This window comes from Micromonospora chaiyaphumensis (assembly GCF_900091435.1).
In the GTDB taxonomy this organism is placed as follows: domain Bacteria; phylum Actinomycetota; class Actinomycetes; order Mycobacteriales; family Micromonosporaceae; genus Micromonospora; species Micromonospora chaiyaphumensis.
Window position 1 is genome coordinate 163,948 of record NZ_FMCS01000011.1, and the last position, 56,498, is coordinate 220,445.

Genomic DNA, 56,498 nt, shown 5'->3' on the forward strand with positions numbered 1-56,498 from the left:
CCACCGTCCTGGTCGCGGCGCTGCCCGAGATGACGCCGGCCGGGCACAGCGTGGCCCTCGATCTCCTGTCGGTCATCGGCGCCGCCGAGGTCACCGGACCGTCGCACGAGCAGATCGGTGCCGTGGACGTCGACGAGATCCGCCGGGCGGTGACGGCCGGCTTCCCTCATTACGTCGCGGTACTCCAGGCGGAGTCCTCCGCAGAAGGTGAGCTCCACTCCTGCATCGACCTCGTGGGGATCGCGGCGCTTTACGATCCCCGCCTGGCGGCAGCTGGGACCGCTGCGCTCACAGCGATCCGGACGAGCGGTCGAGGCGAAGATCTGGCTGCTCTGATCGAGAACGCGCTCGCCGATCTAGAAAATCCTCCATGGGAGGCCTGAGCAGGGAGTTTGCGTGGTGGGGCGGGCGGGACTCGAACCCGCGACCGAGGGATTATGAGATCAAGGTGCAGGCTCAGACGACCTGGGCACGTGCGGGTCTAGCAGCGGAAACACCTCTCGACATCTCACACCACTCCCCCGCCGTCCGCCGACCTCTTGCGGACCAGATGCGGACCGCTCACCTACCAGCGCCCAACGCTGATCATGCCGCACCTGCTAGGGCATCAAGGCGATGATCCAGCGAACCATTCGGACAACTCCCGCAACGATGCCGACCAGAAACGGCAGCAGAGCCAACGCAGCGAACAGGCGGGCGAAGAGCCGGCGCCTCGGTGTCGCACCGCGTCCCATCCGACCAACCATCGCCATCTGCGACTCGAACAGGTATGGGCTCGGCTGGTCGCTGGTCATGTAGCCGAGCGCGTCGTCGCCTCGCCGGGGTTTCTGCCGGTCTGCCATGACCACATAGTGCAATGCCGCGTCACCCTCGGCGTCGAGTAGTGGGCGACGGGGATCGAACCGGCACCGTCAGTTTGGAAGGACGAAGATCATCGCTAACAAGCACCTGGTGGGCCAGGTCAAGGCAGGAAGTGCGTGACCGCTCGTGCCTCCTGGTGACGGTCCGGTGAACCGACTACTGGCACGTGGTTGGCACGGCGACCTACGAACCCAAGACGCCTGTCGGCCGGCGTTGGCTACTGCCGCTAACCTGCTCGTCCTGTCGGCTTGCATCCGGGCCAGTCGACTGGCTGTACGGATGGCTGTACACCCAGGTACTGAAAGGCCTGGATGATGAGCCTCTCACTCTTCTATGCGAGGTCGGGGGACGCAATGACTTCTGTGATCGGCCAAGACCTGGCGGCGGATAGGGTCCACGCGTGGCCCCGCGCCCTGGTAGGGGCAGCGGTGGTGAGCTCGACCGTCCTTGCGACCTCCTTGACGGTGGTGCAGACCAACGGCCCGGTTTGGTGGGTGCTGTGGTGGCTTCCGGTCCTGATTGCGGCATACCCCTTCATTTTCGTGGATCGTAGGCAATTTTTCTGGGCTTGCCTGGAAAGTGCAGTGCTGATACTCGTCCTGGCGGTCCTGGGCTTCTGGTTCCTTCTGTTCCTGCACCTTCCCGCCGCCCTCGTTCTTCTCGCCGCGATGGCTGCAGATCCGCGGCAGGCACCCGAGCGGGCTCGTGTTGCGGTAGTCATCGGCGGGCTGCTAGCGGCGACGGCAACAACGCTTCACCTCCTCTATTGGTAACTCCTTGGCATAGCCAGCTCGCCGTACCAACCCACCCCGCCCGGATCCCCACCTCTGTCGCGGCCGTCGTCTCCCCACTCCTCGTAACGGCGTCGCGGATCTCCTCGTCGGGCAGTCGTAGACCGTCCAGCCTCCCCGGACGGGGACAAGGTGGAGCGCCTCACTAGCCGAACGACCTTGGCCCCGTCCGGGGAGGCTGGTAGCCCTTGTGGTGCCCGGCGAGGTGATCCGCCCCGACTGGATCTCTGAGGAGGGTCGGGGTTCGGGGCAGAGCCCCGAGGTCTTCAAAGCTCCTGTCGTCCGCCAGCGTGGCCGGCCGGCCCGGCCGATGCCGGCCGGAGGTCGCCAGCAGGCCGGGGCCGGGCCGGCGCGGCCCGCCTTGCGGGCCGCCTTGATCTGATAGAGCGCAATTCGGCAGTGTGGATGGCCAAGCCCTTGTGATCCGACGACAGATGCGCGACACATGTCCGCCAGATGATGTGCGGCAGGTTACAGCGGCCTAGGGGCGGGAAGTTGGCCGCCGACGAGACGTCCTGTGATGCCGAGATGAGGATGACGCGGCGCCGGTGTCAGCGGCCCCGCAGCTTGTCCCACACTGTCCGTTTGGGTTGTCGTTGCGCCGAGGGCAGCACGTCTTCGGCAAGCATCCGCCGGGCCGCGTCGCGCGTGGCGGCAGACAGGTCCGGAGTCACGCACGCAAGCTGCGCCAGCGACGACGCGATGAGCACGGGCCGGGTCTGTTGCGCCGTAAACGCTTTCTCGAAGCGCTCGGCCACCAGCGCGGCGACACCGGCCCGTTGCGCCGGGTCCGTCCACGCCGAGGCCACCAGCGCGTAGACGGCCGCCTCGGTAGTCCAGTCCTCGACGCCGAAGACGATGTCGGCCAGCAGCCCCGTTTCACCCCGGTGCAGCAGGCCAAGGCAGCACCACGCCTGCACGGTCCGCTCCCACACGGACATCCGTGTGCGGCCCGGCGACTGCGGCGGGTGGACGAGCAAAGACAACAATTCTTTGACGGGTACCTCGCGCAGCCGCGCCGCCGCATGCAAGGTGACCGCAGGCGGGCCCCAGGACCGTTGCGCGGCAAGCTCCGTCACCACCCCTGCGGCGTCCGGGTCGGGCGGGGGCAGAGCCGCGGTCTCCCGGGTACCGTCGTAATGCCACAGCACGGCGCCGCCTGGACGCAAGGGTTGGCGCGGATCGGGTTCGCCTGGGCGGCCCATGGCGATGACAATGCCCGGGCAGCGTCGCCGTACCAGGGCGATCGCGCTCGGCGGCTCCATCGCGGAGATCCCGATCTCCGTCGCCATCTGCTGTGGATTGAGTCCGGCGACGGCGTTGATGCTCGACGCCTTGCCGGCGGGCACAAAGCCTAGCCACGCAATGTCGCGGGCCTCCTCGAAATAACCGGCGTTGACGCGCTCCATCAGCTGGCCTAGGTCACGTGCGCCATGATCGGCAGGCATGCGGGTCAGCCTAGACCGCCACCGCTGGCGACGCCGCTCCGAGGCGGTGCGGCACGCCTGGGAACTCGCCAAGCCCACCGATCCCGACGTTGCTCCGCTCGGGCATCGCGTCCTGCGGGCCATCTCCGAACGCATCCAATGGCGCGTCCAGCTCGACGCGGCCAGACGCAACCAGGCACCGCCCGATGTTTCGGCAACCACGACGGATCAGGAGGGAGCAGCATGAAGACTCGGACCATTGAACCGCTGTGGACGGCTGAGGACGTGTCGACCTTCCTGGGCATCCCGGTGAGCACCCTCTACCAGTGGCGGTACCGCAGGATCGGGCCGAAGGCGTCCCGCGTAGGCCGGCACCTGCGCTATGACCCGGCCGACGTGCGGGCGTGGCTGGAAGAGGCGGCAGACCGGTGAGCGTGGTCAAGCGCCCGAACGGGAAGTGGCGTGCCCGGTACCGGGATGCTGCCGGCAAGGAGCACGCTCGGCACTTCGACCGCAAGGTCGACGCTGACCGGTGGCACGCCTCCATGAAGACGGCACTTGCCCGTGGTGAGTGGGTTGATCCGGCTCTCTCGCGGGTCACGGTTGGCGACTGGGCTGCGCGGTGGTTCGCCAACCAGGTGCAGCTCAAGCCGTCGACTCGCCAGCGGTACGCCAGCCTCCTGCGGATGCAGGTGCTCCCGGTGTGGGAACGCGTCCCGCTCTCGGCAGTCACGCACGCGGACGTGGGCGAGTGGGTACGCCGCATGACGCAGGCCGGTCTTGCGCCGTCCACCGTTCGGCAGGCGCATCGGGTGTTATCGCTGCTGTTGGCTCTGGCCGTTCGGGATGGTCGGCTGACTCGCAACGTCGCGGCCGGTGTGCGTCTCCCCCGCGTGGGGCGCGCGGACAAGGTGTTCCTGACGCACGCCCAGGTGGGCGAGCTGGCGGCGGCGGCAGAGCCACACGGGCTGATCGTCCGCGTGCTGGCCTACACGGGGCTGCGGTGGGGCGAGCTGGCGGCGCTTCGGGTGCGCCGGGTGGACCTGGTGAAGCGCCGGCTGCTGGTGGCGGAGTCGGTGACCGAGGTCAACGGTCGGGCCGTGTTCGGTACGCCGAAGACGCACCAACGGCGGTCGCTGCCGCTCCCCCGGTTCCTGGTCGAACCGATCGCCGCGCAGATCGCCGGCCGTTCCGGTGACGAGCTGGTGTTCACCTCCCCGGCCGGCGAGGTGTTGCGCAACAACAACTTCCGTCGCGCGTCTTCGATCGGGCTGCGGAGTCGATCGGGCTCGCTGGCCTGACGCCGCACGAGCTGCGGCACACGGCCGCCAGTCTCGCCGTTGCGGAGGGCGCCAACGTCAAAGCCGTGCAGCGGATGCTCGGGCACGCCTCGGCGGCCATGACGCTGGACGTGTACGCGGACCTCTTCGAGGACGACCTGGACCAGGTGGCGGACCGCCTCGACCGGGCGGCGGGTCGTGCTGCTGCGGACTCAGTGCGGACTGAGGGCGTCGGTCCGGACCTCGACGCGGTACGTCCGGGTCGTCGCCAGCATGGTTGAACAGGGAAAACGGATGGTGGGGCGGGCGGGACTCGAACCCGCGACCGAGGGATTATGAGTCCCCTGCTCTAACCCGCTGAGCTACCGCCCCGCTACCGCGCCGGATCGTAACCCGCTCAACGGATCACCGGCCATCACCCGACGGGCCAGCATCAAGATCCGACCGGCACGATGGGCAACGCGAGGATAACAGCGCGCAGCGGACCCACCGGCCGCGCGGGCAGAGGCCGGATGGGCGCGGCGCTCAGCCCTCACCGCGCAACTCCGCGAGCACCGCACCGGCCGCCCGCCACCCGCTCGCGAGGGCACCCTGGATGGACGGGCTGTCCCGGTGGTCGCCGGCGACGAAGAGACCGTCGCCGAGGGCGACCGGCTTGCGCAGGTGGCCCTGTGGCGGCGGCGCGGCGGGGAGCGCGTCCGGCACCGACACGGTCGCGAGGTGCGTCCAGTCGGCGGTCGGGCGCCCGTAGAGGCGGTCCAGCTCGCGGCGGACCAACGGCTCGGGCGGGGCCTGCGGGCCGACCACCGAGGTGGCCACGAGGTGCTTTCCGGCCGGCGCGTAGGTGGGCGCCGCGTTGCTGAGCACCACCGTGTTGGCGACCAGTTCCCGTCGATCCCCGTCGAGCAGCAGGATCGGCTCGACCAGCGGCGGGGTGTCGGTGCTGTGATAGTAGGTCGTGTAGCTGTGCATGCGTACCCGCTGGAGCCGGGGCAGCAGCGTGGCCGCCGCCGGCGGGTCGGCGGCGACCACGACGGCGCGGCAGGCGATGTCGCCGGCCGGGGTGCGGACCCGGCCGGGCGCGATCTCGGTGACCGGGGTGTCCAGGGCGATCAGCTCGGCGGGCAGCGGGGCGGCGACGGCCGCGGGCAGCGCGGCCATGCCGCGGGCTGGCAGCCCGATCCGGCCGCGGGCGAACGCGCGCAGCAGGACGGCCAGCACGTGGCTGGAGGTGGCCAGCTCGCGGTCGAGGAGCACGCCGGAGAGGAACGGCCGGAGCAGTTCCTCGATGAACGCCGGGGAGAGCCCGGCCCGGCGCAGTGCCTCCTCGCTGGTGGTCTCGGGCTCGTTGAGCAGCCGGCCCACCGGCAGGGTGGCGTAGCTGCCGGCGAGCGCGGCGAAGCGCAGCCGGTCGACCAGCGAGCCGACGCCGGCGGCCAGCGTGCCGGGCGCGCCGGCGGGGTCGCGCAGCGGGTTGACCAGGCGTTCCAGCCGGCCGCCGCGGCGGACCAGCACGCCGGGGGTGAACCAGCCGAGGTCGAGGGCGCGGAGGTCGACCAGGCCGCCGAGCCTCGGGTACGCCGTGTTGAGCACCTGGAAGCCCCGGTCCAGCAGGTAGCCGTCGACCGCGTCGGTGGCGACCCGGCCACCGAGCCGGTCGGCGGCCTCGAGCAGCCGCCAGGGCACCCCGGCCCGGTGCAGCCGGCGGGCGACGGCGAGGCCGGCCAGGCCGCCGCCGACGACGACCACGTCGGTGTCAGCGGGCATGCTCCACCTCCGCCCCGGCCCGGTCGCCGTTGCGGTTGGTCCGCGACAGCCGGCCGGGCCACCAGACTGCCGGCCCGATGTCGTACGCGAGCGCGGGCACCAGCAGCGAGCGGACCACGATGGTGTCGAGCAGCACCCCGACGGCGACGGCCACGCCCAGCTCGACGAGCACCACGAGCGGCAGCACGGCGAGCGCGGAGAACGTGGCGGCGAGCACGATGCCGGCGGAGGTGATCACGCCGCCGGTGACGGCCAGGCCGGTGAGGACCCCCGCCCGGGTGCCGCGCCGCACCGATTCCTCGCGGACCCGGCTCATCAGGAAGATGTTGTAGTCGATGCCGAGGGCGACGAGAAAGACGAAGGCGAACAGCGGGAACGACTGGTCGACGCCGGGGAAGTCGAGGACGTGCCGGAAGATCAGGGCGCAGAGGCCGAGCGTGGCCAGGAACGACAGCACGACGGTGGCGATCAGCAGCAGCGGCGCGAGCAGGGCCCGCAGCAGCAGGGCCAGGATGACGGCGATGACCAGCAGCACCACGGGGATGATGACGTTGCGGTCCCGGGTGGAGGCGTCGGCGGTGTCCACGTTGATGGCCGTGAACCCCCCGACCACCGCGTCCGCGCCGGGCACCCGGTGCACCGCGACTCGCAGCTCGCGGATGGTGCGTTCGGCCGCGTTGCTGTCCGGCGGGTCGGCGAGGGTGGCCTGCAACTGCACCCGCCCGTCGACCACCTCGGGTGGCCCCGCCGGTCCCGCCTGGCTGAACGGCCGGACCGACGACACCCCCGGCACGCCCTGCGCCACCCGGGCGACCTGCTCGGCGGTGGCCTGGCTGGTGAAGATGGTGGCCGGGCTGCCGGTGCCGGCCGGGTAGTGGCGGGCGATCACGTCCTGCCCGGCCACCGAGTCGGTGCTCTTCGTGAACAGGTCGGACTGGCCGAGGGTGGTGGCGCCGAGCTGGGTCACGCCGAGGGCGAGCGCGGCCAGGACCACGGCGGTGACGATCCAGACGGTACGCGCGCGGCGCGCCACGAAACCCGCGATCCGCCCCCAGAGGCCGTGTTCGGTGCGCGGGTCGGCCTGGTCGAGCCGGGGTCGCCGCGGCCAGAAGGCCCACCGCCCACCGAGGAGCAGCAGGGCGGGGAGGAAGGTCAGCATCACGAGCAGGGTGGCGGCGATGCCGACGGCGCTCACCGGGCCGAGCGCCCGGTTGGAGTTGAGGCTGGACAGCAGCAGGCAGAGCAGGCTCACGATGACGGTGGCGCCGGAGGCGACGATCGCTGGGGCGGCGCCCCGCCAGGCGGCCTTCATGGCGTCCCAGGGTCGCTCGTGCCGGTGCAGTTCCTCCCGGTAGCGGGCGATGAGCAGCAGCGCGTAGTCGGTGCCGGCGCCGAAGACGAGGACGGTGAGGATGCCCTGGGCCTGCCCGTTGAGCTTGATGACGTCGTTCTTCGCGAGGACGTAGACGAAGAGCGAGGCCAGCGAGTACGACATCCCGGCGGCGAGCAGCGGGAAGACCCAGAGCACCGGGCTGCGGTAGACGATCAGCAGGATGACCAGCACCACGACAAGGGTGACCAGCAGCAGCGGCCCGTCGATGGCGGTGAACACCTCGATCAGGTCGGCGAGCAGGCCGGCCGGGCCGGCCACGTCCACGGTCAGGCCGTCCCGGTCGCCGCCCGTGATCTCCCGCAGCCGGTCGACCACCGCGCCGATCTGTTCGCCCTCGGCGGCGTCGATCGGGACGACCACCTGGACGGCCTGCCGGTCCGCGCTGACGATCGGCGGCGGCAGCGGGCCGACCACGCCCGGCACCTGGGCGAAGCGCGCCGCCTCGGCCCGGATCCGCTCCTGGTCGGCGGGGGTGATGCCGGAGGTGCGTTCGTAGAGGACGAGCGCCGGGGTGGTCTCCCGCTCCACGAAGCCGGCGGCGAGGTCCTGCGCCCGGGTGGCCTCGGCGTCGGCGGGCAGGAAGGCGGCGTTGTCGTTGGTGGCGACGTCGCCGAGCTTTCCGGAGTATGGCCCGGCGAGGCCGCCGACGACCAGCCAGCCCAGCACCACGACGACCGCGATCAGCGTCGCGGTCCAGCGGCTCCGCCCTCCAGCCATCCGCCTCCACCCTCGAATCGACGCAGAAATCGACGCAGCGCGAGTCTAGGCCGACATCGCCCATCCTGCCGGGCGAACCAGCACCACCGGGCGGAAACCTCGCGCACCCGAGGCGTTGATCATGAAGTTGGCGCCACCGGAAAGCGCATTCCATGCCGCTAACTTCATGATCACGCGGGCGGGCCGGGGCGCGGGGCGGGCCGGGGTGCGGCGCGGGCGGGCCGGGGCGCGGCGCGGGCCGGGGCGCGGGCGGGGTGCATGCGGAAACGCCCGCCGGCTGGGCCGGCGGGCGTTTGGGTGAAACTCTGTGCTCCCCCGTTTGGACTCGAACCAAAAACCTGCCGGTTAACAGCCGGCTGCTCTGCCAATTGAGCTACGGGGGACCGTAGTCCGCGCGGTTGCGGATCTCTCCGCGCCGTGCGACGGGGACAAGAGTACAGGACATCGGGGGGTGGTGCGCCAGGGGGTTACGGCGACTTCCCCCGCCCGGTGACCGCATCAGAATATCGGACAAATCGCCATCTCGGCACAGGGAGGTATGAGCGGAGAGCAGGATGGGTAGTTAGCCGCCGACAGAGAATGCAGGCGCGAGAAGGTCGCTCCCCGCCGGGACCACCCGGTCGGGATCGGCGGCGCGTCAGGTACGGAAGGAGCCGCCATGCGCGGAAAGATCATGTTTCTTGGCGGGCTGGCTGCGGGATTCGTCCTGGGCGCCCGTGCCGGCCGGGAGAAGTACGAGGAGCTGGTGGTCCGGGGCCGCAAGGTGCTCGACCACCCGACCGTCCAGGAGGCGGCGGGCGTCGCGCAGGCTCAGGCGACCCGGCTCTACTCCGAGGGCAAGGACAAGCTGGGGCAGACCAAGCTCGGCGAGAAGCTGGGCACCGGTAACGGCAACGGCAGCAAGCAGGGGCTGACCGACGCCGACAAGCCGTTCGCCGGCACGCCGGCCGCCGTCGGGGCCAAGTCCGGCTCGACGAGCACGAGCACGAGTTCGACCGGTTCGTCCACCAAGTCGTCCGGCACGAGCACCAACCTCTGACGCCACCCGAGAGCGGGCCGGTCGCCGTCGGCGACCGGCCCGCTCTCGTCTGTCCGAACGAGACCCCACTCCCACTTTCGCTCATCCTGAACAAAAGTCACGGGGATTAATCGAAAACTTTTGGCGTCAACCTCTTCTCTTTGGTCTCAGGCGCAAATATCGTCTCGCGTAGAACCTGGCCAGGCTCTCGTCACCTTCCAGCGACCTCCTCAGCCTCGTCCCGACGCTGAGGCGGACCCGCCCGACAAGAGCGAGGTTCGATGCGCAGAAGACCGTTCGGCCGCAGGGCCGCCATCCATCTCAGCGTGCTCACTCTCGTCGCCGCGACGCTCGTCGCGACGGCGGAGCGGGCCCCGACTCCGGCGCAGGCCGCGCCGGTGCTCACCGCTCCCGCACCCGGCAGCAACGGCATCCAGTACAAGGTGCTCGTCTTCACCCGGTCGGCCGGCGGCAGCAACGCCGCCACCGCGGCCGGCGTGCAGGCCGTCCAGCGACTCGGCCAGGAGCGCCGCTTCACCGTCGAGGTCACCAGCGACCCGCGCAAGTTCGACCAGCCCCACCTGAAGCAGTTCCGTGCCGTGGTGTTCCTCAACACCGTCGGCGACGTCCTCAACGACGCCCAGCAGGCCGCCTTCGAGGCGTACTACCGCGACGGCGGCGGCTTCGTGGGCGTCCACTCCGCCATCGAGGCCGAGCCGGACTGGTCGTTCCTCACCAACGTGCTCGGCACCCGGGCCACCGGCGCGCCGACGGCCGCGAGCCGCGCCACCGTCACCGTCGCCGACCGGGTCCACCCGGCGTCGGAGACGTTGCCGCAGCGCTGGTCCACCACCGACCGGTGGTACAACTTCGCGGCCAACGTCCGGGGCGTCTCGCACGTCCTGGCCACGGTGGACGAGAAGACGTACGCGGGCGGCAGCATGGGCTTCGACCACCCGGTCACCTGGTGCAAGGACTACCAGGGCGGCCGCTCGTTCTACACCGGACTCGGCGCCACCCCGGCGAGCTACGACAGCGCCGACCTGCGGGCCCACCTCGGTGGGGCGATCCAGTGGGCGGCCGGCGTCACCGACGGCGACTGCGGTGCGACCGTGCTCGCCAACTACCAGATGACGGTGGTCGGTGCGCAGCCCAACGTCAACGAGCCGATCGGCTTCGACGTCCTCCCCGACGGCCGGGTCATCCAGACCGACCGGCGCGGCGGCGTCCGGCTGCACGACCCGGAGACCAACGAGACCACCGTGCTGGCCCAGATCCCGGTCTACACCAACAGCGAGGACGGGATGTACGGCCCGGCGGTGGACCACGACTTCGCCACCAACAAGTGGGTCTACCTCTACTACGCGCCGCCGCTGGACACCCCGGTGGGCAGCGCGCCGACCACCAGCACCGACCCGGCCGCCTGGGACCAGTGGAAGGGCTACTTCCAGCTGTCCCGGTTCAAGTTCGTCGACGGGGAGACCCCGTCGCTGGACGTCAGCACCGAGCAGAAGATCCTCCAGGTGCCCGTGGACCGGGGCGCCTGCTGCCACGTGGCCGGTGACATCACGTTCGACTCGAAGAACAACCTCTGGCTGGTCACCGGGGACGACACCCCGGCCGGCGGCGGCGGGTCGGGTGGCTTCTCGCCGCACAACGACTCGGTGAGCGCCACCGGCGTCTACCAGGCGCCGTTCGTCGACGCCCGGCGCAGCGCGGCCAACACCAACGACCTGCGCGGCAAGATCCTGCGGATCACGGTCGGCGCGGACGGGTCGTACACGGTCCCGCAGGGGAACCTGTTCCCGGCCGGCACCGAGAAGACCCGGCCGGAGATCTATGCCATGGGCTTCCGGAACCCGTTCCGGATCACCCTGGACAAGAACGACGTCGCCTACATCACCGACTACTCCCCGGACTCCTCGACGCCGCAGGTGGGCCGGGGGCCGGCGGGCACCGGCCGGATGATGGTGGTCGACAAGCCGGCGAACTACGGCTGGCCGATGTGCGTGCAGCCGAACCTGCCGTACATCGAGATGAACTGGACCACCAACCCGATCTCCCCGGTGGCCCCGTTCGACTGCGCGGCGCCGAAGAACACCTCGCGGCACAACACCGGTCTGACCGACCTGCCGCGGGTCGAGAAGTCCGAGCTGTGGTACTCGTTCCAGGCCCCGACGCCCTGCCCGGAGTCCTACCTGTCGACTCCGACGCAGACCTGCCCGGTGCTCTTCCCGGAGCTGGGCACGGGCGGCGTCGGCCCGCACGGAGCGGCGAAGTACGACTTCGACCCGGAGCTGAGGTCGGAGACGAAGTTCCCCGAGTACTACGACGGCGCGATCTTCTTCGGTGAGTTCACCCGGGACACCCTCAAGGAGATCCGGCTGGACGACCAGGGCGACATCCTGAAGATCAACAACGTCTTGAACTGCGGGCAGGCGCCCACCACGCCGGCGAAGCCGTTCCTCTGCGACAACCCCATGGACATGCGCTGGGGCGCGGACGGCAACTTCTACCTGCTGACGTACGGGGACGGGTTCTTCAACATCAACCCGGACGCGGCGATGCTCAGGTTCAGCTACGTCAAGGGCCTCCGGGCGCCGACCGCCGTGCTGAACGCGACCCCGACCAACGGCCGGGCGCCGCTGACCGTCGCCTTCTCCAGCGACGGCTCGAAGGACCCGGACCCGGCGGACTCCATCTCGTTCGCCTGGGACTTCGACGGCAACGGCACGACCGACTCGATCGACCCGAACCCGTCGTTCACCTACACCGCCAACGGCGTCTACACCGCCCGGCTCACGGTGACCGACTCCAGCGGCAAGACCGCGTCGGCCAACACCACCATCACCGTCGGCAACACGGCGCCGACCGTCACGGTCACGACCCCGCTGGAGGGCGGCTTCTTCAGCTGGGGCGACGACATCCCGTGGACGGTCACCGTCACGGACCCGGAGGACGGGCCGGTCGACTGCGCCAGGGTCGAGGTGACCTTCGTGCTCGGCCACGACAGCCACGGGCACGGCGAGGCCAACCAGTTCGGCTGCTCCGGGGTGCTGCCCACGGACGCCGACGACGCCTCGCACGGCGGCTACATCTACGGCGTGGTCAGCGCGTCGTACACCGATCAGGGTGCCAACGGCCAGCCGGCGCTGACCACGGTGGACCAGCAGATCATCCAGGCCAAGCGTCAGGAGGTCGAGTTCGCCACCGAGGAGTCCGGCACCACGGTCGGCACCACGAGCGACACCGGGGGCGGGCAGCAGCGCGGCAGCCTCGACCCCGGCGACTGGATCGCGGTCAACAACACGGTGAACCTGCGGAACATGCAGTCGGTGACGCTGCGCACCTCCGGGGGCAGCGCCGCCACGGCCGGGCAGCCGCGGTTCGGCGTCCAGTTCCGGCTGGACTCCCCCACCGGCCCGCTGGTGGCCACCGCCACGGTCAACGCGACCTCCGGCAACAACGCCTTCACCAGCACCACCGTGCCGGTCACCGACCCGGGCGGGACGCACAAGCTCTACCTGGTCCTGACCACGGTCCCCGGCGGTCCGGCCGGCGGCTTCGGCAACCTCAACTGGGTCGAGTTCACCGGCCCGGGCATCGGCGTCACGCCGTGACGCACCGGGTGGGGCCGCCACCGGCGGCCCCACCCAACGCTCCTCCTTCCACACCATCCAGCACCGTCAGAAAGGCAGTCAGGACATGAACGACACATCGCACGGGATGAGCCGGCGCCGGGTGCTCGGCACCATCGCCGGGGCGGCGGGCGCCGTCGCCGTCGGCGCCGGCCTCGGCCCGTCGGCCGCCTTCGCCGGCAACGGGGTGCTCGTCCCGACCGGCAAGCGGGGCATCATCCTCTACAGCGTCCGCGACCGGATCAGCGCGGCCCCGGACGCCACCGGCGTGCCGTACGGGTTCGAGCGGGTGCTCGCCCGGCTCGCCGAGATCGGCTACAAGGAGGTCGAGTTCGCCGGGTACACCCAGAACACCGGGATCCTCGGCCGGCAGATCACCCCCGAGGAGATCCGCAAGATCCTCGACGACAACGGGCTGCGCGCGAACGGCTCGCACGCCTCCGTCCCGAGCACGGTCAACCCGACCACCGTCGCCCAGTTCGAGCAGACCCTCGACACCGCCGAGATCCTCGGCATGACGCACATCGGCACCGGCAGCGACCCGACCGGCAGCAACTTCAAGGCCGACTGGGACGCCGCCATCGACCGGTGGAACACCTTCGGTGAGATGGCCGCCGCGCGGGGCCTGAAGCTCTACACGCACAACCACGACGCCGCGTACGACTTCCTGCGCGACAGCGGCCCGCTGGACGCGCAGGGCCGGCCGACCCGGTCCTCGGGCGTGCGCAAGCTGGAGTACTTCATCGCGGGCACCAACCCGGAGTGGGTCTGGTTCGAGATGGACATCTACTGGGCGCACGTGGCCCAGCACCGGTTCCGCAGCTACACCGACCCGGACGGGGTGACGCAGACCAGCATCTTCGACCCGCTGGCCGTGGTCGCCGCGCAGACCATCCGGTTCCCGCTGTTCCACGCCAAGGACGGCACCTACGACCCGGCCAGTGCGGCCGGCTACGCGATGGTGCCGCTCGGCCAGGGCGACATCGACTACGGCACCTTCTTCGCCAACATGGGCGCGAAGGGTTACCACAACCCGATGTGGGAGCAGGACAACGCACCGGGCGGCGCCACCGACCCGGGCCGGTCGCTGCGCTACGCGGAGATCAGTTACCAGCACATGTCGGGTCTGCGGGGCTGACGGACCCGACACCGGATCGCAGGGGGCCGCACCGGGAAACCGGGGCGGCCCCCTCGCGTCACGTGGTGGTGACACCGGTGTGGCACATTCGGGGGGAGGTGATCGTGATGACGATGGTCGGACCGGAGACCGCGGACCAGGCGCGCCTGCTGCGCCTGCTGCGCGACGACGGCCCGCGCTCGCGGGTCGAGCTGGCCGACGCGCTGGGCCTGCCCCGGGCCCGGTTCACCGCCGAGGCGGACCGGCTGGCCGCGCAGGGCCTGGTGGAGAGCGCCGGGCCGGCCGCGTCCCGGGGTGGCCGGCGCTCCTCCCTGCTGCGGGTCGGCCGGCAGGTGCGCTTCGGCGCGGTGCGGGTCGGCGACGGGCGGCTGGCGGTCGCGCTCACCGACGGCGAGCTGACCCTGCTCGCCCGGCACGACGAGCCGGTCGACGTGCGGCTCGGCCCGGAGCTGGTGGTCGGCCGGGCGGTCGAGCTGCTCGGCAAGCTGCGGGCCGAGGCCGGGCTGGCCCGGCTGGCCGGCGTCGGGGTGGCGCTGCCCGCGCCCGTCGCGGTCCGCGAGGGCGCCCCGGTCTCGCCGCCCGCCCTGCCCGGCTGGCACCAGTTCCCGGTACGCGACACGATCGCCGCCGAGCTGGGCTGCCCGGTGCAGGTCGACAACGACGCCAACGTGATGGCCCTGGGCGAGCGGCACGCCGGCACCGGCCGGCCGTTCGACGACTTCCTCTACGTGAAGCTGGGCGACGCCGTGGGCTGCGGGCTGGTGCTCGGCGGGGCGCTGTACCGGGGCGCGACCAGCGGCGCCGGGGACATCGGGCACCTCCAGCTCACCGAGGACGGTCCGCTCTGCGGCTGCGGCAACACCGGCTGCGTCGAGGCGTACTGCGGGGACGCCGCCCTGGTGCGGGAGGCGGTGACGGCCGCGCGGGCCGGGCGCTCGACGGCGCTCGCCGACCGGCTGGCCACGGACGGCGCGCTCACCGTGAACGACGTGGCCGCCGCGGCGACCGCCGGGGACCCGGCCGCGCAGACGCTGGTCCGCGACGCCGCCCGCCGGCTCGGGCAGGTGCTGGTCGGCCTGGTCAGTTTCGTCAACCCGGCCATCGTGATCATCGGTGGCGCGGCGCCCGGCATCGGGCCGGTCCTGCTCGCCGAGATCCGGGGCGTGGTCTACCGGCGCTCCACCCCGCTGGCCACCGGCAGCATGCCGATCGTGCTCTCCGACCTCGACGACCGGGCCGGCCTGGTGGGCGCGGCCCGGCTGGTGAGCGACCAGGTCTTCGCCGCCCGCTGAGGGCCGCGCATGTCGGCGCGGCCCGGCGGTGCGCGACCGGGTCCGCCGCCCGCTGAGGGCCGCCCCGGGGCCGGTCGTGCCGGCCCCGGGGTCCGCGAGGGTCAGTCCCGGCTGCTGCTGAACGCCGCGTCGAAGGCGGCGGACGGGGCGTCGAAGGCGAGCCGGCGGACGAACTGGAGCGCCTCGGGGGCGCCGACCAGGCGGTCCATGCCGGCGTCCTCCCACTCGATCGAGATCGGGCCGGTGTAGCCGATCGCGTTCAACGCGCGGAAGCAGTCCTCCCACGGCACGTCACCGTGGCCGGTGGAGACGAAGTCCCAGCCCCGCCGCAGGTCCGCCCACGGCAGGTGGGAGGAGAGCCGGCCGCGCCGGCCGTCGCCGGTGCGCACCTTCGCGTCCTTGCAGTCGACGTGGTAGATCCGGTCGGCGAAGTCGAAGATGAAGTTGACCGGGTCCAACTCCTGCCAGACGAAGTGCGACGGGTCCCAGTTCAGCCCGAACGCCGGCCGGTTGCCGATCGCCTCCAGGGCCCGCTTGGTGGTCCAGTAGTCGTAGGCGATCTCGCTGGGGTGCACCTCGTGGGCGAAGCGCACGCCCACCTCGTCGAAGACGTCCAGGATCGGGTTCCACCGGTCGGCGAAGTCCTGGTAACCGCGCTCGATCATGGCCGGCGGGACCGGCGGGAACATCGCCAGGGTGTGCCAGATCGACGAGCCGGTGAAGCCGACCACGGTCTTCACCCCGAGCTTCGCGGCCGCCCGGGCGGTGTCCTTCATCTCCTCGGCGGCGCGGCGGCGTACGCCCTCCGGCTCGCCGTCGCCCCAGATCCGGGCGGGGAGGATGTCCTGGTGCCGCTCGTCGATCGGGTGGTCGCAGACCGCCTGCCCGACGAGGTGGTTGGAGATGGCGAAGACCTGGAGGTTGTGCTTCGCGAGGGTGGCCCGCTTGCGGTCCACGTACGACTCGTCGGCGAGCGCCTTGTCGACCTCGAAGTGGTCGCCCCAGCAGGCGATCTCCAGGCCGTCGTAGCCCCACTCGGCGGCGAGCCGGCAGACCTCGTCGAACGGAAGATCGGCCCACTGGCCGGTGAAGAGCGTGATGGGTCGCGCCATTTGTCCTTCTCCCCTGTCGTGATCGGGGGATTCCGTAGCGGACCGGGGCGAGGGCGACCGGGTGCGGGCGACCCCGCGGGCACCGGTGGACGCGGTCGCGTCTGGGCCCGACGGGTTGCGCCTCCCGCCGGGTCACCGGCCACCTCGCGGTCGCCGCCCTCACTCTAGGTCGGCCGAGGCCGACGCGGAAGGCCCGCGACCGTCAGGCCGGCGCGGGGAGGCCCGGAACCGTCAGGCCGGCTCCGCCTCGTCCTCCGGCGCCGGCAGCTCGGCGCGGGCCACCCAGCCGCCCTCGGGGCGCGGCCCGGTGTGGAAGGCGCCGCCGGCTGACTCGGCCCGCGCCCGCAGGCCGGCGACCGGGATGGCGGGCCCGTCGCCGCGTACCTCGACGGTGAGGCCGTCCGGGTCGTAGCGCAGCCGGACCGCGACGGCCGCGTCCGGCGCGTGCCGGTGGGCGTCGGCCAGCGCCTCCTGGATGATCCGGTAGGCCGCCACGTCGACCGCGGCGGGCAGCGGGCGGGGCTGGCCGCCCACCCTCCAGCGCACCGGACGGCCGGCGAACTCGTCGATGAGCGCGTCCAGCCGGGTGAGGCTGGGCGCGGGCCCGGTGGCCGGCGACCGGTCGCGGCGCAGCACGGCGCGCAGCACGTCACCGACGCTCGGGCGCGCCCGGGCGACCCGACGCCACCGCTCCAGGCGTCCCACACGGTCACCGTACGGCAGCACCCCGGCGGCGGACCGGGCGGATCCCGCAGGTCGCCCGGTCCGCCGCCGGCCCGTCGGTCAGGGCAGGATCCACCGCTGGTTCGCCGCGCCGGTGCAGGTCCAGAGGTGTACGGGGGTGCCGTCGGCGGAGTTGTTGCCGGACACGTCCAGGCACTTGCCGGACTGCGGGTTGCGCAGGGTGCCGTCGGCCTGCGCCGACCAGTTCTGCGCGCCGGTGCCGTTGCACGTCCAGAGCTGGATCTTCGTGCCGTCGGCCGAACCACCGCCGGAGACGTCCAGGCACTTGCCCAGCGCCCGCACCGTCGCGTTCGGTGTCACCGTCCAGGTCTGCGCGGTGCTGCCGTTGCAGGTGTAGAGCTGGATCTGGGTGCCGTCGGCGGTCGCGGCGTTGCGCACGTCGAGGCACTTGCCGGCCAGGCCCCGGACCGGGCCGGTCCCGCTGCCGCCGCCCCGGACCAGGGTGAAGTCGTCGACGTCGAACAGCCCGGAGCCGGTGCCCGCGAAGGTCAGCCAGACCGTCTGGCTGCCGGTCGGCACGCCGGCCAGCGTCGTGCCGACGTCGGCGAAGGTCGTCCAGCCGCCGGTGTTCGGCACCGCCACCTGGCCGAGCAGCGGGCCGGTCGGGGAGCCGGTGCGGAGCTGGAGGGTGCCGCCCGGGCCGCCGGAGACGACCCGGGCCCGCAGCGCGGTCACCCCGGTCAGGTCGAGCCCCTGGTACGCGGCCCAGTCGCCCGGGTCGACGTACCCCAGGGTCTGCCCGCCGTTGGCGCCGGCCTTGGTGAACGCGCTGACGCCGCTGGCCGAGCTGAACGCCTCGGCCTGCACGGTGGTGTTACCGGTCGGCGGCGGGGTGCCGCCCAGTTCCTTGATGCGGATGTTGCGGAACGAGACGTCGTCGCCGGTGCCGTGGTTCTGGATGCCGATGTGGCCGGCGAGCGACCGGGCCGGGTCGGTGTTGGTGAAGTCGTTGATCTTCACGCCGTTCAGGAGGACCTGGAGCCGCTCCCCCTCGACCAGCAGCTCGTAGGTGTTCCACTCCCCCGCCGGGTTGAGCGCCGCGTCCCGGGCCGGGAGGTCGGCGGACTTGAAGGTGTAGACCGAACCGGTGGTGCGGTCGGGGCTGTCGGTCGGGTCGATCTGGATCTCGTAGCCGTTGTTCACCGCCGACCAGGGGTCGCTCGACGGCGGGAAGCCGATGAACACCCCGGAGTTGTCGTCGCCGGCCAGCCGCCAGTCCAGCTTGAGCGAGTAGTTGGTGAACTGCTTGGCGCTGTACCAGTAGAGGCCCATCCCGCCGACCGAGGTGAGGGTGGCGTCGGCGTTGGTGAAGCTGCCCGGCCCGGCCTGGGACCAGCCGGTGGTGGCGCCGTTGTAGAGCGCCGTGTAGCCGGTCTCCGGGCGGCAGTCGGCCTTGCTGCGGCCGGCCGCGTACCGGATGCCGCCGAGCAGGTGGGCGCGGAACGCGGCCTCGCCGTAGGACGCCTGGGTGTGCCCGCCGCCGGTGTAGAAGGAGCGGCCGCCCGCGTACGCCTTGCACCAGGCGTGCGGGTGGTCGCCACCCATCGACCCGCCGGAGTACGACGACTCGTCGAGGGTGGCCAGCACATGCGCCGTGGATCGGGCGTTGGTGCGGTAGTTGTACCACTCGTCGGTGCGGTTCCAGGTCTGCGGCAGGTGGGCGGTGGCGGCGTGCGCCCGGTCCTCCACCTTCACGTTGGCCGCCTGGATCGCCGGGTGGGAGGCGAACCAGGCGCCGACGAGGTTGCCGTAGAACGGCCAGTCGTACTCGGTGTCGGCGGCGGCGTGCACGCCCACGTAGCCCCCGCCCGCCCCGATGTACGCCTCGAAGGCGGTCTGCTGGGTGGGGTCGAGCACGTCGCCGGTGGTGTTGAGGAAGACCACCGCCTCGTAGCGGGCGAGGTTGGCGGTGGTGAACTGGGCCGCGTCCTCGGTGGCCGTGACCGTGAAGTTGTTGGCCGCACCGAGGTCGCGGACGGCCTGGATGCCGGCCGGGATGGCGTCGTGCCGGAAGCCGGCGGTCTTCGAGAAGACGAGCACGTCGTAGGGGGCGTCGGCGGCGGCCGCCGGGCTGGCCGGGGTGGTGCAGGCGAGGGTGGCGAGGACGGCGGTGGCCGCGCCGAGGGCGATACGGAGGAGTCTCATGTCGCTCTCCCGGGTCTTCACGGCAGGATCCACTTCTGGTTCGCCGCGCCGGTGCAGGTCCAGAGGTGTACGGGGGTGCTGTCGGCGGAGTTGTTGCCGGACACGTCCAGGCACTTGCCGGACTGCGGGTTGCGCAGGGTGCCGTCGGCCTGCGCCGACCAGTTCTGCGCCCCCGTGCCGTTGCACGTCCAGAGCTGGATCTTCGTGCCGTCGGCGGTCGCGCCGCCGGAGACGTCCAGGCACTTGCCGAGCGCCCTGACCGTCGAGTTCGGTGTCACGGTCCAACTCTGCGCCGCGGTGCCGTTGCAGGTGTAGAGCTGGATCTGGGTGCCGTCGGCCGTCGCGGCGTTGCGCACGTCGAGGCACTTGCCGGCCAGCCCGCGGACCGGGCCGGTGCGCGCCGCGGACGTGGCGAGGGTGAACGAGTCCACGTCGTAGAGCGCGCCCGCGCCGCCCGCGAAGGTGAGGTAGAGGGTGGTGGTGCCGGCGGGCGGGTTGGCGACCGTGCCGGTCACCGTGGTGAACGTGTCCCACGCCCCGGTCACCGGCACGGTGGCCGAGCCGAGGACGGTGCCGGTCGCCGAGCCGGCCCGCACCTGGAGGGTGCCGCCCACCCCGGCCGAGGAGACCCGGGCGCTGAAGCCGGTGACGTTGCCGAGCTGGTAGGGCTCGAACGCGATCCAGTCGCCGTTGTGGATGTCGCCGACGGTCCTGCCGCCCTCGGCGGTCGCCTTGTCGAAGGTGTTGATCCCGGCGGAGGTCTTGAAGTGCTCGGCCTGCCGGTGCCGGGGCTGGAGGGTGTGCTGGGTGTGGGTGGTGAGGCCGCCGGCGTCGGTGTACTCGGCGTCGAAGATCGCGAAGATGTTCGCCGCGTCGTCGTGCTCGCCGTCGACCGGGATGCTGATCGACCCGGTGCAGCCGGTGGCCGAGGTGATCTGGTGACCGTGCTGGTCGTGGCCGAGCACGTAGGTCATCTTGACCCTCGTGCAGTCGATCGTGCCGTCCTCCGGGTCGGTGACGGTGATCCGGAACGGCACGGTGTCACCGAAGGAGAAGAGCTGCCCGTTGCCGGGGCTGTTCACGGTGACCGTCGGCGCGGTGTTGCCCACGGTGATGACCACGCTGGCGGTGCCCGTGGCGCCCTGCGGGTCCCGCACGGTGAGCGTCGCGGTGTAGCGGCCATTGGCCGTGTAGGTGTGCGACGGGTTGGCGGCCGTCGAGGTGCCGCCGTCGCCGAACGCCCAGGCGTACGTGAGCGCACCGCCCTCCGGGTCGGACGAGCCGGCCGAGGAGAAGGCGACGGCCAGCGGGGCCGTGCCGGAGGTCCGGTCCGCGGCGGCCCGGGCCACCGGGGCGCGGTTGCCCCCGCCCAGGTAGTCGAAGCGGTAGAGCGCCGAGTTGGCGTCGCCGTTGAAGTAGCCGGTGCCGTAGTCGAGCACGTAGTAGGCGCCGTCCGGCCCGAAGGCGGAGTCCATCACCTGCTTGCCGGTCCATCCGAAGGCGTCGATGGTGCCCGGCGAGCCGTCGGGGTTGAGGTGGATGGGCTTGATCCAGCCGCGGCCGAACTCGGTGGCGAAGAACTGCCCGTCGAAGGACTGCGGGAACTTCGTGGTGGACGGGTTGGCGGCGTCGTAGCGGTAGACGGGGCCGGCCATCGGCGACTCGGAGCCGCCGCCGAACTCGGGCGGACTGCCGGCGTCGCCCGCGTACCGGATCCAGGCCGGCTTCGCGGCCGGCAGGGTGCTCTGGCCGGTGTTGCGGAACGAGTTGTTCGTGGGGCCGCCCGCGCAGTTGTACTTCGCGCCCGCGGTGCCGGTGGCGAAGTCCCACTCGGCGTAGGTCTCGGCCGCCGTGTTGGTGCCGGTGCAGTACGGCCAGCCGTAGTTGCCCGGCCCGGTGACCCGGTCGAACTCGACCTGCCCGGAGGGGCCGCGCGCCGAGCTGGTGCCGGCGTCCGGGCCGTAGTCGCCGACGTAGACGATGCCGGTGGCCTTGTCGACGCTCATCCGGAACGGGTTGCGGAAGCCCATGGCGTAGATCTCGGGGCGCGTCCGGGCCGTGCCGGGCGCGAACAGGTTGCCGGCCGGGATGGCGTACGACCCGTCGGCGTTCACCTTGATCCGGAGGATCTTGCCGCGCAGGTCGTTGGTGTTGCCGGCGCTGCGCTGCGCGTCGTACGCGGGGTTGCGGTCGGTGCGCTCGTCCAGCGGCGCGTAGCCGCCGGAGTCGAACGGGTTGGTGTCGTCTCCGGTGGAGAGGTAGAGGTTGCCGGCGGCGTCGAAGTCGATGTCGCCGCCGACGTGGCAGCACATGCCCCGGTCGGCGGGCACGTCCAGCACGTCGACCCTGCTGGCCTGGTTGAGGGTGAAGTCGGCGTTGAGGTTGAACCGGGAGAGCCGGTTGACGCCCCGCCAGGCGGAGAAGTCGCTGCCGGTGGCGGGGGCGTCGCCGGCCGGGGTGGACAGCGGGGGCGCGTAGTAGAGGTAGATCTGCCGGTTGCTCGCGAAGCCGGGGTCGACCCCGACGCCCTGGAGGCCCTCCTCGTCGTGGCTGTAGACGGGCAGGGTGCCGATCACGGTGGTGACGCCGGCGGCGTCGGTGCGCCGGAGCGTGCCGTTGCGTGCGGTGTGCAGGACCGAGCGGTCGGGCAGCACCGCGAGGGACATGGGCTCGCCGGTCTCGGCGACGCCCCGGGCGAGTTCGACCTGCTGGAAGTCGGTCGCCGGGATGGGGTGGGCGGACGCGGGGACGGGGGTGGCGGTCAGGCCGACCGCGCCGGCGGCCGCCGCGAGCAGCAGCGCCGATCCGGCGGGGAGCCATCGTCGGGTGGGGGTGTGGTGGGGGCTGGACATGCCTCTGCTGTCCCTTCCTGACGCGCGCAGCCTGGATCGGGCGCGCGTCGCGCCGGATGCCGTGCGGGGATGCTGCGCCGGGCCCGCCGGATGAGGCTCGGTGGGCCGTGACCACCGGTGGTTGCGGCCGGCCGGCGGTCACCTCGACGAGGGTGCCGGGTACGGGCGGGTCACCTCGACGAAACAGCTCTGTGCTTGCGCACGACATTAAGACCTTTCGATAAGCCTGTCCATAGCTTCCGTTGGTTCCGGAACGACTTTCGTCGATGAGCGACAAAAGTTACCGTCAACGGCGCCGGTCCACGGCCCGCGTGGCGAGATCGGCCAGCGCCGCCCGGGCCGGCTCCGCCAGCGGCAGCCCGTCCAGCGCGGCCAGCGCCGCGTCGGCCCGGGACCGGATCATCCGCTCCACCGCCGCCCGCGCCCCGGAGGCCGCCACGATCCCGCGCACCTCGGCGGCACCCGCCGGGTCCAGCGCCGGGTCGCCGACCAGCGCCCGCAACCGCGCCGCGACGGCCGGCCCGGCGGCCTTCCGGGCCAGCGCCAGCAGCACGGTCGGCTTGCCCTCCCGCAGGTCGTCCAGGTTGGACTTGCCGGTCACCGCCGGGTCGCCGAAGACGCCGAGCAGGTCGTCGCGGAGCTGGAAGGCGTCACCGAGCGGGTCGCCGAACCCGGCCAGCGCGGCCACCACGTCCGGATCCGCGCCGGCCAGCGCGGCGCCGACCTGCACCGGGCGGGTCACCGTGTAGCGGGCCGTCTTGAGCCGGACCACGGCGAGGGCGCTCTCCACCGAGCCGTCGCCGGCCGCGGCCGCCACGTCGAGGTACTCCCCCGCGATGACCTCGGCGCGCATCCGCGCGAGCAGGGCGTGGCCGCGGCGCAGCCGCTCGGGGTCGAGCCCGCACCCGTGGAACATCTGCGCGGACCAGGTGGCGCAGAGGTCGCCGCAGAGCAGGGCCGCCTGCCGCCCGTACGCCTCCGGGTCGCCCCGCCAGCCGGCCCGGGCGTGCCGGTCGGCGAAGACCCGGTGCACCGTGGGCCGGCCGCGCCGGCGGTCGCTGCGGTCCAGGATGTCGTCGTGGATCAGCGCGAAGGCGTGGAACAGCTCGAGCGCCGCGGCGGCCGTCACGATCGGGGTGCCGTCGGGGCCGCCGAAGCCCCGCCAGCCCCAGTAGCAGAACAGGGGCCGCAGCCGCTTGCCGCCGGCCAGGACGAACTGGTGGAGCACGGCGTGCACGGGGCCCGTCCCGTCGTCCGGCCCACCCGGCCCGCGCTCGCTGAGGAACGCGGCGAGCGCCGCGTCGAAGCGGTCCCGCAGCAGGGCCGGGTCGGTCGGTACGACGGTCACGGTCACGGGGCCTCCCGGGCCAGTCCGGCCAGGTGGAGCAGCAGCGCCTTCACGTCGGTCGCGGCCACCCGGTCCCGGGCCGCGGCCGGGTCGGAGCAGAGCAGCACCGGCCCGTCGGCCGGGTCGGCGGGGAGCCGGCCGTGGGAGCCGCGGACCGCGCGGGCCCCGGCGTCCAGCCCCACCACGCTCATGAGGTAGCGCATCCCGAGCTTCTTGCGGGCCAACGCGACCGCGGCCCGGCGCTTCGCGGCACCCGGCGCGGCCGGGTCGAAGAAGAGTTCCGCCGGGTCGTAGCCGGGCTTGCGGTGGATCTCGACGAGCCGGGCGAAGTCGGGCGCGCGGGCGTCGTCCAGCCAGTAGTAGTAGGTGAACCAGGCGTCCGGCTCGGCCACCAGCACCAGCTCGCCGGAGCGCGGATGGTCCAGCCCGTGCCCGGCCTGGCCGGCGGCGTCCAGCACCTCGGCCACCCCGGGCAGGGCCGCGCAGAGCTTCGCCACCGCGGGCACGTCGGCCGGGTCCCGCACGTAGACGTGCGCCACCTGATGGTCGGCGACCGCGAAGGCCCGCGAGGTCCACGGGTCCAGGTACTCCATGCCGGCCTGGGTGTAGACCCGCAGCAGCCCCTCGCCGCGCAGCATCCGGTTGACGTCCACGGGCCGGGAGACGTCGGTGATGCCGTACTCGGAGAGCACCACCACCGTGGCGTCCCGCTCCCGGGCGGCGTCGAGCAGCGGCGCGAGTACCGCGTCCAGTTCGGCCGCCGCGGCGGCGGCCTGCGGCGAGGACGGGCCGAAGCGTTGCAGGTCGTAGTCGAGGTGCGGTACGTAGACCAGGGTGAGGTCCGGCGCGTGGTCGGCCAGGATCTTCTCGGCGGCCCGGCAGATCCAGGCCGACGACGGCAGCCCGGCGCCCGGCCCCCAGTAGGTGAACAGCGGGAAGGTGCCGAGCGCCTCGGTCAGGGTGTCGTGCAGCTCGGGCGGGTCGGTCCAGCAGTCCGGCTCCTTGCGCCCGTCGGCGTGGTAGACCGGGCGCGGGGTGACCGTCCAGTCCACGTCGGCGCCCATGGCGTACCACCAGCACACGTTGGCGACCCGGTAGCCGGCCTCCACCCGGCGCGCGGCCTGCCACAGCTTCTCCCCGCCCACCAGGGCGTTGTGCTGCCGCCAGAGCAGCACCTCGCCGAGGTCGCGGAAGTACCAGCCGTTGCCGACGATTCCGTGCCCGGACGGGGGCTCGCCGGTGAGGAAGGTGGACTGTACCGAGCAGGTCACCGCCGGCAGCACCGTGCCCAGCTCGGCGGCGAAGCCGGCCTCGGCGACCGCGCGCAGCCGGGGCATGTGCGCCAGCAGCCGCGGAGTCAGCCCCACCACGTCGAGCACCACCAGCCGCCGGCTCACCGGGTTACCCCGGCGGCCGTGGCCAGGCCCAGGCCGACCAGCTCGTCGCGGGCGAAGGCCAGTTCGGCGGCGATGCCGGTGGCCAGCTCCGCGTCGGTGCGCGGCCGCCGCGCCGCCGGCAGCACCCCCCAGGTGTACGTCTCGACATCGAGGTGGTCGCAGCCCGCGACCGGACCGGCGTAGAGCGCGGCGAGGGCGGCCCGCAGCGCCGGCACGGTGGACCGCAGCGGCGGTTCGGGCGGGGCGTGCAGCGGCACGTGGTAGTGCACCCGCCACGCCCCGGGCAGCCGCGCGTCGAGGGCGGCGTCCAGGTCGTCGGCCGCGTACGCCGGGTCGGCCGGGTCGGCGGCGCCGGCGCAGCCCGCGGCACGGGTCTGGTGCAGGAAGCGCGGCTCGACCCAGCGGCGCAGCGCCTCGGCCGAGCCGGCCGGGTCGGGTGCCTCGACGGCGGCGGAAACCTGCACCTTGACCACCGGCAGCCCGGCGTCGCGCAGCCGCGCGAGGGCCTCGACCGGCTCCTCCCAGGCGCAGGCGAGGTGCGCGAGGTCCAGGCAGATCCCGAGCCGGTCGATATCCATGGCTGACAATACCTCGCGTGCCTGTCCCGTGGACTCCACCAGACAGCCCGGTTCCGGCTCGAAGCCCACCCGGATGCTCCGGCCGGTCTCCCGCTCCACGGCGGCCAGGCCGGCGGCGAGGGCATCGAGGCGGTGGCGGGCGGCGTCGGACCGCCCGGTGTCCCACGGGGTGCGCCAGGCCAGCGGCAGGGTGGAGATCGAGCCGCGGGCCGCGTCGTCGGGGAGCAGGTCGGCCAGCACCCGGGCCAGGTCCAGGGTGTACGCGAGCCGGTCCGGCGTGGTCCAGTCCGGGTGGTAGACGGCGCCCTTGACCACCGGCGCCTGGAAGGCCGCGTACGGGAAGCCGTTGAGGGTGACCACCTCCAGCCCGCGTACGGTCAGCTCGTGCCGGAGCCGGCTGCGGGCCGCCGGGTCGGCGGCGAGCGCGGCGGCCACCGGGGCGGCCAGCCACAGCCCCAGCCCCAGCCGGTCGGTGTCGAGCGCCCGGCGGACGGCGACGGCGTAGGTGTCGAGCTGGGCGAGGATCCCGGGCAGGTCCTCGGCGGGGTGGACGTTGGTGCAGTAGCCGAGGTGGACGGTCGTCCCGTCGGCGTGCCGCAGCCGCATCACTCGCCTCCGCGCAGGATCGAGTTGCCGGCGAAGGTGGCGGCGGCCCCCTCCAGATCGGTGAGGTCCAGCCGGCCGGACTGGCCGTAGAACTCCACGGGGTTGCGCCACAGCACGCGGTCCACGTCGTCCTCGGTGAAGCCGGCGAGCAGCATGGCCTCCCCGGTGGCCCGGGTGAGCAGCGGGTCGGAGCGCCCCCAGTCGGCGGCCGAGTTGACCAGCATCCGCTCGGTCCCGTACGTCCGCAGCAGCTCGACCATCCGCGGCGGCGACATCTTCGTCTCGGGATAGATCGAGAAGCCGAGCCAGCAGCGGGTGTCCCGGACCAGCTTCACGGTGACCTCGTTGAGGTGGTCGACCAGCACCCGCCCGTGGTCGATGCCGGACTCGGCGACGACGGCGAGGGTGCGCTCGACGCCGCGCGCCTTGTCCCGGTGCGGGGTGTGCACCAGGGCGGGCAGGTCGTGCGCCACGGCCAGGGCGAGCTGGCCGGCGAAGGCGGCGTCCTCGGCCGGGGTCATCGAGTCGTAGCCGATCTCCCCGACCGCCACCACGCCGTCCTTGTCCAGGTAGCGCGGAAGCAGGTCGAGCACCGGGCGGCAGCGCGGGTCGTTGGCCTCCTTCGGGTTGAGCGCCACGGTGGCGTGGTGCCGGACGCCGAACTGGCCGGCCCGGAACGGCTCCCAGCCGATCAGCGAGTCGAAGTAGTCGACGAACGTGTCCACGCTGGTGCGCGGCTGGCCCAGCCAGAACGCCGGCTCCACCACGGCGCGGACCCCGGCCGCGGCCATCCGCTCGTAGTCGTCGGTGGTCCGGGACGTCATGTGGATGTGCGGGTCGAAGATGCGCATCACGCCTCCCTGGCGGTGGTGGGGTGCGAGCCGTCGCCGAGCCGGTCGAGCAGGGCGGTGGCGTCGGCGGGCATGGCACGGCCGGCGGCGTGCCGCTCTGCGGCGAGCGCGGCCAGCATCGCGGCCAGCTCGCCGTCCGCCCGCCCGTCCAGGTCGTCGACGACGGCCAGCGGCACGCCGGTGAAGACGCACTTGAGGACTGCGTGCCGCCAGGCCGGCTGCTCCAGGTGCCGGGCGTACGGGCCGAGGGCGGCGGCCACCAGCCGGGTGTCGTTCGTGCGGATCGCGTCGTGCAGCAGCGGCACGCACTCCGCCCCGATCGGCAGCAGCGGAAGGGCGCGCAGCACGGCACGTTTCTCGGCGGCGTCGCCGTGCCGGTAGAGCGCCTCGGCCGTCGCGGCGTGGTCGGCGGGGAGCCCGGTGAGCAGCAACGTTCGGGCGGCCTCGTCGACGGTCCAGCCGGGCGGGTCGGGCAGTGGCCCCCGCCCGCACCGCCGGGCGGCGAGGGCGAACAGCCGCGGGATCGCCGCGGGATCGGTCGCGACACGGCGCAGGGCCGCGTCCAGCCACTGCGGATCGGGTACGCCCCGCAACGCGGCGCGCAGTTGGTCGGGTGTCATGCCGTCTCCCCTTTCGAGCCGGGTGGCAGGTGCTCAACCACCGCCTTCGCGGGCGGCGGCGCGGAGGAAGTCGAGCGAGCGGGCGGCGACGGCCGGGGCGGCGTGGGAGTGCCTTGGCAGTTCCACGGCCACCAGGCCGCGGTAGCCGGCGGCAGCGAGGGCGCCCAGCACCGGCGGGAAGTCGATCTCACCCGCGCCGAACTCCAGGTGCTCGTGCACGCCCCGTCGCATGTCGTCGATCTGCACGTTGACCAGGTGCTCGGCGACCGCTGTCACGCAGTCGGGCACCGGCCGCGGCTCCAGGCAGCGACAGTGCCCGATGTCGAGGGTGATGCCGAAGCCGGGCGGCGCGCCCAGTGCCTCCCGCAGCCGGAACCAGCCGGCGATGTCCTCGACCAGCATGCCCGGCTCGGGTTCGAAGCCGAGCGGCACGCCGGCCGCCTCGGCCTCGACGCAGACGACGGCGCAGCCGGCCACCAGGCGCTGCCAGGCGAGCGCCGCCGGGACCTCGGGCGGAGGGACGCCGGCCCAGAACGAGACCGCCTCGGCGCCCAGGTCCGCGCCGATCCGGGCGGCCCGGCGGAGGAAGTCGATCCGCAGGGCCGGGTCGTCGTGCAGCAGCGTCGGCGCGTGCTTGTGCCAGGGGTCGAGCAGGTAGCGGGCCCCGGTCTCGATCACCACGGCCAGGCCGAGCGCGTCCAGCCGGCGGCGCACGGCGGCCACCCGACGGGCCAGTCCCGGCATGAACGGGTCCAGGTGGTCGTGGTCCAGCGTCAGCGCCACGCCCTGGTACCCGAGGTCGGCCAGGACGGCGAGCGCGTCGCCGAGCCGGTGGTTGGAAAACCCGTTGGTGCCGTACCCGAATCGCAGCCCGGCCGGGTCGAGCGCCGTCCGCCGGGGGGTGGTCATGTCGGTGAGATCAGTCGGGCCAGGCGGCGGCCGAGCGGGGCGGCCGCGGCGACGGCGAGGCCGAGCAGCCGGGCGCCGGCCCGGGCGGTCAGCGCGCCCTGCAACGCGGGCAGGCCGGTGATGCCGGCGCCGACGGCGGCACGCACCCGGGCCGGCGACGGGTCGGCGAGCACCCGGGCCTGCGCGGCGCCGTACCGGCCGGCGTAGCCGGCGGCCAGCACCACCGGCACCGGGTCGGGGCGGCCCAGCGCGGTGGCCGCGACCAGCGCGGTCCCGGCCAGGGTGGCCCGGGGCAGTCGCCGGTCGGCGCCGGAGACCTCGCGGCGGGACAGCGCGGTGACGGTCCAGGTGTGCGCGGCCACGGTCAGCGCGGCCGGCAGCGCCCGGACCAGCCGACGAGCGCCCGGCGGCGCCTCCCGCCCGCCACGGCCACGGGCCGGCCCGACGCTCGCGCCGAGCAGCACGTCCAGCCCCCGGCAGGCGGCCATGACTGCCGGGCCGGCGGCGGTGTTCTTGGCCCGCAGGTCGTACCCCCAGATGGTGGCGGCGAGGGGGACCGCGACGGCGGTGGCGCGCCGGCCCCCGGCGGCGCCGGCAACGGCGAGCCCGGCGGCGGTCAGGCCGACCGCGACGCCGAGCGCGGTGGCGGGGCGGACGCGGCCGGAGGGGATCGGCCGCTCGGGGCGTTCGACGGCGTCGAGCCGCCGGTCCGCCCAGTCGTTGGCGGCCATTCCGGCCCAGTAGAGCAGTACCGAGGCTCCGGCCAGCGCGGGCGTACGCCGGCCCAGCGCGCCGGCCGCCGCCGCGCCGGACAGGACGTCCCCCGGCACGGAGAGCGCGGCCGGCGCCCGGACCAGCTCGGCGAGGTCGGCGAAACGGGTCATCATGCCGCCCCGGCGTGCAGGCCGGCGACGAACTCCCGCAGCAGGGTCCACTGCTCGGCCAGCGCGTGGGTCGGCGCGTCGATCCCGTCCTTGAAGAAGAAGGCCAGCTCGGCCAGCGGCCCGGTGCGACCGGCGGCGTGCGCGGCGGCGGTGAGCCGGGCCAGGTCGAGCACCAGCGGCGCGGCGAGCGCCGAGTCGCAGCCGTGCCAGGTGAATTCCAGCCGCATGCCGGTGCCCAGGAAACCGACGAAGGTGACCAGGTCCCAGGCGGTCTTGAAGTCGCCCAGCTCGGCCACGTGGTCGATCCGGGTGTCGCCCTGCGGGACATAGCCGAGGGTCTCCCCGAGCACCCGCTGCTTGCTGGCGACCTTGGCCGCGTTGGCGGCGGGTTCGGCGAGCGTGGCGCCGTCGCCGCCGCCAAGCAGGTTCACACCGGACCAGGAACGTACGGCCAGGTGGCGCAGCGCGAACATCGGTGCGAGCACCGACTTGACCAGGGTCTCGCCGGTCTTGCCGTCGTGCCCGGCGTACGGCAGGCCGCGCTCCTGTGCGAGCGCCGCCAGGGCGGGCAGCCGGGCGCCGGTGGACGGGGTGAAGTCCACGTACGGGCAGCCGGCCGTGAACGCCGCGTACGCGTACCGCGAGCTGGGCGGCAGCACCTCGGCGGGGCCGGCCAGCGCGGCCCGCAGCGCGGCGAGGTCGTGGTGGGCCGGGTGCGGCTCGGGCGCCGGTTCGGTGGCGGAGACGTTGACCAGCACCACCCGGTCGAGCGCGTGCCGGCGGCGGAACTCGGACAGGTCGTGGGCCACGGCGGCGACCCGGTCGGCCGGGCTGCCGCCGGTGGGTGCGGGACGCAGCGCCGCCTCCACCTCGGCCAGCTCACCGGCCAGGGCGTCGACCAGCCGGCCGGGCAGCACCCCGGCGGCGGCGAGCGCCTCGGCGCGTTTGGGCAGCGGGGTGTCCACCACGTCGTGTCCGCCGAACACCAGGTCGGCGAAGGACGGCAGGGCGGGCCCGCGCAGTTCGGGCAGCTCGGTGACACAGCCGGTCGGGCCGGTGAGCCCGGCCCGCAGGGCGAGCGCCCCGACGATGCTGGTGGTCGCGACCGAGCCGCGCGCTCCCACCAGCCAGACACCCGTACGCATGATTCCTGCCTCCCCGTCGTCGGGCCGGTCCGCCGGTGCGGCCGGGGAATCCCGGTCCGGCCGCACCGGACGGCCTGCTGGTTCGTGCCGGCCGAGGTTCCGGCGGCACGCTCCCCGGGGCCGGCCTCGTTTCCGCCGCGGGGCGCAACCGCGGCGGGCCCTCGCCGGCCGGCGCCGGAAAGCCCTTCGGGCGGCGCGGGGCGCCGCGTGGACAGCCGTGTCGGGGGCGCGCGGGCGCGCCGCGGGGCGGATCGGTCAGGCGGCCACTTCGGCCAGGGCGGGTTCCACCTCCGTCCACGCGGCCCGCTCGGCGGAGCGGGTCACCGCGTCGAGCACGAGCTGGACCTGCAGCGCGTCGGCGAACGACGGCGTCGGGTCCACCCCGGTGGCGACCGCCTCGACGAAGTCGCGCATCTGGTGGGTGAAGGAGTGCTCGTAGCCGATGATGTGGCCGGGCGGCCACCACGCCGACAGGTACGGGTGTTCCGGCTCCGTCACCAGGATCCGGCTGAAGCCCTGCTCGGCGGCGGGCCGGGTGGCGTCGAGGAACTCCAGTTCGTTGAGGCGTTCCAGGTCGAACACCACGCTGCCCAGCGAGCCGTTGATCTCGACACGCAGGGCGTTCTTGCGGCCCGTGGCGAAACGGGTCGCCTCGTAGGTGGCGAGCGCGCCGCCGTCGAGCCGGGCCACGAAGACCGCGGCGTCGTCGACGGTGACCCGGCCGGTCGCCCGGCCGTTGCCGTCGGCCTGCGCGGCCAGGCCGCTCGACCCGGCCGGCAGCGGCCGCTCCTTGACGAACGTCTCGGTGACCGCGCTGACCCCCGTGATGAGCTGCCCGGTCACGTACTGGGTCAGGTCGATGATGTGCGCGCCGATGTCGCCGAGCGCGCCGGAGCCCGCCCTGTCCTTCTGCAACCGCCAGACCAGCGGGAACTGCGGGTCCACGATCCAGTCCTGGAGGTAGACCGCCCGGACGTGCCGGATCTCGCCGAGCCGCCCGTCGGCGACGAGCCGCCGCATCAGGGCGACCGCGGGCACCCGCCGGTAGTTGAAGCCGCACATGGCGCGTACCCCGGCGGTCTGCGCCCGGGCGGCGGCGGCCGTCATCTGCCGGGCCTCCTCGACCGTGTTGGCCAGCGGCTTCTCGCACAGCACGTGCTTGCCCGCGGCCAGCGCGGCGAGGGCGATCTCGCAGTGGCTGTCCCCCGGTGTGCAGATGTCGACCACGTCGATCTCGTCGGATTCGACGAGCCGCCGCCAGTCCGTGGTGTGCCCGTCCCAGCCGAGCCGTCCGGCGGCCTCGGCCACCTTCGGCTCGTCGCGACCGCAGACGAGCGCCATCCGCACCTGCGCCGGCAGGTCGTACACGCGGTTCACGGTGCGCCACGCCTGGGAGTGCGCGGCGCCCATGAACGCGTAGCCGACCATGCCGACCCGCAGGACGTTGTCGTGAGTGGACAAGGTGGGTCTCCCCCCGTGTGTCAGAACCCGAGCTTCAGGTAGTCGCTCGCGTTCTCCTTGGTGATCGTCTCGGAGGCGAGCACGATCTCCTTCGGTACCTGGAGTTCGACCAGGTCGGACATGCCCTTGCCCTGGCCGATGAGGCGGGCCAGGGAGATGGCCGAGGAAGCCATCGACGGGCTGTAGGTGACGGTGGCCTTCAGCACCGTGTTGTCGGCCGCGATGTCCTCCATGGCCTTCTTCGAGCCGGCGCCGCCGACCATGAAGAACTCCTTGCGGTTGGCCTGGTTGACCGCGGCCAGGACGCCGATGCCCTGGTCGTCGTCGTGGTTCCAGATCGCGTCGATCTTGGGCAGCGCCTGGAAGAGGCCGGTGGCGGCCTGCTGGCCCGAGTCCGCGGTGAACTCGGCCGGGCGGCGGTTGGCCACCTTGAGGCCGAGGGAGGCCAGCGTGTCGGCGAAGCCCTTGGAGCGTTCCTGGGTCAGCTCCAGCGAGTCGATGCCGGGAATCTCGCCGATGACCGGGTTGCTGACACCCTTCGCCTTCAACTGCTCGGCGATGTAGGTGGCGGCGGCCACTCCCATGCCGTAGTTGTCGCCCTTGATCTGGAGCCGGTACGCCCGCGCGTCGGGGAAGGCCCGGTCCAGGTTGACCACCGGGATGCCGGCCTTCATGGCCTCCAGGCCGAACGCGTTGAGCTCCTTGCCGTCGTGCGGCAGCAGCACGATCACGTCGGGCTTCTGGGAGATCAGGGTGGACAGGGCCGCCCGCTGGGCCGCCGCGTCGCTGCCGGCCTCGACGCTCTTCAGCTCCACGTCCGAGTACGCGCCGGCCTGCGCCTTGGCGTTGTTGGTGATGGCGGCGATCCAGCCGTGGTCGGCAGCCGGGGCGGAGAAGCCGATGGTCACCTTCTTGCCCGGCTCCTGGTTGGCGCCGGTCGCCGCGGCCTTGGTCTGCGCCTCGGTCGGGGTCTGCTCGTTGCTGGTGCAGCCGGCGAGCAGCACGCCGGCGGAGAGCGCGGCCCCGCCGAAGAGCAGCCGGCGGCGCGACAGGTCACTTGTCATGACGGCCTCCTGAAATGAGGTGGTGGGGTGTTTTCGGGTGCGGCGGGCCGGACCACCGTCGGTGAGGACGGCGGCCTGGCGGGCGCGGTGGGATCAGGTGGTGGTGGCGCGGTTGCGGGCGAGGAACTGGGTGAGGCTGCGGAACTGCACCTGCTGGACCAGGACGGCGGCGACGATGATGCCGCCCTTGACCATGTTCTGGGCCTCGGTGGAGAGGCCGTTGATGGCGAAGAGGTTGGTGATCGTGGAGAAGATGATCACCCCGAGCAGGGAGCCGATGATGGTGCCCCGCCCGCCGCTGAGCAGCGTGCCGCCGATGATCGCGGCGGCGATCGCGTCCAGCTCGTAGAGGTTGGCCATCGCCGCCTGGGCGGAGGTGGCCTGCGCGGTCAGCATGATGGCGGCGATGCCGCAGCAGAGGCCGGAGAGCGCGTAGAGCAGCACGGTGTGCCGGCGCACGTTGATGCCGGCGAGCCGGGCCGCCTCGGGGTTGCCGCCGACGGCCACCGTGCGGCGGCCGAAGGTGGTGCGGTTGAGCAGCACCCAACCGGCCAGCACCACCGCGGCGAGGATGTAGACCAGCAGCGGGATGCCGAGCACGTTCGTGCTGGCGATGCCGTTGATGAAGGTGTCGTTGGAGACCTGGGTCTGCTTGTCGGAGATCTCCGCGGCGAGACCGCGGGCGGCGACCATCATGGCCAGCGTGGCGATGAACGGCACCAGCCGCCCGTACGAGACGAGCAGGCCGTTGACCAGGCCGACCGCGACCCCGACGGTGAGCGCGCTGAAGATCATGCCGCCGGCGCCGTAGCTCTGGGTGGCGAGCGTGGTGCACCAGACCCCGGCGAGCGCGACGATCGCGCCGACCGAGAGGTCGATGCCCCCGCCGATGATCACGAAGGTCATGCCGACGGTGACCACGCCGACCACCGAGGCGAGCTTCAGGATGGTGAGCGTGTTGCCCCACACCCAGCTCGCGTCGCCGTAGAGGTCGGGACGGGTCAGGATGCCGATGACCACCAGCACCACCAGCGTGGCCAGCAGGCCGAGGTTGCGCTTGGCGCCCTCGCCGCCGTCGCCGCGCCACCAGGAGAGCCCCGCCGACCTGTCGGCCTTTGCGGTCTCGGCCGGGTCGACCGGCGGCGACTGGGCCGGCAGGCTCGCCGCCCGCTCCGGCGCCGCCGTGGGTGTCGTGTCGCTCATGCTGGCGCGCCTTCCATGAGGGACCCCGCCATGACGAGGTCGAGCACGGTGTTCTCGTCGAGTTCGCCGGCCGGGGCCTCGCGGACCACCCGGCCCTCCCGCATCACCAGCACCCGGTCGGCCAGGCCGAGCACCTCGGGCACCTCGCTGGAGACCAGCAGCACCCCGACGCCCCGCGCGGCGAGTTCCCGGATCACCTGGTAGAGCTCGGCCCGGGCGCCCACGTCCACACCCCGGGTCGGTTCGTCGAGCAGCAGCAGCCGGGTGTCGCCGAGCAGCCACCGGCCGACCACCACCTTCTGCTGGTTGCCGCCGGACAGGGTGCGCACCGCCCGGCGGACGTCCCGGGGGCGCAGGTCCAGCGAGGTGGCGATCCGGTCCGCCGCGGCCCGTTCCCGCGCGGCGTCGGTGAAGCCGAGGCGGGCGTACCGGCCGAAGGTGGCCAGCGTGACGTTGCGGTAGATCGGTTCGCCGAGCAGCAGCGCCTGGCTCTTGCGCTCCTCGGGCGCCATCCCCATGCCGGCCCGCACGGCCGCGCCGACGCTGCCCGGGCGCAGGGTCCGCCCGCCCATCCGGACCGTGCCGGCCTGCGCCCGGCGGGCCCCGTAGATCGTCTCCAGCAGCTCCGAGCGGCCGGAGCCGACCAGCCCGGCGATGCCGACGATCTCGCCGGCCCGCACGTCGAGCGAGACGTCGGCGAACTCGCCGTGCCGGGTCAGCCCCTCGACCCGCAGCAGCTCGTCGCTCGCGGGGTCGTCGGCCGGGCGGTCCGGGAAGACGTACTCGATGGTCCGGCCCGTCATCCGGGAGACCAGGTCGCGGGTCGGGGTCTCCCGGGCGGGCAGGTTCGCCGCGGTGGTCCGGCCGTCCTTGAGTACGGTGACCCGGTCGCCGATCTCGCGGATCTCCTCCAGCCGGTGGGAGATGTAGATGACCGCGATGCCCTGCGCGGTGAGCTCCCGGATGATCCGGAACAGGTTGCCCACCTCGTCGTGGGCGAGCACCGCGCTCGGTTCGTCCATGATGATCAGTCGGGCCTCGTGCGAGAGCGCCCGGGCCATGCTGACGATCTGCTTGCCGGCGGCCGGCAGGTGGCGGACCAGCCGCCCGGGCGGGATCTCCGGGTGGCCGAGCCGGGCCAGGATCTGCCGCGTCCGCCGGGCCATGTGCCCGCGCCGGACGAAGCCGAGCCGGCGCGGCTCGTGGCCGAGGAAGGCGTTCTCCGCCACCGACAGGTCCTCGACCAGGTCGAGTTCCTGGTAGATGGTGGCGATCCCGGCCCGCATGGCGGCCTGCGGGTTGACGAACGCCGCCGGCTCGCCGCGCAACACCACCTCGCCGGAGTCCGGCCGGTGCACCCCGGCGAGGACCTTGATGAGGGTCGACTTGCCGGCGCCGTTCTGCCCGAGCAGGCAGTGCACCTCGCCGGCCCGCACCTCGAGCTGGACCCCGTCCAGCGCGCGTACGCCCGGGAAGGTCTTGACCACGTCGGTGAGGCGCAGCACGACCTCGCCTGCGACGGTGTCGGCGGGCGCCTCGACGAGCGGTTCGTTCGTCACCTCGGCCTCCTCGCTGTCGTTCATGACGCCTCCCGGCTCGCTCGTCGCGCTCATGCGGCTTCGCCGAAGGCGAGGTCGCTGGCGAGCACGGCGGCGCCGGCGACGCCGGCGCGGGGACCCAGCTCGGAGAGGACGACCGGCAGGTTGCCGGTGGCCAGTGGCAGCGAGCGGCGGTAGACCACGCTGCGGATCTCGGCGAGCAGGATGTGGCCGAGCTGCGCGAGCCCGCCACCGATCACGATCATCGACGGGTTGGTGAAGCTGACCAGGCCGGCCAGCACGCTGCCGACCCGCCGGCCCCCGTCGCGGATGAGCTGGATGCAGGTGACGTCCCCCTCGACCGCCCCCTGCGCCACGTCCAGCGCGGTCACCGCGCCACGGGCCGCGAGCCGCTCGACGAGGGCGGGCGACACCTCGGCGCGGGCCGCCGCGGTGGCCGCCCGGGCCAGCGCAGCCCCGCTGAACACCGCCTCCAGGCAACCGAGGTTGCCGCAGGAGCACATCGGACCGTTCGGGTCGACCTGGATGTGGCCGATGTCGCCGGCGCACCCGTCGGTGCCCCGGTAGACCTCGCCGTTGAGGTAGATGCCGCACCCGATGCCGGTGCCGATCTTGATGAACAGGAAGTCGTCCACCGAGTGCGCGACGCCGCCGTGCCGCTCGCCGATCGCCATGATGTTGACGTCGTTGTCGACCACGGCCGGGCAGCCGTGCTCGCGGGTGAGCAGCTCACGCACGGGGAAGCGGTCCCAGCCCGGCATGATGGGCGGCGAGACCGGCACCCCGTCGCGGAAGCTGACCGGGCCGGGCACGCCGATGCCGATGGCGTCGAGCCGCTCGTAGGCGCCGTCCACCCTGGCCTTGTGCAGCAGCTCGTTGACCCGCTGGAGGGTCACCTTCGGGCCGGAGCGGATGTCGGCGGGCTCGGTGTAGGCGGCCACCGGCTCCAGCCGGCCGTTGACCACCTCGACGTCGATCGAGCTGGCGCCCAGGTCGACCGCGGCGAAGCGCAGGTGCGGGCTCAGCTCGACAAGGGTGGAACGGCGGCCGCCCCGGGAGGCGGCCAGCCCGGCCTCGGCCACGTAGCCGAGGTTGACCAGGCGCTCCAGCTCGGCGAGCAGGCGCGGGCGGGGCATCTGGAGGCGGTCGCCGAGCTCGGCCCGGGACACGGCGCCCTCGTCCCGGAGCGTGCGCAGGAGCTGGACGTGCAGCGGGTCGATCGTCCGCACCGGGACTCACCTCCGCATCGGAGTCGTGCACATCGGCGCGATGACGATGTGTCGTGCCCGACACAGTAGGAGTCTTCCAGGTCACATGTCCATAGCTTCGGCACATCTGGCGGAAACTTTTGTCCATCTGAGCAAAAGCACAGAGTGGATCATGAAAAGCGGGCCGCCCCCGCCGTGTCCGGCACGGTGGGGGCGGCCCGAATCGTCGCTGGTCAGCGGCGGCCGGCGGCGTTGCGCTTCTTCTTGAGCTTGCGGTCGTCGCGCAGCTCGACGTACGGCTCCTCGTCGGCCGGGTGCCCGGCCTCGATGGCGCGGCTGCGCTCCAGCTCGGCGTCGAACTCCGCGCCCAGCAGGATGGCGATATTGCTGAGCCAGAGCCAGACCAGGAAGATGATCACGCCGGCCACGGCGCCGTAGGTCTTGTTGTACGAGGCGAAGTTGCTGACGTACAGGGCGAACAGGCCGGAGACCACCAGCCAGATGACCACGGCCAGGATCCCGCCGGGGCTGACCCAGCGGAAGCCGCCGTGCCGGGCGTTGGGCGAGGCCCAGTAGAGGATCGCGAACATCAGGCTGACCAGCAACAGCAGCACCGGCCACTTGACGATGTTCCACACCGTGACGGCGGTCGAGCCGAGCCCGATGGCGTTGCCCGCCTGCTCGGCCAGGCCGCCGGTGAAGACCACGATCACCGCGCTGACCAGCAGCATGACGCCGATGATCGCGGTCACGCCGAGCCGGATCGGCAGGGTCTTCCAGATCGGCCGGCCCTCCGGCACGTCGTAGATGCTGTTCGAGGCGCGCATGAAGGCGGCGATGTAACCGGACGCGGACCAGAACGCCGCCAGCAGACCGATGATCGCCGCGATGCTGGCGAGCCCGCCGGAGGCGCCCGCCTGGTTGATCGCCGTTTCGATGATCGTCCGGATGTTCTCCTCCGGCACCACCTGGTCGACGGTGTCCCGCACCCCCGACTTGGCCTTCTCACCGAGCAGGCCGAGGATGGAGATCAGCACCAGCATGCCCGGGAAGATGGACAGCACGCCGTAGTAGGTGAGGGCGGCGGCCCAGTCGATCAGGCTGTCGTCCTGGAACTCCCGGACCGTGCGCTTGAGCGTCGCCACCCAGCCGGTGCGGGGCAGGTCGGTGGGGCTGTCCGGCCCCTCGTCCGGGCCCACCGGCCCGGTGCGGTCGCGCCCGTGCCGGGCGGAAGACTCGTCGGCGGCCATCGCCCCTCCCTCGTCGTCGGTGTCGTCCCACGACATGCCCCGAGGGGAGGGCCGGTTAACCACCTACTTGTACAGCAACCTGCTCATCCGCCCGGAGGCGAGCGCGAGCATGCCGACGGTCAGCGCCACCAGGTAGGTCACGTCGAGCAGCCAGGACCAGCCGGACCCGCCCACGCAGACGCCCCGGATCAGGTGCACCGACCGGTAGAGCGGGGTCACCTCGACCAGCCAGCGCAGCACCGCCGGGTAGGCCTCGGCCGGGACGAACGTGCCGGAGAAGAGGAACAGGGTGAACTGGGCCGACCCCATGAGGTCGAAATCCTGCCAGCTGCGCATCAGCGTGGAGACGGTCATGCCGAGCGCGCCGAACGCGAAGCCGACCAGCACGGCGGCCGGGAACGCGACCAGCGCCCGGCCCGCGGTGGTCAGGTCCATCGCCACCATGATGACCAGGAACGCGGCCGAGTAGAGGCTGCCCCGGACCATGGCCCAGCCCAGCTCGCCGAGGGCGATCTCGAACGGCTGCACCGGGGTCGCGATGACCCCGTCGTACAGCTTCATGTATTTCATCTTGCCGAAGAAGTTGAAGGTGGTCTCGGAGAGCGCCCCGCTCATGGCCGACGAGGCCAGCATGGCCGGGGCCACGAACGCCGCGTAGGAGACCACCTGGCCGCCCGGCAGGGTCAGGTCGCCGACCAGCGCGCCCACGCCGACGCCGATCGAGAAGAGGTAGAGCACCGGCTCCAGGAAGCCGGAGATCAGCACCAGCCAGTAGGCGCTGCGCAGGGCCGTGAAGTTGCGCTCGGCGACCGAGGCCGAGCGGCGGACGCCCGCGGTGTCGACCAGCCGGGGCAGGACGAGAGTGACCACGACAACCTTCCCCTAGACGACGAGCTGACGCTGGAACACGCGCCGGGCCAGCCACCAGCCGGCGGCGGCCCAGACCGCGAGGTAGAGCAGGTGGCCGGTGACCGACCACTGCGGAGCGACGCCGAGCGTGGCGGCGCGGCACAGGTCCACCGCGTGCCAGAGCGGGGTCGCGTAGGCGAAGGGGCGCAGCCCGCCCGGCAGGGACTCGACCGGGAAGAACACCCCGGCGAAGAGGGTCATCGGGATGATCGCGAAGCGGAACAGCAGCGCCAGGTAGCTGTCGCCCGGCACCGCGGCGGCGAACGCGAAGGTCGGCGCGGCGGCCGCCAGGCCCAGCAGCAGGCTCACCAGCGGGACGGTCAGCGCCCAGGGCGAGCGCAGCGCCCCGAACAGCGCCGTCACCAGCAGGAACGCCAGCGTGCTGGTGACCACCCGGAACAGCACGAAGGCGAGGTGCCCGGCCAGGATGTCGCCGACCCGCAGCGGCGCCGCGACCTGCGCGTGGTAGGTGCGGATCCAGCGGAAGTTGCTGAGCACCGGCCAGGTCGACTCGGCGACGGCGACCTGGAAGGCGGTGGAGGCAATCAGCCCGGGCACCAGCCAGTCGAGGTAGGACACCCCACCCACGCCCTGGTCGACGTAGGCGCCGACCCCGACGCCGAAGCCCAGCACGGTGAGCACCGGCAGCAGGAAGGACGAGAAGACGCCGGCCCGCCAGGTGCGCCGGTAGCCGACCAGGTGGTGGGAGAGCACCGCCAAGGCCGGCACCCGGGGCAGCGCCCGGCCGGACCGTTCCGCCACGGTCACGTGGACCACCCCCGTTCTCCGCCCACGTCAGCCTTCCTACCCCTCGGGTACGACAGGCCGCCGGTCACCCTACGACGGGCGGCGGACGGTGTCGCCGCGGTTTCCGCGAGGACCGGGCCGCTAGGGCCGGCCGGCGACCCGCGTGACGAACGCGCGCCACGCGTCCGGGCCGAAGGTCAGCACGGGACCGGCCGGGTCCTTGGAGTCGCGCACGGCGACCACGCCGGGCAGGTTCCCGGCCACCTCCACGCAGGCGCCGCCACTGCCGTTGCTGCGGGTGCTCTTGCGCCACCGGGCGCCGGTCAGGTCCATGTCTCCGCCACTTCCGAGATCAACTCCAGGGACTGCTGGTGCGACAGCGCCTCACCCCGGATCGCTTCCCACACCTCGACCATCTGCTGCACGAACTCGGCGCGGTCCACCACCTGGCCGTGACGCTGGCCCTCCAGGTAGACGATGTCCTCCCGGCCGGTCGAGGTGGCGATCACGAAGGGGCCGTCGAGCCCAGCGTAGGCCCCGGCGGAGAGCGGCACGACCTGGATTCGGACCCGCGTCAACGCGTGGCCGAGCTTGACCAGGTGCGCCAACTGCTCGCGCATCACCTCCGGACCGCCCACCCGGCGGCGCAGCACGTACTCGTCGACGACCGCGGTGAACAGTGGTGGCCGGTCGCGGGTGAGGACGCTCTGCCGGTCGAGGCGCGCCGTCACCTGCTGGTCGATCTCGTTGGGCGCGAACAGCCCGGCCCCGGCCAGCACGGCGCGCGCGTAGCCCTCCGTCTGCAACAGGCCCGGCACGTAGAGCGGCTCGAACCAGCGCAGCGCGGTGGCCTCCTGCTCGATGCCGGCCCAGTCGCGGAACCACGGCACCACCGTCTCCCGGCTGATCCGCCGCTGGATCCGCTCGAACCGCCCGTCCGTGCCGAACACCGTGTCGCAGCGGCGGGCGAAGTCGAGGCCGGGCCGGCGCTCGCAGGTCTCCACCTTGGCCACGAGCGCCCCCGAGTAGCTCAGGGCCTCGGCCAGCGCGCTCTGGGACAGGCCGCTGGTGGCCCGGGCGAGCCGCAACTCCTCGGCGAAGTGGTCCAGCATGGACGAACGGTCCACGGACAGCCTCCGTACATCCTCGTACCGCTCCCGGCCGGCCGCCGTACGCCCTCGTCGTCGGCGCGCGGGATCTCCCACCGTAGTCGGCAGGTCACCAGACTGTCACGCAGCGGGACCGCTCACGGGCACCGGACGGCGGGCGGAACCAGGCCGGGGGTGCCCGCGCACGACGAGGTGCACGGGCACCCCCATCCCACGACGGAGGCGAGGAGGCGCAGATGCCCCGCTACCGCCCGCACGTCGCGGCCCGACCGGCCTGGCGCTGCCGCGCCTGCGGGGCGCCGTGGCCGTGCTCACCGGGGCGGCTGGCGCTGCTCGCGGAGTACCGCGAGGACCGGCTCGCCCTGCTCGTCTACCTCGGCACGCTCCTGTGCGAGGCGACGGCGGACCTCGCCGACGCGCACGGGCGGAACGCGCCGCAGCGGCTGGCCGACCGCTTCGTCACCTGGGCACGGGCGCGGTGACAACCCTTCGACGACCGTCGGCCGCTGGACGAGACCCCGGCCCACCAGTGTGTTGATCAAGAAGTTTGCGTCGGGATTCTCCTCGGAGGGCGACGCAAACCTCTTGATCGACGGGGACGCCGTCTGCGGCCTACAGGATTCGGGGGTCAGCGGGCCGGGGTGGGGTGGACGGGGAGCAGGTTGCGTTCGGCGAAGACCTTCTTGGCGACGAGGGTCGCGTTGACCGCCCGCGGCACCCCGCAGTAGACCACCGCCTGAAGCAGCGCCTCGACGATCTCGGAGGGCGTCAGGCCGGCGTTGAGCGCGCCGTTCACGTGCACCTCGAGCTGGGACCCGGCGTCACCGAGGGCGGTGAGGACGCCGAGGCACATCAGCTCGCGGTCGCGGCGCGCCAGTTCGGGCCGGACGTAGAGGTCGCCGTAGGACCAGGCGACCGACCGGTAGCTGAGCTCGGGCGAGACGTCGGCGAGGGCGTCCAGGAGCTTCTGCCCGGCGCCGCTGTCGGCCTCCCGCAGCGCCTCCATACCGCGCTCGTACTGTTCGTCTCCGGTCATGGTCCTGCCCTACCTCTGCCCAGTCGTCCGGTCGGCTGGCCGCGGTTACCCGCGGTCGGGCCGGACAAACGGCACAGCTTCCGGCGGCCGGGGGTCAGGCGACGCGGCGCTCGGCTTCCGCTCCGACGGCCTGGTGGTCGAGGCCGCGTGTGCGGAACAGGGCGAGCACCGCGTAGGCCAGGAGGAGGGTGCCGGCGCCGGTGCCGACGACCAGCCCGGCGGACACCCCCGAGACGAGGTCGACGATCAGACCGGCGAGGGCGACCAGCGTGACGGCCACGCCGAGTGGCACCAGCAGCCGGTCGCGCAGCACCGGGGCCAGCGGCAGGAAGTGGATGCCGACCACGGCGCAGACCAGCACCGGGATGTAGCCGCTGAGCCCGACGGCGGCCAGGATCAGGGCGCCGGCCAGGCCGACGACGACCTCGGCCACGACGACGAGCCCGTAGCGACGGTCGGCGGACCGGTCGCGCTGGGCCGCCTCCCGGCGCCCGGCCCGGGCCACGAGCACCGCGCCGACGACGGCGGCGAGCAGTGCGACGACGCTGCCCACGACGAGCAGCGACCGCAGCGGCGGATCGGCCTTGGGGACGCTGAACCAGACGGCGGCGAACACGCCGAGGTAGAGCGCCGTTAGCCCGGCCTGACGCCGCGGCAGACCCACCATGTCGGACACCTCCGTCAACACCCGGCCGCCCGAGGTGGCGGACCCGGATTCGCCACCCTAGTCGATCAAGGTGCGGCCGGTGAGGTGGAGGAAGACGTCCTCCAGGCTGCTGCGCCGGACCAGGACGCTGGCCGGGACGAGGCCGCGCGCGGTCACCTCGGCGAGCGCGGCGTCGCCGTCGGGCACGTAGAGCAGGATGCGGTCCGGCAGCACCTCGACCCGCTCCCCCAGCCCGCCGAGCTTGCCGGCGAACGGCTCCTGCGACTCGGCGGCGAAGCGCAGCTCGACCACCTCGCGGGTGGAGTGCTGCTCGATCAGCGCCCGGGGCGAGCCCTCGGCGACGATCCGGCCGCCGTCCATCACCACGAGCCGGTCGCAGAGCTGCTCGGCCTCGTCCATGTAGTGGGTCGTGAGCACGAGCGTGACGCCCTGCTGCTTGAGCCGGAACAGCCGCTCCCAGACGAGGTGCCGGGCCTGCGGGTCGAGCCCGGTGGTGGGCTCGTCGAGCAGCACGATCTCGGGGTTGTTGACCAGCGCGCGGGCGATGGTCAGGCGCCGCTTCATGCCGCCGGAGAGCGGCTCGACCTTGCTCTCGGCCCGCTCGGTGAGCTGCACGAAGTCGAGCAGCTCGGCGGCCCGCTCGCGGGCCACCCGGCGCGGGATGCCGAAGTAGCGCGCGTAGGTGGTCAGATTCTCCCGGACGGTCAGCTCGGGATCGAGGCTGTCGAGCTGCGGGCAGACGCCCAGCCGGGCCCGGATCGCCGGGCCGTCGTGGACCGGGTCCATGCCGAGGATGCGCAGCTCCCCGCCGGAGGGCGGCGAGATGCAGCCGATCATGCGCATGGTGGAGGACTTGCCGGCGCCGTTGGGGCCGAGGAAGCCGAAGGCCTCGCCGGGGCGCACCTCCACGTCGATGCCGTCGACGGCGGTGAAGTCGCCGAACCGCTTCACCAGCCCCCGCGCCTGGATGAGTGGTTGCGTGCTGGTCACCGGCCGACCCTAGCCGCCGGGTCCGACAGGCTCGACCGGTTAACGGGGAGACGCGAGCCGGCCGGCCGGGGTGGGACGCCATTCGCGACTTTCCCGCGACAATTGTGAAGGCCGCTCGGAATCGGCGCGCGGTGAGTGATTCACGCGTTCATTCCGGTCACTCAAAGCAATCATGCCCGGCAATGTTCCCATGATGTAGACGATTCGCGTATCGTCCCCCCTCGTGCCGCCCGTTCGCCCCTCCGACGCCACTCCCCCGCCGCCCCGTTCCCCCGCGGCCGGGTCCCCGGCGTCCGAAAGGGACACCGCTGCGCTGCCGCTCCCGCCGGACAAGGGCGCGGCCACCGACCCGGTGTGGGCCGACGACGGTCCGGTGGAGACGCACCACGACACCCGGGAACTGGCGGCCCGGTTCGAGGACGAGAAACCGGGACGCGTGTTGTCCGGCCCGGTCGCGCTGCTGTTCACCGGCGCCACTCTGGCCGTCGCCCTGCTCGCCCTCTGGCAGGTGTTCTTTCCACTTCCGCAGGGCAGCAAGTACTACCTCATCATTTTCCTCGCCGGCGTGCTGCCGATGGTGTTCCTGGCGTACCCCTCGGGGGTGCGGCTGCGCCGCCGGCCGGCCGGTGACGAGCCGGCGGAACGGCGCGGCCCCCGCCCGGCCGACTGGCTGCTCGCCGCCGTCGCGCTGCTGGCCTGCCTCTATCCCGTGCTGCCGGTGACGCTCGGTGCGGGCGGTGGCGGCTACGACGCGTTCCTCGACCGGCAGGGCCTGCTGGTGCCGCTGGACGTGGCGCTGGGCACCGTGCTGCTGCTCCTGCTGCTGGAGGCGTGCCGGCGCACCACCGGCTGGATCCTCCCGGCCGTGTGCCTGCTGTTCCTCGCCTACGGCTACTACGGCGGGCTGCTGCCGCAGGCCTGGCCGGTGGCCCACGCCGGCCTCGACTTCGCGCAACTGGTCGACGCGTTCTACAACTCCGACAGCGGCTTCTACGGCACGCCGCTGGACGTGGCCGCCTCGTACATCGTGCTGTTCACCATCTACGGCGCGGTGCTGGACCTCTCCGGGGCCGGCCGGTTCTTCGTCGAACTCTCCGCCGCCGCGTTCCGCCGCTCCCGCACCGCCGCCGGGCGGACGGCCGTCGCCTCCGGCTTCCTGCTCGGCACGGTCTCCGGTTCCGGTGCCGCCACCACGGTCAGCATCGGGGCGGTGACCTGGCCGATCCTGCGCCGCGCCGGCTACCCGGCCGAGCGGGCCGGCGGCATGCTGGCCGCCGCCGGTGTCGGCGCGATCCTCTCCCCGCCCACGCTGGGCGCCGCGGCCTTCATCATCGCGGAATACCTGGGCGTGTCCTACCTCCAGGTGCTCGGCTGGGCCACCGTACCGACGATCCTCTACTACCTGGGCATCCTGCTCTCCGTCGAGATCGACGCCCGGCGTTCCGGGGTCCGCCCGGTGGTCATCGACACCGGGTCGGCCGGTCGGCTGCTGCTCCGCTTCGGCTACCACTTCCTCTCGCTCCTCGTGATCATCGTGGTGCTCGCCATGGGCGCCTCGGCCACCCGGGCCGTGGTGATCGCCACCGTGCTGGCCGCCGCGCTGTCCTTCCTGGACCGCCGGCACCGGCTCACCCCCGCCCGCCTCGTCGCGGCCCTCAGCGGCGGCGTACGCGGGGTGCTCGCGGTGAGCGCCGTCTGCGCGGCGGCCGGCATCATCACGGCCACCACCACGAAGACCGGCCTCGGCCCGCAGGCCGCCGCGCTGCTGGTCAGCGGGGCGCAGGCGGTCAGCTCCGAGCCGGCCGTGGTGCTGGCCCTCACCGCGCTGCTCGCCGCGGTCGCGCTCACCCTGCTCGGGCTGGCCGTGCCGGTCACCGCGTCCTTCGTGATCGGCTGGGTGATCATCGGCCCGGCGCTGCTGCACCTCGGCGTCGCCGCCCCCGCCGCGGCCATGTTCGTCTTCTACTTCGCGGTGCTGTCCGAGGTCTCCCCGCCGACCGCGCTCGCCGCCGTGGCCGCCGCCGCGGTCACCGGCGGCCGGCTGGTGCCGACCATGTGGCAGACCCTGCGGTACGCGCTGCCCGCGTACCTCATCCCGATCGCCTTCGTGATCACGCCGACCGGCCTCGGCCTGCTCGGCATCGGCGGGGCCGGCCGGATCGCGGTGGCCGCGGTGGTCTCCGCGCTCGGCGTCACCGTGCTGGCGGTGGCGGCGGGTGGCTGGCTGCCCGGCGTCGGCCCGGCCGGCACGCCGGAGCGGCTCCTCGGCGCGGTCGCCGGGCTGGTGCTGCTCTGGCTGGAACCCCTGCCCATGGCGATCGGCGCGGTGCTCGCCGCACTGGCCGTCGCGGGCGTGCTCGTCCGACGTGGCTCCGCCGGTCGCGCCGGCGGCCCGTCGGTCCCTGAATTGGTGGACCACCGGGAGGAGAGAGAGTGAGACGGATCGACGTGCGGATCGCCGCGGGCGTCGGGGCGCTGGCCCTGGTCGCGGCCGGCGCCGCCGGATGCGGGGGCCGTCAGGACGGCGCGGCGACGGACGACGCCGCCCGCGAGATCACCTGCAAGGTCACCAAGGACACCCGGGTCGGCATCGCCACCGGCAACGCCACCGGCGTCTACTACGTGGTCGGCAACGCCCTCGCCGGCCAGCTCGCCGCGGCCACCGGGGGCAAGCTCACCGGCACCGCCGCCGAGACCGGCGCCTCGGTGCAGAACGTCGAGCAGCTCGTGGCGGGCCAGTACGACGTGGCGTTCTCCCTCTTCGACACCGCCGTCAACGCGGTGCAGGGCAAGGACAGCTTCTCGTCCCCGCAGCCGGTCAAGGCGCTGGCCCGGATCTACGACAACTACACGCAGGTGGTCGTCCGGGCCGACTCCGGGATCACCTCGGTGGCCGGCATGAAGGGCAGGAAGATCTCCACGGGCTCGCCCAAGTCCGGCACCGAGGTCATCGCCAACCGGCTGCTCACCGCCGCCGGGCTCGACCCCGCCAAGGACGTCCAGGCGCAGCGGCTCGACCTGACCAAGACCGTCGACGGGATGAAGGACGGCAGCATCGACGGCTTCTTCTGGTCCGGCGGCGTGCCCACCGGCGGGGTGACCGACCTGTTCACCACGGCCGGCGACAAGGTGAAGTTCCTCGACATCAGCCCGCTGCTGCCGAAGATGGCCGAGCTGAACCCGGCGTACCAGGCCGGGACCATCGGCAGGGACGTCTACCGGACGCCCGCCGACGTGCCCACCATCGTGGTGCCGAACGTGCTGCTGGTCCGCGACAACCTGGACGCCGACGTGGCCTGCGTGATCACGAAGACGGTCTTCGAGAAGAAGGACACCCTGGCCCAGGCCAACCCGGCCGCCAAGGGCATCGACCTCACCAACGCCCGCAAGACCGACCCGGTGGGGCTGCACCGCGGGGCGGACCGGGCACTCACGGAGCTCGGCGCGAGCTGATCCGACGAGCCGGGCCCGGACCGACCCGTCCGGGCCCGGCACCCCGACAACGACCCGGGAGACCCCCGTGCCGCTGCCCCACCCCGCCCGCGTACGCCGGCACCACCGGCCCGCGGACCGCACCGGGCATCTCCGGTCGGTCCGGGTCCAACTGCTCGCGCCGATCCTGGTGGCCACGGCCGGCCTCGTCGTCCTCGGCGCCGCCCAGACCGGCACCGCGCTGGACGCCTCCGCCGACGCCGACCGGGCCCGCGTGCTCGCCGGCACCGCCACCGCCACCGTGCGGCTCGTGCACGAGCTGGAACGCGAGCTGGGCGAGACGGCGGCGCTGCGCCAGCGCGGTGGCACCGCCGGCCGGCCGCTGGTCGACGCGCAGCGGCGCCGGGTCGACGCCGCGGTCACCCGGTACCGCTCGGCCAGCACCGACGCCCGGCGGGCCGCCCCGGACCTGACCCCGGTGCTCAACGACGCGGACGGGCGGCTCGGCCAGCTCGCGCCGACCCGGGACCTGGCGCTCGGCGGGGACCGGGGCGACCCGGCGTACGCGACGCTCGTCGAGTCGCTGCTCGCCGTGGCCGACGCGCTGCCCGCCCAGCTCCGCGACGCCGACCTGGCCAACGAGGCCCGCGAGGTCGCCGCGGTGGCCGCCCAGGAGCACCTCTCGGCACTGGAACGCGACCTGCTGCGGGGGGTGTTCGTGCGGGGCGCGTTGGTCCGGGGTGAACTGGCCCGACTCGGCCGGCTCCGGGGCGCCCGGGAGCAGCGCCAGGCCGAGTTCCTCCGGATCGCCACCGGCCCGGCCAACTCCGCCTGGTACCGGCTGGTCGGTGGCGCCGACGTGGAGACGGCCCGCCGGATGCGCGACGGCGTGCTGGACAGCGACGGCGCGCCGGAGTCGCTGAAGACCGACGGCGACGCCTGGTACGTGGCGCAGAGCGGCGCCATCCGCCGCTACAACCTGCTCGGCCGGGAACTCTCCGACGGGCTGGACCGCGACGCCGCCGCGCTGGCCCGGACCGCCCGGCAGCGGGCCCTGCTCACGGCCGGGGCGACCAGCACGGTGGCGCTCGCCTCGCTGGTCACCGCCGTGCTGCTGGCGGTCCGGACCAGCCGGCGGCTGCGCCGGCTGCGGGTCGCCGCGCTCACCATGGCGAACCGGGAACTGCCGGAGCGGATCACCGCGATCGCCGCGGGCGAGGGTACGCCGGGCCCGGGCACGGCCACCCGGCTGACCGACGGGATCCGCCGGGGCCGCGACGAGGTGGCCCAGGTGGCCGAGGCGTTTGACACGGTCAACACGGCCGCGCTGCGGCTCGCCGGCGAGCAGGCCGAGCTGCGGCTGGACGTGACCCGGATGGCCGAGGCCCTGGCCCGGCGGATCCGCACGCTCATCACCCGCCAGCTGCGCCTGCTCGACGAGTTCGAACGCGAGGAGACCGACCCCGACGCGCTGGCCCGGCTCTTCGCCCTCGACCACCTCGCCGCCCGGCTGCGCCGCAACGGGGAGAACCTGCTGGTCCTCGCCGGCGGCGAGCCCGGCCGGGGGCACGAGGGCGCGCTGCTCCTGGACGACGTGGTCCGGGCGGCCGCCTCGGAGATCGAGGACTACCCGCGGGTCGAGATCGACGTGCCGACCGCCGCCGTGCACGGCGCGGCGGCCGGCAACCTGGTGCACCTGCTGGCCGAACTGCTGGAGAACGCCACCGTCTACTCCCCACCCGACGCCCGGGTGCTGGTCGACGGGCGGCGCACCGTGGACGGGCTCACCCTGCGGGTGCACGACCAGGGCATCGGCATCAGCGAGACCCGGCTGGCCACCATCAACGAGCGGCTCGCCGCGCCGGCCACGCTGTCCAGCGCCGCGGCCGGCAGCATGGGCCTGCACGTGGTGGCCCACCTGGCCGCCCGGCACGGCATCCGGGTGCAGCTGCACCAGACCGCCAGCGGCACGGTGGCCCAGGTGGAGGTGCCCGAGTCGGTGCTCACCCGGGTCGAGTCGGTGACCCGGCGGCCGGTCGCCGAGCGCCGCCCGGCCGGCCGCGCGGCGTGGTTCCGGCCCCGCGCCACCGGGACCCGGGACCTGGTCACCACCGCTCCCGAGCCGGCCGCCCTGGGGTTCCGGTCGCCGGCCGTCGCCGGGCCGGTGGCCGGCGGCGCCGTCCGGGGCGTCGCGGCGGTACGCCCGCCGGGCGCCGCCCTGCTGGCGCCCAGCGCCGCCCGGATCCGGCCCGCCGGCTCCCCACCGACCACCGGCACGGGCCTGCCCCGCCGGACCCGGGGCGGGCAGCTTCCCGCGCCGCCGCCCGCCACCGCCCCGCCGCCCCGGCCCGCGGACGACCTGCTCGACCCCGAGGTGGTACGCGCCCGCCTGTCCGCCCTCGCCGAGGGGGTGGCCAGCGCGATGCGCCGTGCCCCGAACACCACACCCACCGGGAGAAACCCATGACCACACCCGTGACCGCCGGGCTCGACTGGCTGCTGGCGAACTTCGCCGAGCAGGTGCCGGACGTGTCGCACGCCCTCGCGGTGTCCGAGGACGGCCTGCGGCTGGCCGCCTCCCCCGACCTCGCCCCCGACCAGGTGGACCAGCTCGCCGCGGTGATCAGCGGCTTGGCCAGCCTGACCGTGGGCGCGGCCCGGCTGATGTCTGCGGGCCGGGTACGCCAGCAGATCGTCGACATGGACGGCGGGGTGCTGCTGGTGATGGCCGTCGGCGAGCGGGCGCTGCTCGGGGTGCTCGCGGCGCCCGGCTGCGACCTGGGCCAGATCGGCTACGAGACGGCGACACTTGTCCAGCGGGTGGCGGAGGCGCTGGAACCGGCGGCCCGCCGGTGACCCGCCGCCCGCTGCGGCTGGTGGCCGCGCTCCTGCTCGCCGCGCTGGTGGCGGGCTGCGGCGGGGCCGACGCCGGGCCGCGGGCCTGGCACGACGGCCGGATCTTCCTGGCCACCGGCAACACCACCGGCGTCTACTACCAGCTCGGCGGCGGCTACGCCGACCTCATCAGCCGGCACCTGCCCGGGTACGAGGCACGGGCCGAGCCGACCGGCGCCTCGGTGGAGAACATCACCCGGCTGGCCGGCGGTGACATGGAGATCGCCTTCAGCCTCGCCGACACGGCCGCGGACGCGGTCAACGGCCGGGGCGCGTTCGACGGCCGGCCGCAGCCGGTACGCGCGCTGGCCCGGGTCTACAGCAACTACACCCACGTGATCGTCCGCGCCGACGGGAAGATCGGCAGCTTCGGCGACCTGCGCGGCAAGCGGATCTCCACGGGCTCGCCGAAGTCCGGCACCGACATCATCGCCGGGCGCCTGCTCACGGCCGGTGGGATCGACCCGGGCCGGGACATCCAGCGGCTCAACCTGTCACTGCCGGAGACCGTGCAGCGGATGCGGGCCGGCAGCCTGGACGCCATGTTCTTCTCCGGAGGCCTGCCCACCCCGGGCATCAAGGACCTGCTCTCCGGCGCGCCCGGGGTGTTCCGGCTGCTCCCGATCAGCGAGCTGATCGAGCCGCTGGCCGCCCGTTACGGCTCGGTCTACACGACGGCCACCCTGCCCAAGGAGATCTACGGCACCCCGGCGGCCACCCCGACCATCACGGTGGCGAACGTGATCCTGGTGGCGGCCGACATGCCGGACCAGCTCGCGTACGACCTGACCCGGGTGCTCTTCACCTGGCAGGACGAGTTGATCAGGGTGCACCCGGAGGCGGCGAACTTCACCCGGGACAGCGCCGCCGCCACCGACCCGATCCCACTGCACCCCGGCGCCGCCCGCTGGTATCGCCGCGGCTGACGGCGGCGCCTCCCGCCCGGGGTTGCGTCCTCCCGGCATGCTGATCGCGTGATCATGGCGCGCCACTCGTCGGCCCTGGCGACCCTCGGCTGCGTGTTGCTGGTGGTGGCCGGCGGCGCGCTGCTGTGGCTGCCCTTCCACACCCAGTACGCGCTCGACCACTGGGGAGCCGAACTGCGAAAGAGCGGAGTGCCCGCGCGGGCGCTCGTCTACGACCAGGTGACGAAGCGCGGCGGCAACCGGACCAGCTCGTCGACCACCATGTATTTCCGGTACGAACTGGCCGGCCGGACGTACGAGCAGGAGGTCGGCTGCGTCGAGGTGTGCCGGTCCAGCGGCGAGGAGGTGCCGATCTGGGTGAACCCGGCCGACCCGGACGACTTCGTCACCGACTTCGACCAGCTCAGCGGGCACCGGGGCCGCATACAAGGCGGGCTGGGCGTCGCCGGATTCGGGATCCTGGTCGTGGCGGTTCCGCTGCTGCTGTCCCGCATCCCGTTCCAGCGCTGGTTCCCTCCCCGCAAGCCGCGGCCCCGTCCTCGTTCCGGTGGTGCGACCGGCGAGGGCGGTGCCGGGCTCAGGATCCGCTCCAAGCACAAGCGGGGCGGGCGACGCTGAGCGGCACCGGCGGCTCCCGGTTACGCGCTCAGAGGTTCGCGGGGGCGGTGGCGGCCCGGGCGGCGGCGACGAGCCGGTCGGTCTCGGCGGCCACCGCCTCGTCGTCGGCGGGCGTGCCCGGGTCGTAGCGCACCGTCCAGGTCAGCCCGTCGACGCCGGGCACCCGGCGGGCCGCGATCCGGCCGGCGCCGCCGGGCACCGGCTGGTGCGCGGTGTACGCGACCGAGCGGGTGACCCGGGCCCGCACCTGGTGCGGCAGGTCGCCCGGGTCGAGCAGCAGATAGGTCTCGGCCGGGCAGTCGGCGACCACGACGTAGCCGTCCCGCTCGGCGACCCGATCGGCGGGGGTGACCGTGAGCTCCCGGCCGGACCAGACCGCCTTGAGGATGTCGTGCCAGCCGATCCGCTCGCCCCGGCCGGGCAGCCAGAGCCCGAGGTTGCTGGCGACCACGACGCCGTCGCCCTCGCCGTTGCCGACGGCGGCCCAGGCGAGCACCCGCTCGTCGGCCCGCAGCGGGGGCCGATCGGCGGGCGGCAGCTTCGGCTTGCGGTTGAACAGTCCCATCTAGAGCCCTCCGGCGGCCTGCTCGCGCAGCGCCCGCGCGTGCTGCTCCAGCGAGAGCAACTCCCCGAACAGGGCGAAGTATTCGTCCTTGTTGCTCACCGGGTTGATCCGCTGGATCTTCGACTTGAGGTCCTTGATCCGCCCGGTCACCGAGCCCCACTGGAGGCGGGCCATGGTGATCGAGACGTAGCGCGGGTCCGGCTCGCCGTCGATGCGCAGCGGCTCGACCGCCAGCTCGCCGACGAGCGCCTGCCCGGCCAGGTCGTCGCAGGCGTCGCGGACCTGCTCGATCCAGACCGCACCACCGGCGGCGGTCGCCACCCCGCCGGCCGTGGCGATGGCCGCGCGGACGGCGACGTGCACCGGGTGCCGGTAGGCGGAGGCCTCGACCGCGTCGAACATCGGGCCGGCCAGCACCGGCTCCTGGAGGGCGAGCTTCAGCGCCTCCCGCTCGACCATCGACTGCGGACTGTCCACGGTGGGCGCGGCCGGGGCGGGCCGGGCCGGGGCGGTCGCCGTGCCGGCGGGCTGCCCGTTGGCGGCGGCCAGCACGGCGCGCTGCACCGGCTCGATCTCCATGCCGAGGTCGCCGGCCAGCTTGCGGACGTACTCGGGGCGCTTCTCCCGGTCCTTGATCTTGGCGACCAGCGGGGCGGCCCGGCGCATCGCCTCCACCCGGCCGTCGACGGTGTCGAGGTCGAACCGGTTGATCATGTGGCGGAGCGCGAAGTCGACCAGCGGCTCGCGGCGGGCGACCAGGTCGCGGACGGCCAGGTCGCCCTTGGCCAGGCGCAGCTCGCACGGGTCCATGTTGTCGGGGCTGACCGCGATGAAGGTGCGCCCGACGAAGCGCTGGTCGTCCTCGAAGGCGCGCAGGGCGGCCTTCTGGCCGGCGGCGTCGCCGTCGAAGGTGAAGATGATCTCGCCGGCCCGTTCATCGCTGTCGAAGAGCACCCGGCGCAGCACGGAGATGTGGTCGGCGCCGAACGCGGTGCCGCAGGTCGCCACCGCCGTCGGGACGTCGGCCAGGTGGCAGGCCATCACGTCGGTGTAGCCCTCGACCACCACCACCTTGCCCTGCTTGGCGATCTCGCGCTTGGCCTGGTCGATGCCGTAGAGGACGTGCGACTTCTTGTAGATCGGGGTCTCGGGGGTGTTCAGGTATTTCGGGCCGTCGTCGTCGTCGAAGAGCTTGCGGGCCCCGAAGCCGATCACGTCGCCGGTGATCTCGCGGATCGGCCACATCAGGCGGCGGCGGAACCGGTCGATGAGGCTGCCCGAGCGGGACGGGCGGGACAGCCCCGCGGTGACCAGCTCGTCGTGGGTGAAGCCCTGCTGGCGCAGGTGCTTGGTGAGCAGGTCCCAGGCGTCGGGGGCGAAACCGCAGCCGTAGCGCTCGGCGGCGGCCCGGTCGAAGCCACGCTGGGCGAGGAACTCCCGGGCCCGCCGGGCGCCGGCCGTGGTGAGCTGGGCGCGGTAGAACTCGACGGCCGCCGCGTGCGCGGCCACCAGGCGCTGGCGCTGCCCCTGCTGGGGGCGGGGACGCGGAGCCGAGCGGTCGTCCTCGACGTAGCGCAGCTGGATGCCGGCGCGGGCGGCGAGCCGCTCGACGGACTCGACGAAGCTCAGGTGCTCGGCGTCCATCAGGAACTTGATCGCGTCGCCGCCGGCCCCGCAGCCGAAGCAGTACCAGACGTTGCGGGCGGGCGAGACGTTGAACGAGGGGCTCTTCTCGTCGTGGAACGGGCAGAGACCCTTGAGGTTGCCGCCGCCGGCCGACTTGAGCGTCACCGTGTCGGAGATGACCTCCGCGATCGAGGTGCGCTCGCGGACCAGCGCGATGTCCTCGTCCCGGATCCGCCCCGCCATCTCCGCCACCTCCTCGGCGTACATCCTGCCCTGCCGGACCGACGATCCGGCGGTCGGGGGGACGGGCGTGTGGCGGACGCCGCCCGCCCCCGGTCACGCCGTGCGGCCGGCTCCGGTGGCGGCGTCGCCGATCCGCGGGAACGGCTCGATGGAGAAGACCACCTCGACGGGCACCTGGAAGTAGGCGGCGATCCGCAGCGCCAGGTGCAGGCTGGGCCGGAACTCGCCCCGCTCCAGGTAACCGACCGTCTGGTAGTGCACGCCCAGCGCGTCGGCGAGCTGCCGCCGCGAGATCCCCCGTTCGGCACGCAGCACGGCGATCCGGTTGTGCACGACCTCGCTCATCGGCGCCCTCTCATCCGACCCGCTGCATGGCCCGCTCGCGGCGGGCCGCCACCCGCGAGCCGGACTCGCGCCGGGCCATCCGCCGCAGCACCACGGGGGCCAGCACCAGCCCGAGCACCGCCCACGCCCCGAGCACCCCGAAGGTCTCCAGGTGGCGCCAGGAGCCGCCGAGCTCGACCGCGGCCATGTCGTCGGGCAGCAGCGCCGAGCGCATGCCCAACCCTAGCCAGTAGATCGGGAAGACCTGCGCGACGCCCTGGAGCCACCCCGGGTAGCCGTTGATCGGGTAGAAGATGCCGGACAGGGCGATCAGGCCCATGTTCGGCAGCATGATCAGCCCGAAGTTGCGGGGGTTCTCGATCAGCGCGCCGAGGACCGCGCCGATCGGCAGGGTCGCGACCAGGCCGAGCACCGCCACCCAGAGCAGGGTGAACCAGGCCGACGCGCTGGTCAGCCGGAGCCCGTCGAGGTAGAACAGCGCCGGGACGAGCTGGAGGAGCATGCTCAGCAGCGCCACCGTCGACATCAGGGTGATCTTTCCGACCAGGTAGCCGAGCATCCCGTTCGGGGTGGCCTTGGCGCGCAGCAGGGTGCCCTCCTCACGCTCCATGACCAGCTGCGAGGCGAGCACCAGCATGCCGCCGAACGCCAGACCCATGCCGAGCGCGCTGGGCAGCGTGCGGGCACCGAGCGAGAAGGAGGTGCCGGGCACGGTCGAACCGCGCATGAAGAACATCGTGACCAGCAGCGCCACCGTCGGGAACGCGTAGTTCCACAGGTCCTGCCCGTTGCTGAAGGTGTTGCGCAGCTCGATCATGCCGCGCCGGAGACCGGCCCGGACGGCCGCTATCGTCGGGTTCATCGGTCGCTCCCCTGCTGCCACACCCGGTCGGCCCGGCCGCTCCGGACGCCGGATTCCTCCTCGTAGACCAGAGCCATGTACGCGTCCTCCAGGCTGGCCCGGCGTACCTCCAGCTCCTGCACCCGGTCGCCGTGCTCGCGGAGCAGGTCGCGCAGGAAGCCGGTGGCGTCGGGCGTGGCGTGCACGAACCGCTCGCCGTCGCGGGTCCAGCGGATCTCGGCGTCACCGGCGACCCGGCGGGACAGCTCGTCCGGCGAGCCGTCGGCGATGATCCGGCCGCCGGCGAGGATGACGATGCGGTCGGCCAACTTCTCGGCCTCGTCCAGGTCGTGCGTGGTGAGCAGGATGGTGGTCTCGTCCAGGTCGGCGAGGCGGTGCACCAGCTCGTGGAACTCCCGGCGGGCGGCCGGGTCGAAGCCGACCGTCGGCTCGTCCAGGAACAGCAGCTCCGGGCGGCCCACGATGCCGACCGCCACGTCGAGCCTGCGGCGCTGGCCGCCGGAGAGCCGGGCCACCCGCTTGTCCGCCTGCGCCGTGAGACCGACGGCGGCCAGCAGGTCGTCGACCGGCCAGGGCCGGGAGATCCGGTCGGTGGCGTACGGCGCGTAGAAGTCGCCGAGGTGGGCCAGGAGGTCCCGGACCCGCCACTTGCCGTGGTCGCGCCAGGACTGGAGCACCACGCCCAACCGGGCGCGCCAGCGCTCGTCGCCCCGGCCGGGGTCGACGCCGAGCACCCGGACCGACCCGGCCGACCGCAGCCGGAAGCCCTCCAGGATCTCGATGGTGGTGGTCTTGCCGGCGCCGTTGGGGCCGAGCAGGGCGAGCACCTCACCGCGCCGGGCGGTGAGGTCGACTCCGTGCAGCACGTCGACGGTGCCGTACCGCATGCGCAGGTCGCGGACGTCGAGGACCAGATCCTCGTCGGGCGGGTGGGGAGCCGTCGCGACTCCCGGCAGTTCGACCGCAGTCATGCCGCAGAATGTAGCACCTCTACTACAACCCGAGGTATACCCGCTCCCTGTCGGGGAGCGGACCGGGTCAGCGTCCGGGCCGGTGGAACCAGCGGGTCACCGGCGGCGGGTTCTCCTCCTCGTACGACCGGGCGGCGCGCACCGCGGCGGCCAGGCCGGACCGGCGCGGGCCGGGCCGCGGCCGCACCGCCGGGTCGGCGGCCATCTCCCGCACGAGGGCGACCGCCAGGCCCAGCATGACCACCACGAACGGCAGCGCCACCAGGATGGTGGCCTGCTGCAACGCGGCCAGGCCGCCG

At 73.2% G+C, this 56,498-nt stretch carries 52 protein-coding genes, 2 tRNA genes and 1 pseudogene (2 of these 55 only partly in view); 18 read left to right on the top strand and 37 right to left on the bottom strand.

Features of this window, described 5'->3' with window-relative positions; genetic code table 11:
- A protein-coding gene (locus tag GA0070214_RS26430; protein WP_091269210.1) for a hypothetical protein crosses the window boundary here: on the top strand, positions 1–383 show its 3' portion. 196 nt of this gene lie to the left of the window's left edge; 383 of the gene's 579 nt are visible here — the last part of the coding sequence; the start codon falls outside the window, past its left edge; its stop codon occupies positions 381–383.
- A gap of 216 nt (positions 384–599) precedes the next feature.
- Here the strand turns inward: GA0070214_RS26430 and GA0070214_RS26435 are convergent, their stop codons facing one another.
- Complete coding sequence (locus tag GA0070214_RS26435) at positions 600–842, bottom strand: hypothetical protein (protein ID WP_139141908.1); 243 nt, start codon at positions 840–842, stop codon at positions 600–602.
- A gap of 450 nt (positions 843–1,292) precedes the next feature.
- Here GA0070214_RS26435 and GA0070214_RS26440 point away from each other — a divergent pair, with 450 nt between their 5' ends.
- A complete protein-coding gene (locus GA0070214_RS26440) occupies positions 1,293–1,634 on the top strand; it encodes a hypothetical protein (protein WP_139141909.1) in 342 nt (113 codons plus the stop codon).
- A 569-nt stretch (positions 1,635–2,203) separates the two neighbouring features.
- Here GA0070214_RS26440 and GA0070214_RS26450 read toward each other — a convergent pair.
- Entirely contained in the window at positions 2,204–3,100 is an 897-nt protein-coding gene (locus GA0070214_RS26450; protein WP_139141910.1) for a hypothetical protein, read from the bottom strand.
- Here GA0070214_RS26450 and GA0070214_RS26455 point away from each other — a divergent pair.
- From GA0070214_RS26455 to GA0070214_RS32870, 5 genes and pseudogenes are all read left to right on the top strand, one after another.
- Positions 3,099–3,326 (top strand): hypothetical protein, encoded by a 228-nt coding sequence (locus GA0070214_RS26455; RefSeq protein ID WP_208602907.1) that lies wholly within the window; start codon positions 3,099–3,101, stop codon positions 3,324–3,326. The genes GA0070214_RS26450 and GA0070214_RS26455 overlap by 2 nt on opposite strands.
- Positions 3,323–3,511: a helix-turn-helix transcriptional regulator gene (locus tag GA0070214_RS26460; RefSeq protein ID WP_091269215.1), complete on the top strand. Its 189-nt coding sequence runs from the start codon at positions 3,323–3,325 to the stop codon at positions 3,509–3,511. The genes GA0070214_RS26455 and GA0070214_RS26460 overlap by 4 nt, the downstream gene beginning before the upstream one ends.
- Complete coding sequence (locus GA0070214_RS26465; protein WP_208602915.1) at positions 3,508–4,380, top strand: site-specific integrase; 873 nt, start codon at positions 3,508–3,510, stop codon at positions 4,378–4,380. Before GA0070214_RS26460 ends, GA0070214_RS26465 begins: the two co-directional genes overlap by 4 nt.
- Positions 4,377–4,445, top strand: a pseudogene (locus GA0070214_RS33070) (tyrosine-type recombinase/integrase); the annotation flags it as partial. The gene GA0070214_RS26465 and the pseudogene GA0070214_RS33070, both read left to right, overlap by 4 nt.
- Positions 4,446–4,454: 9 nt before the next feature.
- Complete coding sequence (locus tag GA0070214_RS32870; RefSeq protein ID WP_377463644.1) at positions 4,455–4,640, top strand: hypothetical protein; 186 nt, start codon at positions 4,455–4,457, stop codon at positions 4,638–4,640.
- A gap of 14 nt (positions 4,641–4,654) precedes the next feature.
- On the opposite strand, the gene GA0070214_RS26470 is transcribed toward GA0070214_RS32870, so the two are convergent.
- The 4 genes from GA0070214_RS26470 to GA0070214_RS26485 form a co-directional block, all read right to left on the bottom strand.
- Positions 4,655–4,731 (bottom strand) — tRNA-Ile (locus GA0070214_RS26470).
- A gap of 153 nt (positions 4,732–4,884) precedes the next feature.
- Complete coding sequence (locus GA0070214_RS26475; RefSeq protein ID WP_091269216.1) at positions 4,885–6,126, bottom strand: FAD-dependent oxidoreductase; 1,242 nt, start codon at positions 6,124–6,126, stop codon at positions 4,885–4,887.
- Positions 6,116–8,236: an MMPL family transporter gene (locus GA0070214_RS26480; protein WP_091269217.1), complete on the bottom strand. Its 2,121-nt coding sequence runs from the start codon at positions 8,234–8,236 to the stop codon at positions 6,116–6,118. Before GA0070214_RS26480 ends, GA0070214_RS26475 begins: the two co-directional genes overlap by 11 nt.
- A 310-nt stretch (positions 8,237–8,546) precedes the next feature.
- Positions 8,547–8,619, bottom strand: a tRNA-Asn gene (locus tag GA0070214_RS26485).
- Between the two features lie 275 nt (positions 8,620–8,894).
- On the opposite strand from GA0070214_RS26485, the gene GA0070214_RS26490 reads away from it, so the two are divergent.
- The 4 genes from GA0070214_RS26490 to GA0070214_RS26505 all read left to right on the top strand — a co-directional run bounded on the left by GA0070214_RS26490 (position 8,895) and on the right by GA0070214_RS26505 (position 15,322).
- Positions 8,895–9,275, top strand: coding sequence for a hypothetical protein (locus GA0070214_RS26490; protein WP_091269218.1), 381 nt, complete (start codon positions 8,895–8,897; stop codon positions 9,273–9,275).
- 260 nt (positions 9,276–9,535) lie between these two features.
- On the top strand, positions 9,536–12,874 hold the full coding sequence (locus tag GA0070214_RS26495) for a ThuA domain-containing protein (protein ID WP_091269219.1): 3,339 nt from the start codon (positions 9,536–9,538) through the stop codon (positions 12,872–12,874).
- 85 nt (positions 12,875–12,959) lie between these two features.
- Positions 12,960–14,030, top strand: coding sequence for a sugar phosphate isomerase/epimerase family protein (locus tag GA0070214_RS26500; protein WP_167364337.1), 1,071 nt, complete (start codon positions 12,960–12,962; stop codon positions 14,028–14,030).
- 107 nt (positions 14,031–14,137) lie between these two features.
- On the top strand, positions 14,138–15,322 hold the full coding sequence (locus tag GA0070214_RS26505; RefSeq protein ID WP_091269278.1) for an ROK family transcriptional regulator: 1,185 nt from the start codon (positions 14,138–14,140) through the stop codon (positions 15,320–15,322).
- A gap of 101 nt (positions 15,323–15,423) precedes the next feature.
- Here the strand turns inward: GA0070214_RS26505 and GA0070214_RS26510 are convergent, their stop codons facing one another.
- From GA0070214_RS26510 to GA0070214_RS26615, 22 genes are all read right to left on the bottom strand, one after another.
- Positions 15,424–16,434, bottom strand: a complete 1,011-nt coding sequence (locus GA0070214_RS26510; protein ID WP_091269221.1) for a sugar phosphate isomerase/epimerase family protein — start codon at positions 16,432–16,434, stop codon at positions 15,424–15,426.
- A 231-nt stretch (positions 16,435–16,665) separates the two neighbouring features.
- Complete coding sequence (locus GA0070214_RS26515) at positions 16,666–17,139, bottom strand: sensor histidine kinase (protein ID WP_139141911.1); 474 nt, start codon at positions 17,137–17,139, stop codon at positions 16,666–16,668.
- Positions 17,140–17,217: 78 nt separating this feature from the next.
- Positions 17,218–19,323, bottom strand: a complete 2,106-nt coding sequence (locus GA0070214_RS26520; protein ID WP_091269279.1) for a ThuA domain-containing protein — start codon at positions 19,321–19,323, stop codon at positions 17,218–17,220.
- A 17-nt stretch (positions 19,324–19,340) separates the two neighbouring features.
- The gene (locus GA0070214_RS26525; protein ID WP_091269223.1) at positions 19,341–22,175 is read right to left on the bottom strand and encodes an RICIN domain-containing protein; all 2,835 of its coding nucleotides are present in this window, start codon (positions 22,173–22,175) and stop codon (positions 19,341–19,343) included.
- Positions 22,176–22,461: 286 nt separating this feature from the next.
- Positions 22,462–23,529: a polyprenyl synthetase family protein gene (locus GA0070214_RS26530; RefSeq protein ID WP_091269224.1), complete on the bottom strand. Its 1,068-nt coding sequence runs from the start codon at positions 23,527–23,529 to the stop codon at positions 22,462–22,464.
- Complete coding sequence (locus GA0070214_RS26535; RefSeq protein WP_091269225.1) at positions 23,526–24,920, bottom strand: alkaline phosphatase family protein; 1,395 nt, start codon at positions 24,918–24,920, stop codon at positions 23,526–23,528. The genes GA0070214_RS26530 and GA0070214_RS26535 overlap by 4 nt, the downstream gene beginning before the upstream one ends.
- Positions 24,917–26,104 carry a metabolite traffic protein EboE gene (eboE, locus tag GA0070214_RS26540; RefSeq protein WP_091269226.1) on the bottom strand — a complete coding sequence of 396 codons (1,188 nt, stop codon included), beginning with the start codon at positions 26,102–26,104 and terminating at the stop codon, positions 24,917–24,919. Before eboE ends, GA0070214_RS26535 begins: the two co-directional genes overlap by 4 nt.
- On the bottom strand, positions 26,104–26,955 hold the full coding sequence (locus tag GA0070214_RS26545) for a TatD family hydrolase (protein ID WP_091269227.1): 852 nt from the start codon (positions 26,953–26,955) through the stop codon (positions 26,104–26,106). Before GA0070214_RS26545 ends, eboE begins: the two co-directional genes overlap by 1 nt.
- Positions 26,955–27,575: an EboA domain-containing protein gene (locus GA0070214_RS26550; protein ID WP_091269228.1), complete on the bottom strand. Its 621-nt coding sequence runs from the start codon at positions 27,573–27,575 to the stop codon at positions 26,955–26,957. Before GA0070214_RS26550 ends, GA0070214_RS26545 begins: the two co-directional genes overlap by 1 nt.
- Positions 27,576–27,608: 33 nt before the next feature.
- Positions 27,609–28,484, bottom strand: a complete 876-nt coding sequence (locus tag GA0070214_RS26555) for a sugar phosphate isomerase/epimerase family protein (protein WP_091269229.1) — start codon at positions 28,482–28,484, stop codon at positions 27,609–27,611.
- Positions 28,481–29,368 (bottom strand): SCO3242 family prenyltransferase, encoded by an 888-nt coding sequence (locus tag GA0070214_RS26560; RefSeq protein WP_091269230.1) that lies wholly within the window; start codon positions 29,366–29,368, stop codon positions 28,481–28,483. Before GA0070214_RS26560 ends, GA0070214_RS26555 begins: the two co-directional genes overlap by 4 nt.
- The gene (locus GA0070214_RS26565) at positions 29,368–30,513 is read right to left on the bottom strand and encodes an inositol-3-phosphate synthase (protein WP_091269231.1); all 1,146 of its coding nucleotides are present in this window, start codon (positions 30,511–30,513) and stop codon (positions 29,368–29,370) included. The genes GA0070214_RS26560 and GA0070214_RS26565 overlap by 1 nt, the downstream gene beginning before the upstream one ends.
- A 255-nt stretch (positions 30,514–30,768) precedes the next feature.
- Complete coding sequence (locus GA0070214_RS26570; protein WP_091269232.1) at positions 30,769–31,974, bottom strand: Gfo/Idh/MocA family protein; 1,206 nt, start codon at positions 31,972–31,974, stop codon at positions 30,769–30,771.
- Positions 31,975–31,994: 20 nt separating this feature from the next.
- Entirely contained in the window at positions 31,995–33,038 is a 1,044-nt protein-coding gene (locus tag GA0070214_RS26575; protein WP_091269233.1) for a substrate-binding domain-containing protein, read from the bottom strand.
- A gap of 93 nt (positions 33,039–33,131) precedes the next feature.
- Positions 33,132–34,241, bottom strand: a complete 1,110-nt coding sequence (locus GA0070214_RS26580; protein WP_091269234.1) for an ABC transporter permease — start codon at positions 34,239–34,241, stop codon at positions 33,132–33,134.
- Entirely contained in the window at positions 34,238–35,824 is a 1,587-nt protein-coding gene (locus tag GA0070214_RS26585) for a sugar ABC transporter ATP-binding protein (RefSeq protein WP_091269235.1), read from the bottom strand. Before GA0070214_RS26585 ends, GA0070214_RS26580 begins: the two co-directional genes overlap by 4 nt.
- 26 nt (positions 35,825–35,850) lie before the next feature.
- The gene (locus tag GA0070214_RS26590) at positions 35,851–37,029 is read right to left on the bottom strand and encodes an ROK family transcriptional regulator (RefSeq protein ID WP_091269236.1); all 1,179 of its coding nucleotides are present in this window, start codon (positions 37,027–37,029) and stop codon (positions 35,851–35,853) included.
- A gap of 212 nt (positions 37,030–37,241) precedes the next feature.
- Positions 37,242–38,294: a YihY/virulence factor BrkB family protein gene (locus tag GA0070214_RS26595; protein WP_377463634.1), complete on the bottom strand. Its 1,053-nt coding sequence runs from the start codon at positions 38,292–38,294 to the stop codon at positions 37,242–37,244.
- 27 nt (positions 38,295–38,321) lie between these two features.
- Entirely contained in the window at positions 38,322–39,128 is an 807-nt protein-coding gene (locus GA0070214_RS26600) for an ABC transporter permease (RefSeq protein ID WP_091269237.1), read from the bottom strand.
- A gap of 12 nt (positions 39,129–39,140) precedes the next feature.
- Complete coding sequence (locus tag GA0070214_RS26605; protein ID WP_244167861.1) at positions 39,141–39,935, bottom strand: ABC transporter permease; 795 nt, start codon at positions 39,933–39,935, stop codon at positions 39,141–39,143.
- A gap of 120 nt (positions 39,936–40,055) precedes the next feature.
- Positions 40,056–40,247, bottom strand: a complete 192-nt coding sequence (locus GA0070214_RS26610; RefSeq protein WP_091269239.1) for a DUF397 domain-containing protein — start codon at positions 40,245–40,247, stop codon at positions 40,056–40,058.
- Positions 40,238–41,041, bottom strand: coding sequence for a helix-turn-helix domain-containing protein (locus GA0070214_RS26615; RefSeq protein ID WP_244167862.1), 804 nt, complete (start codon positions 41,039–41,041; stop codon positions 40,238–40,240). The genes GA0070214_RS26610 and GA0070214_RS26615 overlap by 10 nt, the downstream gene beginning before the upstream one ends.
- 218 nt (positions 41,042–41,259) lie before the next feature.
- Between GA0070214_RS26615 and GA0070214_RS26620 the strand changes: the two genes are divergently transcribed.
- Positions 41,260–41,505, top strand: coding sequence for a flavin reductase (locus GA0070214_RS26620; RefSeq protein ID WP_091269241.1), 246 nt, complete (start codon positions 41,260–41,262; stop codon positions 41,503–41,505).
- Positions 41,506–41,651: 146 nt separating this feature from the next.
- Here the strand turns inward: GA0070214_RS26620 and GA0070214_RS26625 are convergent, their stop codons facing one another.
- The 3 genes from GA0070214_RS26625 to GA0070214_RS26635 all read right to left on the bottom strand — a co-directional run bounded on the left by GA0070214_RS26625 (position 41,652) and on the right by GA0070214_RS26635 (position 43,716).
- The gene (locus tag GA0070214_RS26625) at positions 41,652–42,059 is read right to left on the bottom strand and encodes a carboxymuconolactone decarboxylase family protein (RefSeq protein WP_091269242.1); all 408 of its coding nucleotides are present in this window, start codon (positions 42,057–42,059) and stop codon (positions 41,652–41,654) included.
- 94 nt (positions 42,060–42,153) lie between these two features.
- Positions 42,154–42,726, bottom strand: coding sequence for a hypothetical protein (locus tag GA0070214_RS26630; RefSeq protein ID WP_091269243.1), 573 nt, complete (start codon positions 42,724–42,726; stop codon positions 42,154–42,156).
- Between the two features lie 57 nt (positions 42,727–42,783).
- Positions 42,784–43,716: an ABC transporter ATP-binding protein gene (locus tag GA0070214_RS26635; protein ID WP_091269244.1), complete on the bottom strand. Its 933-nt coding sequence runs from the start codon at positions 43,714–43,716 to the stop codon at positions 42,784–42,786.
- Between the two features lie 313 nt (positions 43,717–44,029).
- Here GA0070214_RS26635 and GA0070214_RS26640 point away from each other — a divergent pair, with 313 nt between their 5' ends.
- The 6 genes from GA0070214_RS26640 to GA0070214_RS26665 all read left to right on the top strand — a co-directional run bounded on the left by GA0070214_RS26640 (position 44,030) and on the right by GA0070214_RS26665 (position 51,587).
- Positions 44,030–46,153: a TRAP transporter permease gene (locus GA0070214_RS26640; protein WP_091269281.1), complete on the top strand. Its 2,124-nt coding sequence runs from the start codon at positions 44,030–44,032 to the stop codon at positions 46,151–46,153.
- Entirely contained in the window at positions 46,150–47,169 is a 1,020-nt protein-coding gene (locus tag GA0070214_RS26645; protein WP_091269245.1) for a TAXI family TRAP transporter solute-binding subunit, read from the top strand. Before GA0070214_RS26640 ends, GA0070214_RS26645 begins: the two co-directional genes overlap by 4 nt.
- Before the next feature lie 67 nt (positions 47,170–47,236).
- Positions 47,237–49,615, top strand: a complete 2,379-nt coding sequence (locus tag GA0070214_RS26650; RefSeq protein ID WP_091269246.1) for a sensor histidine kinase — start codon at positions 47,237–47,239, stop codon at positions 49,613–49,615.
- On the top strand, positions 49,612–50,004 hold the full coding sequence (locus GA0070214_RS26655) for a roadblock/LC7 domain-containing protein (RefSeq protein ID WP_091269247.1): 393 nt from the start codon (positions 49,612–49,614) through the stop codon (positions 50,002–50,004). Before GA0070214_RS26650 ends, GA0070214_RS26655 begins: the two co-directional genes overlap by 4 nt.
- Complete coding sequence (locus GA0070214_RS26660; RefSeq protein ID WP_091269248.1) at positions 50,001–50,969, top strand: TAXI family TRAP transporter solute-binding subunit; 969 nt, start codon at positions 50,001–50,003, stop codon at positions 50,967–50,969. The genes GA0070214_RS26655 and GA0070214_RS26660 overlap by 4 nt, the downstream gene beginning before the upstream one ends.
- Positions 50,970–51,023: 54 nt before the next feature.
- Complete coding sequence (locus GA0070214_RS26665; RefSeq protein WP_091269282.1) at positions 51,024–51,587, top strand: DUF3592 domain-containing protein; 564 nt, start codon at positions 51,024–51,026, stop codon at positions 51,585–51,587.
- A gap of 28 nt (positions 51,588–51,615) precedes the next feature.
- Here the strand turns inward: GA0070214_RS26665 and GA0070214_RS26670 are convergent, their stop codons facing one another.
- The 6 genes from GA0070214_RS26670 to GA0070214_RS26695 all read right to left on the bottom strand — a co-directional run.
- Complete coding sequence (locus tag GA0070214_RS26670; RefSeq protein WP_091269249.1) at positions 51,616–52,152, bottom strand: hypothetical protein; 537 nt, start codon at positions 52,150–52,152, stop codon at positions 51,616–51,618.
- Positions 52,153–54,045: a DNA primase gene (gene dnaG, locus GA0070214_RS26675; RefSeq protein WP_091269250.1), complete on the bottom strand. Its 1,893-nt coding sequence runs from the start codon at positions 54,043–54,045 to the stop codon at positions 52,153–52,155.
- Between the two features lie 69 nt (positions 54,046–54,114).
- Positions 54,115–54,366 (bottom strand): helix-turn-helix transcriptional regulator, encoded by a 252-nt coding sequence (locus GA0070214_RS26680; protein ID WP_091269251.1) that lies wholly within the window; start codon positions 54,364–54,366, stop codon positions 54,115–54,117.
- A gap of 10 nt (positions 54,367–54,376) precedes the next feature.
- Positions 54,377–55,228, bottom strand: a complete 852-nt coding sequence (locus tag GA0070214_RS26685) for an ABC transporter permease (protein ID WP_091269252.1) — start codon at positions 55,226–55,228, stop codon at positions 54,377–54,379.
- Positions 55,225–56,199 (bottom strand): ABC transporter ATP-binding protein, encoded by a 975-nt coding sequence (locus GA0070214_RS26690; RefSeq protein WP_091269253.1) that lies wholly within the window; start codon positions 56,197–56,199, stop codon positions 55,225–55,227. The genes GA0070214_RS26685 and GA0070214_RS26690 overlap by 4 nt, the downstream gene beginning before the upstream one ends.
- Positions 56,200–56,266: 67 nt before the next feature.
- Positions 56,267–56,498 carry the end of a BCCT family transporter gene (locus GA0070214_RS26695; RefSeq protein ID WP_091269254.1) on the bottom strand. The gene runs 1,403 nt beyond the window's last position, so only the last 232 of its 1,635 coding nucleotides appear in the window; the start codon falls outside the window, past its right edge; its stop codon occupies positions 56,267–56,269.

Coding starts and splice junctions, on each gene's coding strand:
- GA0070214_RS26670 (WP_091269249.1), bottom strand. CDS start 52,152: ATGGGACTGTTCAACCGCAAGCCGAAGCTGCCGCCCGCCGATCGGCCC.
- GA0070214_RS32870 (WP_377463644.1), top strand. CDS start 4,455: ATGCTCGGGCACGCCTCGGCGGCCATGACGCTGGACGTGTACGCGGAC.
- GA0070214_RS26490 (WP_091269218.1), top strand. CDS start 8,895: ATGCGCGGAAAGATCATGTTTCTTGGCGGGCTGGCTGCGGGATTCGTC.
- GA0070214_RS26665 (WP_091269282.1), top strand. CDS start 51,024: ATGGCGCGCCACTCGTCGGCCCTGGCGACCCTCGGCTGCGTGTTGCTG.
- eboE (WP_091269226.1), bottom strand. CDS start 26,104: ATGCGGCTGCGGCACGCCGACGGGACGACCGTCCACCTCGGCTACTGC.
- GA0070214_RS26450 (WP_139141910.1), bottom strand. CDS start 3,100: ATGCCTGCCGATCATGGCGCACGTGACCTAGGCCAGCTGATGGAGCGC.
- GA0070214_RS26595 (WP_377463634.1), bottom strand. CDS start 38,294: ATGTCGTGGGACGACACCGACGACGAGGGAGGGGCGATGGCCGCCGAC.
- GA0070214_RS26685 (WP_091269252.1), bottom strand. CDS start 55,228: ATGAACCCGACGATAGCGGCCGTCCGGGCCGGTCTCCGGCGCGGCATG.
- dnaG (WP_091269250.1), bottom strand. CDS start 54,045: ATGTACGCCGAGGAGGTGGCGGAGATGGCGGGGCGGATCCGGGACGAG.
- GA0070214_RS26455 (WP_208602907.1), top strand. CDS start 3,099: ATGCGGGTCAGCCTAGACCGCCACCGCTGGCGACGCCGCTCCGAGGCG.
- GA0070214_RS26560 (WP_091269230.1), bottom strand. CDS start 29,368: ATGACCCGTTTCGCCGACCTCGCCGAGCTGGTCCGGGCGCCGGCCGCG.
- GA0070214_RS26620 (WP_091269241.1), top strand. CDS start 41,260: ATGCCCCGCTACCGCCCGCACGTCGCGGCCCGACCGGCCTGGCGCTGC.
- GA0070214_RS26565 (WP_091269231.1), bottom strand. CDS start 30,513: ATGCGTACGGGTGTCTGGCTGGTGGGAGCGCGCGGCTCGGTCGCGACC.
- GA0070214_RS26690 (WP_091269253.1), bottom strand. CDS start 56,199: ATGACTGCGGTCGAACTGCCGGGAGTCGCGACGGCTCCCCACCCGCCC.
- GA0070214_RS26610 (WP_091269239.1), bottom strand. CDS start 40,247: ATGGACCTGACCGGCGCCCGGTGGCGCAAGAGCACCCGCAGCAACGGC.
- GA0070214_RS26520 (WP_091269279.1), bottom strand. CDS start 19,323: ATGAGACTCCTCCGTATCGCCCTCGGCGCGGCCACCGCCGTCCTCGCC.
- GA0070214_RS26505 (WP_091269278.1), top strand. CDS start 14,138: ATGACGATGGTCGGACCGGAGACCGCGGACCAGGCGCGCCTGCTGCGC.
- GA0070214_RS26550 (WP_091269228.1), bottom strand. CDS start 27,575: ATGACACCCGACCAACTGCGCGCCGCGTTGCGGGGCGTACCCGATCCG.
- GA0070214_RS26625 (WP_091269242.1), bottom strand. CDS start 42,059: ATGACCGGAGACGAACAGTACGAGCGCGGTATGGAGGCGCTGCGGGAG.
- GA0070214_RS26555 (WP_091269229.1), bottom strand. CDS start 28,484: ATGACCACCCCCCGGCGGACGGCGCTCGACCCGGCCGGGCTGCGATTC.
- GA0070214_RS26580 (WP_091269234.1), bottom strand. CDS start 34,241: ATGAGCGACACGACACCCACGGCGGCGCCGGAGCGGGCGGCGAGCCTG.
- GA0070214_RS26545 (WP_091269227.1), bottom strand. CDS start 26,955: ATGCGCATCTTCGACCCGCACATCCACATGACGTCCCGGACCACCGAC.
- GA0070214_RS26460 (WP_091269215.1), top strand. CDS start 3,323: ATGAAGACTCGGACCATTGAACCGCTGTGGACGGCTGAGGACGTGTCG.
- GA0070214_RS26500 (WP_167364337.1), top strand. CDS start 12,960: ATGAACGACACATCGCACGGGATGAGCCGGCGCCGGGTGCTCGGCACC.
- GA0070214_RS26630 (WP_091269243.1), bottom strand. CDS start 42,726: ATGGTGGGTCTGCCGCGGCGTCAGGCCGGGCTAACGGCGCTCTACCTC.
- GA0070214_RS26475 (WP_091269216.1), bottom strand. CDS start 6,126: ATGCCCGCTGACACCGACGTGGTCGTCGTCGGCGGCGGCCTGGCCGGC.
- GA0070214_RS26655 (WP_091269247.1), top strand. CDS start 49,612: ATGACCACACCCGTGACCGCCGGGCTCGACTGGCTGCTGGCGAACTTC.
- GA0070214_RS26680 (WP_091269251.1), bottom strand. CDS start 54,366: ATGAGCGAGGTCGTGCACAACCGGATCGCCGTGCTGCGTGCCGAACGG.
- GA0070214_RS26495 (WP_091269219.1), top strand. CDS start 9,536: ATGCGCAGAAGACCGTTCGGCCGCAGGGCCGCCATCCATCTCAGCGTG.
- GA0070214_RS26585 (WP_091269235.1), bottom strand. CDS start 35,824: ATGAACGACAGCGAGGAGGCCGAGGTGACGAACGAACCGCTCGTCGAG.
- GA0070214_RS26575 (WP_091269233.1), bottom strand. CDS start 33,038: ATGACAAGTGACCTGTCGCGCCGCCGGCTGCTCTTCGGCGGGGCCGCG.
- GA0070214_RS26525 (WP_091269223.1), bottom strand. CDS start 22,175: ATGTCCAGCCCCCACCACACCCCCACCCGACGATGGCTCCCCGCCGGA.
- GA0070214_RS26480 (WP_091269217.1), bottom strand. CDS start 8,236: ATGGCTGGAGGGCGGAGCCGCTGGACCGCGACGCTGATCGCGGTCGTC.
- GA0070214_RS26435 (WP_139141908.1), bottom strand. CDS start 842: ATGGCAGACCGGCAGAAACCCCGGCGAGGCGACGACGCGCTCGGCTAC.
- GA0070214_RS26510 (WP_091269221.1), bottom strand. CDS start 16,434: ATGGCGCGACCCATCACGCTCTTCACCGGCCAGTGGGCCGATCTTCCG.